General features: G+C 71.4%; 51 protein-coding genes and 1 pseudogene (2 of these 52 running past the window's edge). 27 read left to right on the top strand and 25 right to left on the bottom strand.

Annotation, left to right across the window (positions count from 1 at the left end; genetic code table 11):
• From E9228_RS08080 to E9228_RS08070, 3 genes are all read left to right on the top strand, one after another.
• Positions 1–541: the 3' portion of a bifunctional copper resistance protein CopD/cytochrome c oxidase assembly protein gene (locus E9228_RS08080; RefSeq protein ID WP_252727788.1), read on the top strand. 1,370 nt of this gene lie to the left of the window's left edge; only the last 541 of its 1,911 coding nucleotides appear in the window; its start codon lies off the left edge, out of view; it ends in the stop codon at positions 539–541.
• Positions 542–603: 62 nt separating this feature from the next.
• Positions 604–1,221: an RNA polymerase sigma factor gene (locus E9228_RS08075; RefSeq protein WP_166780032.1), complete on the top strand. Its 618-nt coding sequence runs from the start codon at positions 604–606 to the stop codon at positions 1,219–1,221.
• Positions 1,218–2,054, top strand: coding sequence for a hypothetical protein (locus E9228_RS08070; protein WP_166780031.1), 837 nt, complete (start codon positions 1,218–1,220; stop codon positions 2,052–2,054). Before E9228_RS08075 ends, E9228_RS08070 begins: the two co-directional genes overlap by 4 nt.
• Before the next feature lie 45 nt (positions 2,055–2,099).
• On the opposite strand, the gene E9228_RS08065 is transcribed toward E9228_RS08070, so the two are convergent.
• From E9228_RS08065 to E9228_RS08035, 7 genes are all read right to left on the bottom strand, one after another.
• On the bottom strand, positions 2,100–3,077 hold the full coding sequence (locus tag E9228_RS08065; protein ID WP_166780030.1) for an NADPH:quinone reductase: 978 nt from the start codon (positions 3,075–3,077) through the stop codon (positions 2,100–2,102).
• A gap of 18 nt (positions 3,078–3,095) precedes the next feature.
• Positions 3,096–3,551 carry a MarR family transcriptional regulator gene (locus tag E9228_RS08060; protein ID WP_166780029.1) on the bottom strand — a complete coding sequence of 152 codons (456 nt, stop codon included), beginning with the start codon at positions 3,549–3,551 and terminating at the stop codon, positions 3,096–3,098.
• A gap of 104 nt (positions 3,552–3,655) precedes the next feature.
• Positions 3,656–4,768 (bottom strand): substrate-binding domain-containing protein, encoded by a 1,113-nt coding sequence (locus E9228_RS08055; protein ID WP_166780028.1) that lies wholly within the window; start codon positions 4,766–4,768, stop codon positions 3,656–3,658.
• Between the two features lie 109 nt (positions 4,769–4,877).
• The gene (gene mmsB / locus E9228_RS08050) at positions 4,878–6,170 is read right to left on the bottom strand and encodes a multiple monosaccharide ABC transporter permease (RefSeq protein WP_166780027.1); all 1,293 of its coding nucleotides are present in this window, start codon (positions 6,168–6,170) and stop codon (positions 4,878–4,880) included.
• Positions 6,167–7,690, bottom strand: coding sequence for a multiple monosaccharide ABC transporter ATP-binding protein (gene mmsA, locus E9228_RS08045; RefSeq protein ID WP_208385757.1), 1,524 nt, complete (start codon positions 7,688–7,690; stop codon positions 6,167–6,169). The genes mmsB and mmsA overlap by 4 nt, the downstream gene beginning before the upstream one ends.
• Before the next feature lie 343 nt (positions 7,691–8,033).
• Complete coding sequence (locus E9228_RS08040) at positions 8,034–9,053, bottom strand: LacI family DNA-binding transcriptional regulator (RefSeq protein WP_166780026.1); 1,020 nt, start codon at positions 9,051–9,053, stop codon at positions 8,034–8,036.
• 184 nt (positions 9,054–9,237) lie between these two features.
• Positions 9,238–10,287, bottom strand: a complete 1,050-nt coding sequence (locus E9228_RS08035; protein ID WP_166780025.1) for a magnesium and cobalt transport protein CorA — start codon at positions 10,285–10,287, stop codon at positions 9,238–9,240.
• A 349-nt stretch (positions 10,288–10,636) separates the two neighbouring features.
• Here E9228_RS08035 and E9228_RS08030 point away from each other — a divergent pair, with 349 nt between their 5' ends.
• Positions 10,637–11,131, top strand: a complete 495-nt coding sequence (locus tag E9228_RS08030; RefSeq protein WP_166780024.1) for a hypothetical protein — start codon at positions 10,637–10,639, stop codon at positions 11,129–11,131.
• A gap of 145 nt (positions 11,132–11,276) precedes the next feature.
• Here E9228_RS08030 and idi read toward each other — a convergent pair whose 3' ends face one another.
• The gene (idi, locus tag E9228_RS08025) at positions 11,277–11,819 is read right to left on the bottom strand and encodes an isopentenyl-diphosphate Delta-isomerase (RefSeq protein WP_166780023.1); all 543 of its coding nucleotides are present in this window, start codon (positions 11,817–11,819) and stop codon (positions 11,277–11,279) included.
• Between the two features lie 21 nt (positions 11,820–11,840).
• Here idi and E9228_RS08020 point away from each other — a divergent pair, with 21 nt between their 5' ends.
• Genes E9228_RS08020 through E9228_RS07995 form a run of 6 tightly spaced genes read left to right on the top strand, consistent with a single transcriptional unit; the run spans position 11,841 to position 17,178 of the window.
• Positions 11,841–12,899 (top strand): polyprenyl synthetase family protein, encoded by a 1,059-nt coding sequence (locus tag E9228_RS08020; RefSeq protein ID WP_208385625.1) that lies wholly within the window; start codon positions 11,841–11,843, stop codon positions 12,897–12,899.
• Positions 12,896–13,819 (top strand): squalene/phytoene synthase family protein, encoded by a 924-nt coding sequence (locus E9228_RS08015; RefSeq protein ID WP_166780022.1) that lies wholly within the window; start codon positions 12,896–12,898, stop codon positions 13,817–13,819. Before E9228_RS08020 ends, E9228_RS08015 begins: the two co-directional genes overlap by 4 nt.
• Positions 13,816–15,477, top strand: coding sequence for a phytoene desaturase family protein (gene crtI / locus E9228_RS08010; RefSeq protein WP_166780021.1), 1,662 nt, complete (start codon positions 13,816–13,818; stop codon positions 15,475–15,477). The genes E9228_RS08015 and crtI overlap by 4 nt, the downstream gene beginning before the upstream one ends.
• On the top strand, positions 15,477–15,836 hold the full coding sequence (locus tag E9228_RS08005) for a lycopene cyclase domain-containing protein (protein ID WP_166780020.1): 360 nt from the start codon (positions 15,477–15,479) through the stop codon (positions 15,834–15,836). The genes crtI and E9228_RS08005 overlap by 1 nt, the downstream gene beginning before the upstream one ends.
• Entirely contained in the window at positions 15,833–16,270 is a 438-nt protein-coding gene (locus E9228_RS08000) for a lycopene cyclase domain-containing protein (protein ID WP_208385624.1), read from the top strand. Before E9228_RS08005 ends, E9228_RS08000 begins: the two co-directional genes overlap by 4 nt.
• Positions 16,267–17,178 carry a prenyltransferase gene (locus E9228_RS07995; RefSeq protein WP_166780019.1) on the top strand — a complete coding sequence of 304 codons (912 nt, stop codon included), beginning with the start codon at positions 16,267–16,269 and terminating at the stop codon, positions 17,176–17,178. The genes E9228_RS08000 and E9228_RS07995 overlap by 4 nt, the downstream gene beginning before the upstream one ends.
• Positions 17,179–17,338: 160 nt before the next feature.
• Here E9228_RS07995 and E9228_RS07990 read toward each other — a convergent pair.
• Positions 17,339–18,077 (bottom strand): annotated as a pseudogene (locus E9228_RS07990) (MBL fold metallo-hydrolase).
• Positions 18,078–18,230: 153 nt separating this feature from the next.
• Between E9228_RS07990 and E9228_RS07985 the strand changes: the two are divergent.
• From E9228_RS07985 to E9228_RS07975, 3 genes are all read left to right on the top strand, one after another.
• Entirely contained in the window at positions 18,231–18,692 is a 462-nt protein-coding gene (locus tag E9228_RS07985) for a hypothetical protein (RefSeq protein WP_166780018.1), read from the top strand.
• 2 nt (positions 18,693–18,694) lie between these two features.
• Complete coding sequence (locus E9228_RS07980; protein WP_166780017.1) at positions 18,695–19,738, top strand: YihY/virulence factor BrkB family protein; 1,044 nt, start codon at positions 18,695–18,697, stop codon at positions 19,736–19,738.
• Positions 19,739–19,813: 75 nt separating this feature from the next.
• Complete coding sequence (locus E9228_RS07975; RefSeq protein WP_341849836.1) at positions 19,814–20,533, top strand: SDR family oxidoreductase; 720 nt, start codon at positions 19,814–19,816, stop codon at positions 20,531–20,533.
• A 100-nt stretch (positions 20,534–20,633) separates the two neighbouring features.
• On the opposite strand, the gene E9228_RS07970 is transcribed toward E9228_RS07975, so the two are convergent.
• Positions 20,634–22,280: an ATP-binding cassette domain-containing protein gene (locus E9228_RS07970; RefSeq protein ID WP_166780016.1), complete on the bottom strand. Its 1,647-nt coding sequence runs from the start codon at positions 22,278–22,280 to the stop codon at positions 20,634–20,636.
• A gap of 278 nt (positions 22,281–22,558) precedes the next feature.
• On the opposite strand from E9228_RS07970, the gene E9228_RS07965 reads away from it, so the two are divergent.
• On the top strand, positions 22,559–22,891 hold the full coding sequence (locus tag E9228_RS07965) for a DUF3140 domain-containing protein (protein ID WP_166780015.1): 333 nt from the start codon (positions 22,559–22,561) through the stop codon (positions 22,889–22,891).
• Positions 22,892–22,918: 27 nt separating this feature from the next.
• Positions 22,919–23,341: a DUF3151 domain-containing protein gene (locus E9228_RS07960; RefSeq protein WP_166780014.1), complete on the top strand. Its 423-nt coding sequence runs from the start codon at positions 22,919–22,921 to the stop codon at positions 23,339–23,341.
• Between the two features lie 160 nt (positions 23,342–23,501).
• On the opposite strand, the gene E9228_RS07955 is transcribed toward E9228_RS07960, so the two are convergent.
• The gene (locus tag E9228_RS07955; protein WP_166780013.1) at positions 23,502–26,618 is read right to left on the bottom strand and encodes a glycoside hydrolase family 2 TIM barrel-domain containing protein; all 3,117 of its coding nucleotides are present in this window, start codon (positions 26,616–26,618) and stop codon (positions 23,502–23,504) included.
• Between the two features lie 225 nt (positions 26,619–26,843).
• Here E9228_RS07955 and E9228_RS07950 point away from each other — a divergent pair, with 225 nt between their 5' ends.
• Both E9228_RS07950 and E9228_RS07945 read left to right on the top strand, forming a co-directional pair.
• Positions 26,844–27,281: a hypothetical protein gene (locus E9228_RS07950; protein WP_166779415.1), complete on the top strand. Its 438-nt coding sequence runs from the start codon at positions 26,844–26,846 to the stop codon at positions 27,279–27,281.
• Positions 27,262–28,434: a baeRF2 domain-containing protein gene (locus E9228_RS07945; protein ID WP_166780012.1), complete on the top strand. Its 1,173-nt coding sequence runs from the start codon at positions 27,262–27,264 to the stop codon at positions 28,432–28,434. The genes E9228_RS07950 and E9228_RS07945 overlap by 20 nt, the downstream gene beginning before the upstream one ends.
• 99 nt (positions 28,435–28,533) lie before the next feature.
• Here the strand turns inward: E9228_RS07945 and E9228_RS07940 are convergent, their stop codons facing one another.
• Positions 28,534–29,694: an MFS transporter gene (locus tag E9228_RS07940; RefSeq protein ID WP_341849835.1), complete on the bottom strand. Its 1,161-nt coding sequence runs from the start codon at positions 29,692–29,694 to the stop codon at positions 28,534–28,536.
• A 104-nt stretch (positions 29,695–29,798) separates the two neighbouring features.
• Between E9228_RS07940 and E9228_RS07935 the strand changes: the two genes are divergently transcribed.
• Positions 29,799–30,515, top strand: a complete 717-nt coding sequence (locus E9228_RS07935; protein WP_341849834.1) for a GntR family transcriptional regulator — start codon at positions 29,799–29,801, stop codon at positions 30,513–30,515.
• A gap of 125 nt (positions 30,516–30,640) precedes the next feature.
• On the opposite strand, the gene E9228_RS07930 is transcribed toward E9228_RS07935, so the two are convergent.
• The gene (locus E9228_RS07930) at positions 30,641–30,799 is read right to left on the bottom strand and encodes a hypothetical protein (RefSeq protein ID WP_166780009.1); all 159 of its coding nucleotides are present in this window, start codon (positions 30,797–30,799) and stop codon (positions 30,641–30,643) included.
• A 225-nt stretch (positions 30,800–31,024) separates the two neighbouring features.
• On the opposite strand from E9228_RS07930, the gene E9228_RS07925 reads away from it, so the two are divergent.
• The 7 genes from E9228_RS07925 to E9228_RS07895 all read left to right on the top strand — a co-directional run bounded on the left by E9228_RS07925 (position 31,025) and on the right by E9228_RS07895 (position 39,687).
• Positions 31,025–32,125 (top strand): LacI family DNA-binding transcriptional regulator, encoded by a 1,101-nt coding sequence (locus tag E9228_RS07925; protein ID WP_341849833.1) that lies wholly within the window; start codon positions 31,025–31,027, stop codon positions 32,123–32,125.
• Positions 32,126–32,218: 93 nt separating this feature from the next.
• Positions 32,219–33,919 (top strand): ABC transporter substrate-binding protein, encoded by a 1,701-nt coding sequence (locus tag E9228_RS07920; RefSeq protein WP_208385623.1) that lies wholly within the window; start codon positions 32,219–32,221, stop codon positions 33,917–33,919.
• Entirely contained in the window at positions 33,916–34,896 is a 981-nt protein-coding gene (locus tag E9228_RS07915; protein ID WP_166780007.1) for an ABC transporter permease subunit, read from the top strand. The genes E9228_RS07920 and E9228_RS07915 overlap by 4 nt, the downstream gene beginning before the upstream one ends.
• Positions 34,893–35,825: an ABC transporter permease gene (locus tag E9228_RS07910; RefSeq protein WP_166780006.1), complete on the top strand. Its 933-nt coding sequence runs from the start codon at positions 34,893–34,895 to the stop codon at positions 35,823–35,825. Before E9228_RS07915 ends, E9228_RS07910 begins: the two co-directional genes overlap by 4 nt.
• The gene (locus E9228_RS07905; RefSeq protein ID WP_252727787.1) at positions 35,822–37,606 is read left to right on the top strand and encodes an ABC transporter ATP-binding protein; all 1,785 of its coding nucleotides are present in this window, start codon (positions 35,822–35,824) and stop codon (positions 37,604–37,606) included. The genes E9228_RS07910 and E9228_RS07905 overlap by 4 nt, the downstream gene beginning before the upstream one ends.
• Positions 37,603–38,475 carry an alpha/beta fold hydrolase gene (locus tag E9228_RS07900; RefSeq protein WP_166780005.1) on the top strand — a complete coding sequence of 291 codons (873 nt, stop codon included), beginning with the start codon at positions 37,603–37,605 and terminating at the stop codon, positions 38,473–38,475. The genes E9228_RS07905 and E9228_RS07900 overlap by 4 nt, the downstream gene beginning before the upstream one ends.
• A gap of 24 nt (positions 38,476–38,499) precedes the next feature.
• Positions 38,500–39,687, top strand: coding sequence for a glycoside hydrolase family 1 protein (locus E9228_RS07895; RefSeq protein WP_425248372.1), 1,188 nt, complete (start codon positions 38,500–38,502; stop codon positions 39,685–39,687).
• A gap of 198 nt (positions 39,688–39,885) precedes the next feature.
• Here E9228_RS07895 and E9228_RS17555 read toward each other — a convergent pair whose 3' ends face one another.
• Both E9228_RS17555 and E9228_RS07885 read right to left on the bottom strand, forming a co-directional pair.
• Complete coding sequence (locus E9228_RS17555; RefSeq protein WP_166780004.1) at positions 39,886–41,088, bottom strand: ankyrin repeat domain-containing protein; 1,203 nt, start codon at positions 41,086–41,088, stop codon at positions 39,886–39,888.
• Between the two features lie 14 nt (positions 41,089–41,102).
• Positions 41,103–42,236, bottom strand: coding sequence for an acyltransferase family protein (locus E9228_RS07885; protein WP_166780003.1), 1,134 nt, complete (start codon positions 42,234–42,236; stop codon positions 41,103–41,105).
• Positions 42,237–42,344: 108 nt separating this feature from the next.
• Here E9228_RS07885 and E9228_RS07880 point away from each other — a divergent pair, with 108 nt between their 5' ends.
• Entirely contained in the window at positions 42,345–43,571 is a 1,227-nt protein-coding gene (locus tag E9228_RS07880) for a glycosyltransferase family 4 protein (RefSeq protein WP_166780002.1), read from the top strand.
• Positions 43,568–44,266 (top strand): sugar transferase, encoded by a 699-nt coding sequence (locus E9228_RS07875; RefSeq protein WP_166780001.1) that lies wholly within the window; start codon positions 43,568–43,570, stop codon positions 44,264–44,266. Before E9228_RS07880 ends, E9228_RS07875 begins: the two co-directional genes overlap by 4 nt.
• Before the next feature lie 84 nt (positions 44,267–44,350).
• Here E9228_RS07875 and E9228_RS07870 read toward each other — a convergent pair whose 3' ends face one another.
• From E9228_RS07870 to E9228_RS07825, 10 genes are all read right to left on the bottom strand, one after another.
• Positions 44,351–45,481: a glycosyltransferase family 4 protein gene (locus E9228_RS07870; protein ID WP_166780000.1), complete on the bottom strand. Its 1,131-nt coding sequence runs from the start codon at positions 45,479–45,481 to the stop codon at positions 44,351–44,353.
• Positions 45,478–46,713 carry a glycosyltransferase family 4 protein gene (locus tag E9228_RS07865; RefSeq protein ID WP_166779999.1) on the bottom strand — a complete coding sequence of 412 codons (1,236 nt, stop codon included), beginning with the start codon at positions 46,711–46,713 and terminating at the stop codon, positions 45,478–45,480. Before E9228_RS07865 ends, E9228_RS07870 begins: the two co-directional genes overlap by 4 nt.
• A complete protein-coding gene (locus E9228_RS07860) occupies positions 46,710–47,945 on the bottom strand; it encodes an MATE family efflux transporter (protein WP_166779998.1) in 1,236 nt (411 codons plus the stop codon). The genes E9228_RS07865 and E9228_RS07860 overlap by 4 nt, the downstream gene beginning before the upstream one ends.
• Positions 47,942–49,201, bottom strand: coding sequence for a hypothetical protein (locus tag E9228_RS07855; RefSeq protein ID WP_166779997.1), 1,260 nt, complete (start codon positions 49,199–49,201; stop codon positions 47,942–47,944). Before E9228_RS07855 ends, E9228_RS07860 begins: the two co-directional genes overlap by 4 nt.
• Entirely contained in the window at positions 49,198–50,355 is a 1,158-nt protein-coding gene (gene wecB, locus E9228_RS07850; RefSeq protein WP_166779996.1) for a non-hydrolyzing UDP-N-acetylglucosamine 2-epimerase, read from the bottom strand. The genes E9228_RS07855 and wecB overlap by 4 nt, the downstream gene beginning before the upstream one ends.
• Positions 50,352–51,428 (bottom strand): SDR family oxidoreductase, encoded by a 1,077-nt coding sequence (locus E9228_RS07845; protein WP_166779995.1) that lies wholly within the window; start codon positions 51,426–51,428, stop codon positions 50,352–50,354. The genes wecB and E9228_RS07845 overlap by 4 nt, the downstream gene beginning before the upstream one ends.
• Entirely contained in the window at positions 51,425–52,486 is a 1,062-nt protein-coding gene (locus tag E9228_RS07840) for a polysaccharide biosynthesis protein (protein ID WP_166779994.1), read from the bottom strand. The genes E9228_RS07845 and E9228_RS07840 overlap by 4 nt, the downstream gene beginning before the upstream one ends.
• A gap of 100 nt (positions 52,487–52,586) precedes the next feature.
• On the bottom strand, positions 52,587–53,990 hold the full coding sequence (locus E9228_RS07835) for a tyrosine-protein kinase domain-containing protein (protein WP_166779993.1): 1,404 nt from the start codon (positions 53,988–53,990) through the stop codon (positions 52,587–52,589).
• Between the two features lie 122 nt (positions 53,991–54,112).
• A complete protein-coding gene (locus tag E9228_RS07830) occupies positions 54,113–54,526 on the bottom strand; it encodes a DUF3060 domain-containing protein (RefSeq protein WP_166779992.1) in 414 nt (137 codons plus the stop codon).
• A gap of 95 nt (positions 54,527–54,621) precedes the next feature.
• Positions 54,622–57,146 carry the 3' portion of an Ig-like domain-containing protein gene (locus E9228_RS07825; RefSeq protein ID WP_166779991.1) on the bottom strand. Its footprint extends 265 nt past the window's final position, so the window shows 2,525 of its 2,790 coding nt (coding positions 266–2,790); the start codon falls outside the window, past its right edge; its stop codon occupies positions 54,622–54,624.

The raw sequence follows: 57,146 nt of genomic DNA, 5'->3' as shown, positions 1-57,146 counted from the left end.
GTGGATGCAGTTCCTCGGCAAGCCCGCCGTCGCCGGGGTGATCTTCGCCGGGTCCCTCGTGGTGTTCTACTTCACGCCAGCGTTCGAGTACTCGATGCAGTCGCACGAGTGGCACATCGTGATGATCGTGCACTTCGTGTTCAGCGGGTACCTGTTCTTCTGGGTCTTCGTCGGCATCGACCCGGGTCCGCAGCGGCCGCAGTACCCGATCCTCATCATCGCCCTGCTCGCGACGCTGGCCTTCCACGCGTTCTTCGGCGTCGCGGTGATGACCTCGCAGTCGGTGTACGCGATCGACTGGTTCCACGCCCTCGGGCAGACGAACGACCGCGCGCTGCTCGACGACCAGCACGTCGGCGGCGGGATCGCGTGGGGTGCGTCGGAGTTGCCGATGGTCTTCGTTGCGCTGCTCGTCGTGCGGAACTGGGTGCGGTCCGACGAACGCATCGCCAAGCGGAAGGACCGGCAGGCCGAGCGCGACGGGGACGCCGAGCTCAAGGCGTACAACGAGCGCCTGTCCGCCATGCAGCGCCGGGACTGACCGGACTGCGCTGACGGACCGCCCGGATGGAACCATCCGGGCGGTGCCGGACACTCCAGGACATGAGAACCGGAAGCGGCGACGACGCCGAGGACTGGGCGGCCGCGGGCCGCGGTGACGGCGAGGCCTACGGGCGCGTGTTCGACCGGCACCGCGACCGCGTGCACCGCCATGCGCTCCGCCTGGTGCCGCCCGAGGTGGACGTCGACGACGTCGTGGCGGTCGTCTTCCTCGAGGCGTGGCGTCGACGTCGCAGCGCCCGGCTGGTCGAGGGCGACCTGCTGCCGTGGCTGCTCGTCACCGCGACGAACGTGGCACGCAACGCGACCCGCGCCACGATGCGCCACCGGCGCCTGCTCGCGACGCTGCCGCCGGCCGAGCACGCTCCCGACCCCGCCGACCGGCACGACGACGGGGCCGCTGTCGCCGCGTTCCGGAGGCTCTCCCCGGCCGACCAGCAGGTCCTCGCGCTCTGCGTCGTCGCAGGCCACCGCGAGGCCGAGGCGGCCGAGGTGCTCGGCGTGCCGATCGGGACCGTGAAGTCCCGCCTCTCGCGGGCCCGGAAGCGTCTCGGCGCGCAGTTCGCCGAGCAGACCGCAGGACCGCCCGCTCCGCCGACCGCTCCCACCACGACCGCACCGACCATGACCGCACCGACCACCACCGGAGGAGCACGATGACCGAGACGACCCGAGACCGCGCCCTCCGTGCCCTGCTCGTCGACCGCGTGGACCGGTCCGTGCGACGACGACGCTGGCTCGTCCCCACGATCGGCATCGGTGCGTTCGTCGTCGCCGGATCGCTCACCGCCGGTGCCCTCGTCGGTGCCGGCCTGCCCCAGCAGTCGCTCTCCCCGGAGGACGCGACCGCCCTCGTCTCGACCGGCGCCGCCGGGGACGTGACCCTGCTCGGGTCGCCGGTCGTCCGTGTCACCGACGGCCCGACGACACTGACGCTGCCCGGGCGTCCCTCCGGAGCGCGGGACGTCGCCGTCGGCCTGCAGTGCGCGCCGGACGGCACCGCCACCGTCACCGTCGGGACGAGCGGCGACGACGGCGGCGACCCGACCACCGCGGACTGCGGGACCTCGGTCACCGTGGCCGTCGGGCGCGCGGCGGGTGAGCGTCCGGTCGTCCGGGTCGACCACGACGGGGGAGCGATGACCGTCTGGGCAGCGTGGGCCCGCCCCGATCCGGTGCCGGGGGCGTCCCCCGAGCAGCAGGCCGCGCTCGAGGACGGGATCGTCACCCGCTCGGAGTACGTGGCCGCGCTCGACCGGTACGTCGGGTGCATGCGGGCGTCCGGGCACCCGGTCGACCTCGGCGACGAGCAGCCCGTCGTCTTCGCGATCGGGGTCCCGTCCGAGTCCGTACAGGCCGACGCACGCTGCGGTGCGACCGAGCTCATCGACGTGGACTCGATGTGGCAGGCGGAGCACCCGGACGCGGAGCTGTACACGTCCGCCGCCGGAGCACCCTACGACCCGGCCGCCGACCCCCGCTACGCCGGGTAGACGGCCATGTCGGGGCGCGGGCGAGCGAGTGGGGCGGCCGGGTCCTCAGCGTCGTGTGTCGAGCAGCACCCGACCGGACCCGCCGGCGTCCACCAGGTCGTGTGCCGCGGCCGCCTCGTCCAGCGGCAGCACCGTGCGGATGCCGACGACCAACGAGCCCTCGGCGACGGCGGCGACCAGGGCCTCCATGGCGGACCGCTTCACGTCGGCTGCGAAGTCGTCGCTGCCGAGGAACCGGACCAGGACGTTCGCGAACAGCAGTGGCGGGAACGGCAGGTCGACGCGGTCGCCGCGGGCGAAGTACGTCGCGATGACGCCGTCGTTCGCGATGACGGCCGCGTCGAGATCGGCGTTCGCGTCGAGGGCGACCTCGACCACCCGGTCGACCCCGTCCGGGGCGATGCGCCGGATCGCAGCGACCGGGTCGTCATCGAGGGCCACGACGGTCGATCCCGCGGGGGCGTCGAGGCCGTCGACGTCGCTCGACCGCCGGACCGTCACGATCAGCCGGGCTCCGGCGGCCGCCGCGAGCTGTGCGGCGATCGAGCCGACCGCCCCGCGGACGCCGTGCACGAGGACCGTCCGACCACGGACGGGGCCGTCCGCGAAGACCGCCCGGTGCGCGGTGATGCCGGGGATGCCGAGGGCCGCGGCGACGTCGTCCGAGACCGCGTCGGGCAGCGGGACCGCGAGTCCGGCCGGGACGACCACGTACTCCGCAGCGGTGCCGGGCGCGCGGTACGACTGCGCCCCGTACACCGCGACGCGGGTGCCCACGAGCGCCGGATCGACCGAGGGACCGACGGCGTCGACGACGCCGGCTCCGTCGCTGTGCGGGACCACCCGGTCGTACGGCATGGCCGACCCGAGCCAGCCCTCCCGCTTCTTGGTGTCGCCGGGGTTCACGCCGGAACGGGTGAGGTGGACCAGGACCTCGCCGGCGGCGGGCTCCGGGGTGTCGATCGTTCCGGCGCGGAGGACCTCCGCCGCCGGGCCCTGCCGGTCGTACCAGACTGCGCGCATGGTTCCCTGTTCCGTTCATCAGTCGTGGTCGGTCCGGCTGGGTCGTCCCGGGGTGCGGAGGCGTCGGAGGAGTGCGATGAGTTCGCCGGCAGCGTGCTCGTCCAGGCGGTCGCCGAGCCGCTCGGAGACCGCCCGGCGGAAGGTCGTCCGGGCATCGTCGAGGACCCGGCGTCCGGCCGGGGTGAGTTCCAGGAAGCCGGAGCGCCCGTCGGTGGGGTGCGGGGTCCGCGTGCACCAGCCGTCCGCGCGGAGTCGGTCGACGAGCTTGCTCGCGCCGCCGCGGGTGATCACGAGGGCGTCCGCGACGTCGGAGACCCGGCACTCCGGGACGCTGGCGATCACGCTCATCGGCTCGTAGCGCGCGAGGGGGACACCGCATGCCTCGGTCATGAGTGCGTCGACGTGGGCCCAGACCTCGGTTTCGGCGCGGATCAGCTCGTCGAAGAGCGTCGTGGAGAGGTCTGCGTCGGGCACGGCCCCAATGGAGTTTCCATGGAAACGACTTGCAACACCGGATGGGACGACGGAAGGGCCCCGCCGCTGACGCGACGGGGCCCTTCCTGCTGTGCCGGGGAGGCTCAGCCCTTCTTGGCGAGCGCCTCGAGCGTCTCGTCGTTCGAGTACGCCTCGACGGCGTTGTCCTTGGTGACGAGGACCGGGGTCAGCTCGACGGTGGGGACGATCTTCTTGCCGTTGTCGTTGTTCTTGTCGCTCACGGTCTTCGGCTTCTTGCCGTCGGCCAGGTCGGACACCAGGTCGATCGCGGCCTGGGCCTCGTCGGTGGTGTTCTTGTAGATGGTCGAGTACTGCGTGCCCTGCATGATGAGCGGGATCGACGCGGTCTCGGAGTCCTGACCGGTGACGACGGGGTTGTCCTTGCCGGCGGCCTTGGTCGCGGTGAGGATCGCACGGGCGAGGGTGTCGTTCGGCGACAGGACGCCGTCGAGCTCGGTGTCACCCGTGTAGTACTGCGCCAGGAGGTCCGTCATGCGCGACTGGGCCTTCTGGGCGAGCCAGCCCTGCGTGGCGACCTTCTGGAACGAGGTCTGACCCGAGACGACCTTGATCGTGCCGTCGTCGATCTTCGGCTGCAGGACGTCCATCGCACCGTTGAAGAACACGGTCGCGTTGGCGTCGTCCGGCGAACCGGCGAAGATCTCGACGTTGTAGGGCTTGTCGCCCTTCTTCTCGCCGAGGCCCTTGAGGAGCGCCTGCGCCTGGAGCTGGCCGACCTTGAAGTTGTTGAACGCGACGTAGTAGTCGACGTTCTCGGTGTTCAGGATGTTGCGGTCCCAGGCGATGACGGTCGCGCCGGCCGACTTGGCAGCCTTGACCTGCGAGCCGAGCTGCGAGCCGTCGGCCGCACCGATGATGACGGCCTTGGCACCCTTGGTGACCATGCCCGAGATCTGCGACTGCTGGTCCGGCACGGGGCTGCCGGCGTTGGCGTACTGGATGTCGGCCTTGAAGCCGGCCTTCTCGATCGACTTCTTGAACGCGGCGCCCGCGAGCACCCAGTTCTGCGAGGTCTTGGCGGGGAGGGCGACACCGATGAGGTCACCCTTCTTGATGGTCGAGCTGGAGCCCGAACCCGAGCCGGAGCCGTCCGAGTTGCCACGGGCCGAGCAGCCGCTGAGGGCGAGGCCCGCGATGAGCGCCAGGCTGACGCCGGCGACGATCTTCTTGCGCATGTGATTGCTTTCTCTTCGTTGAGGAGTTGGGGCCGGGGCCCCGCTGTGTGTGGATGGGTCGTACCGGGTGTCGCGGCGGTCGGTCACCCGACCGCCGCGGGTACCCGAGCTAGGGGAGGGTGACCTTCTCGGGCTGGTCCTCGATGGAGCGCGGCTGCTGCGCGGACACCGTGTTCTGCTCGGTGTCCTTCCGCTGGAACTGCCGCATCATGCCGCCGATCAGCGACGGACGTCCCTGCGACTTCGAGTAGACGTCGAAGGCGACGGCGACGAGCAGGACCAGGCCGCGGATGATCTGCACCTTGTTGGACTCGAGGCCCATCAGCTGCAGACCGTTGGACAGCAGCGCCATCACGAGACCACCGATGATCGAGCCGGAGATCGTGCCGACACCACCGGCGACGGCGGCGCCACCGACGAACACGGCGGCGATCGCGTCGAGCTCCCAGCCGGTGCCGTCTGCCGGGCCGGACGCGCCGGAGTAGGCGACGAACACCATGCCGGCGATCGCGGCGAGGATCGACATGTTCATCATGACGAAGAAGTTGACCTTCTTCGCGGAGACGCCGGACAGGACCGCGGCGTTGGCGTTGCCACCGACGGCGTAGACCTGGCGGCCGAAGATCGTGTTCTTCGTGACGAAGCCGTAGACGATCGTCAGCACGCCGAGGATGATCGCGACGATCGGGACCGAGGTGCCGACCGGGCCGGCGGCGAACAGGTACGTGGCGAAGAGCGTGACGGCGACGAGGATGCCGGTGCGGACGATCGAGACCCACAGCGGCGGGACCTCGGCCTGCATCTTCTTGCGGCGGGCGCGGCCACGGGCCTCGATGATGATCAGGGCAACGATGGTCGCGAGCCCGATGAGCAGGGTGCCGTTGCTGAAGCCGAAGTCCGGACCGAAGTCACCGAGGAAGCCGGCACCGATCGGCGTGTAGGCGTCCGGGACCGGGACCGAGGTGGACGAACCGATGATCTGGTTCGCACCGCGGAAGATGAGCTGGCCGGCGAGCGTCACGATGAAGGCCGGGACCTTGACGAACGCGACCCAGAAGCCCTGCCAGGCACCGATCAGGGCGCCGATGACGAGGCCCAGGATGATCGCGGCCCACACCGGGAAGTGCCAGACCGACATGGACTGCGCCACGACGATGCCGACGACCGCCGCGACCGAACCGACCGACAGGTCGATGTGGCCGGCGATGATCACCATGACCATCCCCAGCGCCAGGATGAGGATGTAGGAGTACTGCAGGAACAGGTTGATCACGTTGGTGGGCTCGAGGATGAGCCCGTTCGTGGTGAACGAGAACAGCGCGAGCAGCACGATGAGCGCGATGATCATGCCGTACTGGCCGATGCTGTTGCCCTTGCCGAAGAGCAGCTTCAGGTTGTTCATGAGACGGTGGCGCCCTTCCGCGCGGACGTCATGCTGCGCATGAGCGTTTCTGGATCGGCCTGGTCGGCCGGGAGGTCAGCAGTGATCTGCCCCTCGAAGATGGTGTAGATGCGGTCGGAGAGACCGAGGAGCTCGGGGAGCTCGGACGAGATGAGGATGATGCCCTTCCCCTCGGCCGCCAGCTGCTGGATGATCCCGTAGATCTCGAACTTCGCGCCGACGTCGATGCCGCGGGTGGGCTCGTCGAGGATCAGCAGGTCCGGGTCGGTGAACATCCACTTCGACAGGACGACCTTCTGCTGGTTGCCGCCGGAGAGCTTGCCGACGTTGTCCTCGACCGAGGGCACCTTCGTGCGGAGCAGGCGACGGTACTTCTCGGCGACCGAGTACTCCTCGAGGGAGTCGACGACGCCCGCCTTGGCGATCTTCTTGAGGTCTGCCGAGACGGTCGAGCGCTTCACGGTGTCGAGCAGGTTGAGGCCGAGGGCCTTGCGGTCCTCCGACACGTAGCCGAGCCCGTTGTTGATCGCCTGCTGGACGTTGGTGACCTTGATCTCCTGGCCGTCCTTGATGATCTGCCCGTCGAGCCAGGTGCCGTAGGAGCGACCGAACAGGCTCATCGCCAGCTCGGTGCGACCGGCACCCATGAGGCCGGCGAAGCCGACGATCTCGCCGCGACGGACGTGGAAGTCCGAGCTCTTGCAGACCAGGCGTGACGAGTCGAGCGGGTGCTGCACGGTCCAGTTGCGGACCTCGAAGAACGTCTCGCCGATCTTCGGGGTGCGGTCCGGGAAGCGGGACTCGAGCGAGCGGCCGACCATGCCGCGGATGATGCGGTCCTCGTTGACGCCGTCCGCCTTGACGTTGAGCGTCTCGATGGTCTTGCCGTCGCGGATGATCGTGATCTCGTCGGCGATCTGCTCGATCTCGTTGAGCTTGTGGCTGATGATGATGCTCGAGATGCCCTTGGCCTTCAGCCCGACGATGAGGTCGAGGAGGTGCTGGGAGTCGTTCTCGTTCAGGGCGGCCGTGGGCTCGTCCAGGATGAGGAGCTTGACGTCCTTGTGCAGGGCCTTGGCGATCTCGACGAGCTGCTGCTTGCCGACGCCGATGTTCTTGATCTGCGTGTCCGGGTCGTCCGCCAGGCCGACGCGGGCCAGCAGGTCCTGGGCACGGAGCTGCGCGGCGGTCCAGTCGATGCGACCGAAGCGGCTGGGCTCGTTGCCGAGGAACAGGTTCTCGGTGATCGAGAGCTCCGGGATCAGCGCCAGCTCCTGGTGGATGATGACGATGCCGGCCTGCTCGGACTGCTTGATGTTCGCGAAGCGGACCTCTTCGCCCTCGTAGACGATCTGGCCTTCGTACGTGCCGAACGGGTAGACGCCCGACAGCACCTTCATCAGCGTGGACTTGCCAGCGCCGTTCTCGCCGCAGATCGCGTGGATCTCGCCGGCGCGGACGCTCAACGAGACGTCGGAGAGCGCCTTCACACCAGGGAACTCCTTGGTGATGGAACGCATCTCGAGGATCGTCTCGGGAGCGGTGATCGAACGGGTCTCGAGCCCGCTTGCGATCGGGTCGTGACCCTGTGGGGTTGACGCCACGGTGCATCTCCTTCTGCCGCTGCGATGCGGCAGTCCTTCGGTGGTTCAGCTACGGCATCCGAAGGGCACGAGGGTGCGTGCGGACTTCGTTGTCGCGTCCGGGTGATCCTCGTGTGACAGCCGATGTGAACGGTCACATCGAGGAACGGAGGCAATGTTACGCACACGCTCGGCGCGGCTGTCAATTCGGATTGGTCACGTTTCGGTGACGCCGGGGGCAGTTCCGCGCAGGGCGGACGCGTTGTCCCTCGTGTTGGGGTCAGCGGCGACGGGGTGCCGACGTCGAACCGCGGACGACGAGCTGCGGCACGATGTCGATCGGCCGGAGCGTGTCCTCGCCGCTCGGCAGCAGGATGTCGACGCTGCGCCGGCCGAGCTCCTCGAAGTCGACCTGCACCGTGGTCAGCGGCGGCCAGAAGTGCTTCGCCTCGGGGATGTCGTCGTAGCCCACCACCGACAGGTCGCCGGGGACGTCGAGCCCGTACGACCGCGCGGCGTGCATCACACCGAGTGCCATCGCGTCGTTCGAGCAGAACACCGCCGTGCAGTCCCGCCACCGCAACAGCTCCCGCCCCGCGTGGTAGCCGAAGTCCGCCGTCCAGTCCCCGAGGATCGGCGGCTGGACCGGCATGTCCCGGTCCGACATCTCGCGGAGGAAGCCCTGCATCCGGGCGTCGGCCTCGATCCAGTCCTGTGGCCCCGCGATGTGCCGCACGTACTCGTGGCCCAGGTCGAGCAGGTGGGCGGTGGCCAGACGGGCGCCCTCCATCTGGTCCACCCAGAGCGCTGTCGGGTCCTCGTTGATGCTCGAGCGGAGCGTGACGTACGGGGTGCGGACGCCCAGCTCCTCGATGAGGTCGAACACCCGCTGCTGCGGGGCGATCACGATGATGCCCTCGACGTCCTGGTCGAGCAGGTGCCCGAGTCCGTCGCGCACCGCCTCGTCCGTCGGCACCGCGATGTTCGCCGTGGTCACCGAGTACCCGCGGAGGACCGCGGCGTCCTCGATCGCCTGCAGCGTCACGGTCGGGCCGTAGTGGGATCGTTGCGCCGTCAGCACACCGATCGTCCGGGTCCTGCTCGTCACCAGTGCGCGTGCGGCCCGGTTCGGCCGGTACTGCAGTTCCTCCATCGCCGCGAGGACCCGGTCTCGGGTCTCGGCCCGGATCGCGTCCGAGTTGTTGAGGACTCGGGAGACGGTCTGGTGCGAGACGCCCGCGACCCGCGCGACGTCGCGGATGCTGGGGGACCGCGGCTGCTCTGCCCGCGTGGTCGCCATTGCTGCTCTCTCCCGCTCGGGGCCGCGGCACGCCCATGTGCACGTTCACATCCCGAGCCAGATCATTATGCACGGCCCGGAGGTCCACGCCACCTGAGGGGGTGGTGCGCAACAGCACGACGGGAGGCGCGTGGCGGTGTCGACACGCGCCTCCCGTCGTGCGTCCGGGCGCGTCGGCGCTCGGCTACAGCCAGTTGCGCTTCCGGAAGACCACCCACAGGATCCCGGCCAGCGCGAGCATCGCCAGGATCGCCACCGGGTACCCGTACCGCCAGTGCAGCTCGGGCATGTGGTCGAAGTTCATGCCGTAGACGCCCGCGATCAGTCCGGGCGCGAAGAGGATCGCCGCCCACGACGAGATCTTCTTGACCTCCTCGCCCTGCTGGTGCGCGGCCCGGGCGAGCTGTCGGCTCTCCTCGCCCTGCGCGAGGCTCGCGCTCGTCATCCGCCGCATGGCCTCGTTCTGCTCCTGCGACACCAGGGTCGCGTGCAGCGTCAGGGCGTTCTCGAGCAGTGCCCGGAACGAGTCGACCCGCTCGGTGACCCGCAGTGCGTGGTCGAGCACGTTCCGCAGGCGGTGCTGCACGTCGTCGTCCACGCCGTACTTCTCGGCGCCACGGAGGAGCCCGCGCACCATCGACGGCACCGGCTTCGTGGCCCGCTGGAAGGCCAGGACCTCGCTCAGCAGCTGGTAGATCCGCTTCGACACCCCGGGGTCGACCTGCCCGGCGAACAGCTGGTCCTCGATCTCGTCGATCTCGTCCTGCAGCACCTCGACGACGGGCGCGTAGCCGTCCACCACCTCGTCCAGGACCGCCGCGGTGACCGCCTCGGACCCCTTCGCCAGGAACTCCGGGTCGGCCTCGCAGCGGGCGCGGAGCGAGGCCAGGTCGGGGCGCTCGGCGTGCCGGACGCTCACCACGAAGCGGGCGCCGACGAACAGGTGCACCTCGCCGAACTCGACCGTGCCGGAGTCCTGCCGGTACCAGGCCGGTCGGAGCACCACGAAGAGGGTGTCGCCGTACCGCTCGAGCTTCGCGCGCTGGTGGCCCTTCTGCGCGTCCTCGACGGCGTTCTCGTGCAGACCGAACTCGTCCGCGACGGCGGCGAGCTCGTGCGGGTCCGGACGGAGCAGCCCGATCCACGACAGGTCACCACTGGTGCCGAGCGCCAGACCCTGCTGCGACGCGACCCGTCGGCCGTCGACGTACACCGCGTTGTCGATGAGTGCCATGCTCTGCTCCCTCGGTCGGGAGGGCGAGCGGGCGCGACGCCAGCCGGGGTCGACCCGGCGGCAGGGGGAGATCAGGACACGGGCTCGACGCGGACCACGAGGGACGGCCGGCCCGTGTGGTGATGGTCACCCGACATCGCGCCTCACCTGCCCTTCGTCAGTCCGTGGCCCGTGCGCTGCGCAGGGCCGTCGGCGACCCTACTCCGCTCCGGGGAGGGCGTCGAACGACCCGGTGACGCCGCGGTGGACCGCGGGTGAACGACTCCGGTAGTACCCCTTGCGCGCTGCTGGTGTTCCTGATCTGATGTTCTGGATGGCAGCCGCCATCGACCAGAACGAAGGAGATCTGATGACCGTGACCACAGCCTCGTCCGCCACCCGCCGCCGCTCGACCGCTGCGGCCCTCGCCACCGCGCTCCTCGTCGGCGGCCTCGCCGTGACCACCGTCGCCGGCCCGGCCGCCGCCGCCCCCGTCCACGACCGGAGCGCTCCAGGGACCGACGCCGGCACCACCGCGACCGGCGACCTCTTCGCCAGCTGCCAGTACGGCAACGTCCGCGGGACGTGGGAGCGCTCGGGGACCACGTTCACCGCGCACATCACCCAGTACGGGCTCCAGCCGAGCGACTCCGCCGTCGGCTCGTACACCGGGGCGATCGCCGTCACGCTCAACGGCGGGACGCCGACCCAGCGGACCGATCTCCTGACGGACCGCAACACGCACGCGATCGACCTCCGTGCGACGACACAGGTCCCGACGGGTCAGGCGGTCGAGGCGACGTTCACGATCCGCGCCTCGGGCTTCCCCTCGTACCCGTCGTGCACGGTGACCAAGTGGTACTGACACGCCCGGAGCGACGCCCGGGCGGTTCCGTCAGGATCTGACACAGACGACCCGCCGGACCGGAGGCTCGTGCCTGGCGTCCGGCGGGTCGGTGGGCGCGCCCGGCACGCGATCGCCTCCGGGAGAGTGCCGGCTCAGTGGCGTCTCAGCGGGCAGCGCTCAGGGCGTCGAGCGGGAGTTCGGCGAGCTGCCATCCGAGCCAGGGGCTGAAGGCGAAGGGCGCCGCGGTCACGGCCTGGCGCAGGTCCTGCTCCGACAGCCACACCCACTCCGACACCTCGTCGTCGGCGGGCTGCGGGTCGGCGTCGGCCACGGCACGGAACACCGGGCAGACCTCGTTCTCGACGATCCCCGACGCGTCGACCGCGCGGTAGCGGAAGTCCGGCAGCACCAGGTCGACACTGTGCAGGGTCATGCCGAGTTCGCGTTCGGCCCGTCGGGCGATCGCGTCCTCGAAGGACTCGTCGGGGCCGGGGTGCCCGCAGAACGAGTTCGTCCACACGCCGGGCCACGTCTTCTTCACGAGGGCGCGACGGGTCACGAGGAGGTCACCGGCAGCGTTCTGCACGTGGCAACTGAAGGCGAGGTGGAGGGGCGTCTGGTCTGTGTGCACCGTGAACTTGTCCGCCGTACCGATCGGGGTACGGTCATCGGCCAACAGGACAACGGTTTCCGGGAAAAGGCTCATCTGCCTCGATAGATTAGGCCAATGACCGAGGAAGCGGCCACCGTGGCGCACATCGACCTCGCGCTGGTGGATGAGTGCCTCGAGCGCTTCTTCACGGTGTCGAGCGCCCGGGCCCAGGCCTTCGGCCGACCGTCCGAAGAGCTCTGGCGTGTGCTGCGCAAGGCGAGCATGGGCGGCAAGCGCTTCCGTCCGCGCATGGTCCTCACCTCGTACACCGCCCTCGGCGGGCAGGACGTGCACGCCGCGTCGCACGTCGCCGCCGCGTACGAACTGCTGCACACCGCCCTCGTCGTGCACGACGACGTCATCGACCGCGACTGGTCCCGCCGCGGCCGCCCGAACGTCGCCGGTTCGTTCCGCGACAACGCCACGACCGGCGGGCTGCCCCTGCCCACCGCCGAGCACCGGGGCACCAGCGCCGCCGTGATCGCCGGCGACCTGGCGCTCGCCGCCGCGCCGCGCTTCATCGAGGCCAGTGGTGTCACCGGGGACCGCCGATCGCGCCTCCTCGACCTGTTCGACGACGCCGTGTTCGCCAGTGCCGCTGGCGAGATGGCCGACGTGGACCTCGCCCTCGGCGTGATGCCCACCGTCGCCGAGGTCCTGCAGATGGAGCGGGCGAAGACGAGTGTCTACAGCTTCGAGGCGCCGCTGCAGTCCGGCGCGGTCCTGGCCGGGGCGCCGGAGCCGGTGGTCGCGTCGCTCGGCGCGTTCGGCCGCGAGATCGGCATCGCCTACCAGATCGTCGACGACCTGCTCGGCGTCTTCGGCAACGAGGGCTCGACGGGCAAGACCGCGATCGGGGACCTCCGCGAAGGCAAGCGCACCATGCTCATCGCCTACGCCGCGACCACCGACTGCTGGCCGGACCTGGCGCCCTACCTCGGCGACCCGGACCTGACCGAGGAACGCGCTGCGGGCCTCCGTGCCCTGCTCGTGGAGTGCGGCGCGCGCGACGCCGCCCTCGACCACATCCGCGAGCACACCGCCCTGGCCCGCGCCGAGCTCGCCGGCCTGCCGTACGAGCTCGGCGCCCGCCTCGAGGGGCTCGTCACCGAACTCGTGGAGCGCGTCCGGTGACCTCGAGCACCACCGGTCACCGCCTCCCGCTCTACGACGCCACCGCCGAGGCCGCCTCGAGCGTCGTCATCAGCCGCTACTCGACGTCCTTCGGGCTGGCCAGCCGCCTGCTCACGAAGGACACCCGCGAGCACATCCGGAACGTCTACGCCCTGGTCCGGGTCGCGGACGAGGTCGTCGACGGCCCCGCCACCGAAGCGGGCCTCGACCCGGTGCTCGCCCGGACCGTCCTCGACGAGCTCGAGCAGGACACCGAACGGGCGATGGCGTTCGGCTTCTCGGTGAACCCGGTCGTGCACGCGTTCGCCCGGACCGCCCGGACCGTCGGGTTCGGCAGCGAGCTGACCGCGCCGTTCTTCACCTCGATGCGGATGGACCTCGAGCAGACCGAGCACGACCAGGCCTCGTTCAACGCCTACGTGTACGGCTCCGCCGAGGTCGTCGGCCTGATGTGCCTCCGCGCCTTCGTGTACCGCGCCGGGCGCCCGACGTTCGACGAGTCGGTGCTCGTCGACGGTGCCCGCGCGCTCGGTGCCGCGTTCCAGAAGGTCAACTTCCTCCGCGACCTGCACGCCGACTTCGAGGTGCTCGGCCGCTCGTACTTCCCGGGCGTCGACGTCCGCACCTTCGACGAGGCGACGAAGGTGCGGCTCGTCGCCGACGTCCAGTCGGACCTCGACCGCGCCGCCGTCACCGTGCCGCTGCTGCCGCGGGACGCCCGTCCGGCGGTCGCCCTGGCCCACGCCCTGTTCCAGGAGCTCAACGACCGGATCGCCGCCACCCCGGCGGACCGGCTCGTCACCTCCCGGGTCCGGGTCCCGAACCCCGTCAAGGCGCGGCTCGCCGCGCGTGTCCTCAGCCGCCGCGGCACCCTTCCCGCGCGCACCGTCACCACCCCACAGACTGGAGGCTCGTCATGAGCCCGACCCGTGCCTCCCGTCCGACCGACGCACCGACCACCGCCACCCCGTCGACCGGCCGGGCGGTCCCGGTCCGCCGTGCCGTCGTCATCGGCGGCGGCATCAGCGGCCTGGCGGCCGCCGCCCTGCTCGCCCGGGACGGCTTCGCCGTGACCGTCCTCGAGCAGCGCACCCAGCTCGGCGGTCGCGCCGGCACGTGGGAGCAGGACGGCTTCCGGTTCGACACCGGCCCGAGCTGGTACCTCATGCCCGAGGTGTTCGACCACTTCTTCCAGCTGCTCGGCTCCAGCGCCGACGAACAGCTCGACCTCGACGTCCTCGACCCCGGGTACCGCGTGTACACCGAGGGCCACGACGAGCCGATCGACCTGCGGTCCTCACGCGAGGCGAACATCGCCCTGTTCGAGTCGATCGAGCCCGGCGCCGGCGCGAAGATGGCGAAGTACCTCGACTCCGCCGCCGACACGTACGACATGGCGGTCCGTCGGTTCCTGTACGGCACGTTCCAGGACCTCACCAAGCTCGCCGCGCCCGACGTCCTCAAGCGGATGGGCAAGCTCGCCCGGCTGCTCCTCCAGCCGCTGTCCTCGTTCGCGTCCGCGGCCGTGTCGGACCACCGGCTGTGGCAGGTCCTCGGCTACCCGGCGGTGTTCCTCGGTACCAGCCCCTACGCCGCACCGAGCATGTACCACCTGATGAGCCACCTCGACCTGGCCGACGGGGTGCTCTACCCGAAGGGCGGCATCACGCAGGTCATCGCGGCCGTCGAGCGGGTCGCGCTCGCCGAAGGGGCCACGATCACGACGGGCGCGACCGTCCGTCGGATCCTCGTCGAGGACGGCCACGCCACCGGTGTCGCCTACCGGGACGAGGTCGGCGACGAGCACGTCGTCGACGCCGACCTGGTGGTGAGCGCCGCCGACCTGCGGCACACCGAGATGGAGCTCCTCGAGCAGGAGCACCGCACCCACGACGCCGCGCACTGGGCGAAGCGCGACCCCGGCCCCTCCGCCGTGCTCGTGTACCTCGGCGTCGACGGCCCGGTCCCCGGACTGCTGCACCACACGCTGGTGTTCACCGAGGACTGGAAGGAGAACTTCGGCGCGATCTTCGGCAAGGACCGGCACGTGCCGGACCCGGCGTCGATCTACGTCTGCGCGCCGTCCCTGACCGACGACTCGGTCGCGCCGGAGGGGCAGAGCAACCTGTTCGTCCTCGTGCCGCTGCCCGCCGACGTCTCGATCGGCAAGGGCGGCATCGACGGAGCCGGGGACGCCCAGGTCGAGGCGATCGCCGACCGGGCCATCGACGTCATCGCCGAGCGCTCGGGTGTGCCGGACCTGCGCGACCGGATCCGCGTCCGCCGCACGATCGGGCCGCAGGACTTCGCCGACGACCTCAACGCCTGGAACGGGTCGATGCTCGGCCCGGCGCACACCCTGGCACAGAGCGCGTTCTTCCGCGAGAAGAACGCCTCCACCAAGGTCGACGGGCTCTACTACGTGGGCGCCTCGACCATCCCGGGCATCGGGCTGCCGATGTGCCTGATCAGCGCCGAGGTCCTGATCAAGCGGATCCACGGCGACACCTCGACCGAGCCGCTGCCGACCCCGCTGCTGCGGTCCGTCGACGCACCGCCGGTACGGACGACGGGCTGATGCCGGGGCTGTACCTCGTCGGACTCCTGATCGCGATCGCCGGCATCGCGGTGCTCGACGCCCGGTACCGGCTGTTCTTCTGGCGTGCCCCGCTGCGCGCTGCCGTGGTGATGGTCATCGGGCTCGTGTTCTTCCTGGTGTGGGACGTGGTCGGCGTGCACCTCGGCGTCTTCTTCATCGGCACGAACCGGCTGCTGACCGGCGTGCTCCTGGCCCCGGACGTCCCGCTCGAGGAGCTGTTCTTCCTGGTGCTGCTCTGCTGGACGACGATGGACCTGTTCGGTGCCGTCCGACCGGTGTTCGCGCGGCTGAGCGGTCGTCGCTCCGGCGGCCCGGAGTCCGACGAGGGTCGGGCATGACCGGGTCCGGCACCTACGCGCTCCTCGCGGTGCCGTTCCTCGGCGTCGCCGTGCTCGTCGCGGTCCTCGCCGGCGTCGTGTCCGCGGGCCGTCGACGAGCGGAACGCCCCGGTACGGCAGCCCGCGGCCGTCGGAGTGCCGTGCTCGCCGGCATCGTCGCGGGTGTCGCACTGCTCGTGATGACCTGCGTGTTCAACAACGTGATCGTCGGACTCGGCATCGTCGCCTACGACCCGGCGCTCGTCCTCGGGGCGCGCGTCGGGCTGTTCCCGGTCGAGGACCTGGCGTACTCGGTCGGTGCGGTCCTGCTGCTGCCGAGCTGCTGGGTGCTGCTCGACCGCCGCCGGCCGGTACGGTCGGAGCGCCGGACCGGGTCGGCACACGCCGAGGCGTCCCGGACCCAGTCATCCCGTCCACCGGAGGAGACCCCATGACCGTGAGCCGCGCCTCCAGGCCGTCGACCCTCCGCGCCCTGTTCGTGTCGTCGCGACCCATCAGCTGGGTGAACACCGCCTACCCGTTCGCCGCGGCCTACCTGCTCGGCAGCGGTGTCGGCGTCGCGGGCGGTGGCGGGTTCTCGCTGGCCGCGTTCCTCGTCGGAGTCGTGTACTTCCTCGTGCCGTACAACCTGGCGATGTACGGCATCAACGACGTCTTCGACTACGAGTCCGACCTGCGCAACCCGCGCAAGGGCGGCGTCGAGGGCGCCCTGCTCGACAAGAGCGTGCACCGCGCCACCCTCTGGGCCGTGGTCGTCACGAACGTGCCGTTCCTGCTGGTGCTCGTACTGCTCGGTGGGCCGTGGTCGTGGCTCGCCCTGGCGGTCAGCGTCTTCGCGGTCGTCGCGTACTCGGCACCCGGGCTGCGGTTCAAGGAGAAGCCGTTCCTCGACTCGATCACCTCGTCGACGCACTTCGTGTCCCCGGCCCTGTACGGGCTCGCGCTCGCCGGCGGTCAGTGGACCGGGCAGCTCGTCGCCGTCTGCATCGCGTTCTTCGTGTGGGGGATCGCCTCGCACGCGTTCGGCGCCGTGCAGGACGTGCTCGCCGACCGGGCCGGCGGGATCGGGTCCGTGGCGACCGTCATCGGTGCCCGCGCGACCGTCCGTCTGGCGTTCGTGGCGTACCTCGTGGCCGGGGTGGCGCTGCTGTTCTCGGCGTTCCCGGGGCCGATCGCGGCGGTCGTCGTCGTGCCGTACGCGCTCAACGTCCTGCCGTGGTGGAACCTCACCGACGCCGGGGCCGAGGCGGCGAACGCGGGGTGGAAGCGGTTCCTCTGGATCAACTACCTGGCGGGCTTCATCGTGACGATGGCCTTGATCGGCTTCGCCTTCACGCACTGACGCGGGCGGAGGCCTCGGTACCGGGCGCTCCTGGCCGGCCACGTGCCTCCCGAGATGCCGGGACTCGCCGCACCTGCCTCGTCGCGATGCCGCAATTCCGGCACCTCGCACCGCGAGATGCCGGAATTCTGGCACCACGGCGGGCCGCCCGAGCGCGCCGTCAGGCCGCGCCGGCCGCCCGCCGCGCCTGCGCGACCGCGGCCCGGACCCCGCCCGACCACTCCGGCCCGTGCCCCGGCAGGACGTGCTGCGCCTCGGTGTCGACGAGCAGGTCGAGCGACGCCACCGCGGTCGCCATGTCGGCCGTCGCCGCCGGTGCCACGACCCGCGGCCCGATCCCGCCGGTGTACGGGTCGAAGGTGACCAGCGCGTCGCCGGCGATCACCGCGTCCCGGTCCGCGAAGTGCAGGGCCACGTGGCCGTCGGTGTGCCCGGGCGTCTCGATGATCCACGGGTTGCCGGGGACGTCCGCGCGGGACTCCAGGTCCTGGACCTCGTCGATCCCGTCGACGGTCACCGCCCCGGCGAGGAGCATCCGCCCGAGGGGTCGGAGACCGCCGGGGTGCGCCAGGACGAAGCCGAACCGGTTCTGCTGCGGCCGGTACGAGTACGGGTGCGCCGCGAGGTCCCGGTCACCCGGGTGCACGAACACGGGTGCCCCACTCGCGGTGCATCCGTGCGGCCGTGCCGACGTGGTCGAAGTGCCCGTGCGTGAGCAGCAGCGCCTCGACCCGGTCGGGGGAGTAGCCGAGGTCGTGGACGGCGGGCAGCAGGTGCGGCCAGACGGCGGGCAGGCCGGCGTCGACGACGAGCAGTCGGTCCCCGGTCTCGACCAGGTAGGTGTTGGTGTGTGCGAGCTCGAGGCGGTGGATGCCCTCGGCGACGTCCCGGAACAGCATGCGGCGGACGCTAGGCCCGTGCCGCTGGACGCACGTCCGGGATGCGACGGCCGACCTCGCGCACAGCGGCGAACGGGTGCGCACGCGGGACAGCCGGGACCCGCGCCCGCGCGCCCGCGGGGGCACCCATCGCGGAGCGTGTACTCAGGGACCATGCCCAACGACTCCATGCCCGAGCTCGAGCTCCGGAACGTGCGGACCCGGGAGCGCATCGTCGACACGGTCGCGCGCATCCGGCAGAAGTCCGACGTGCCCGCGCGCACCCGTCTCGCCCTCGCGAAGACCCGACAGCGCTGGCACCGCGACCCGACGCCCCTGGTGGCCGTCGCGATGACCGCAGCTGCCGGCATCGCCGCGATCGTCGTCGGTGCCCGGATCCGGAACCAGCCCGCCGGACGGCTGTCGGCCCTCCGGGAGCCGGCGCCGGTGCCGGTGTTCAAGCCGGTGAAGGTCGGCAAGGACGGCACGTCGAAGGGCGTCCCCGTGTTCGCGCGGAAGGACCCGACGGGCAACCCGGTGTTCCAGGAACGCCAGGCCGCCGAGAAGCGTCGCAAGAAGGACGCCAAGCGGGCGAAGAAGACGATCAAGCGGATCAAGAAGGCGACGAAGGGCTGACCATGGCCAAGGAACAGCAGAAGCCGTCCCCGGACGACCCCCGGAAGCCGGACAGCCCGACGGACCTCACGAAGCCGTCGTTCACGTACACGCTCAAGAAGACGCTGCGTGAGTTCACCGGGGACCAGTGCACCGACCTGGCGGCGAGCCTCACGTACTACACGGTGCTCGCGCTCTTCCCCGGGCTGCTGGCGATCGTGTCGATCCTCGGTCTCGTGTCGAACCCGAAGGACACGATCGACACGCTGCTCGACGTGGTCCGCAACGTCGGTGGCGGCCAGGTCGCCGACCTGCTGAAGAACCCGATCGACGGTCTGGTCCGCTCGCCCGCCGCCCCGGTCACGTTCATCGTCGGTCTACTCGGCGCCCTCTGGTCGGCCTCCGGCTACGTCGGTGCCTTCGGCCGGGCGATGAACCGCATCTACAACGTCCGCGAGGGGCGTCCGATCTGGAAGCTCCGCCCGACGATGCTCGGCGTCACGCTGGTGACCGTCGTGCTGCTCGTGGTCGGCCTCCTGGCACTGGTCTCCGGCCCGCTCGCGCGCAGCTTCGGCGACCTGATCGGCCTCGGCGACGCGGCCGCCCTGGTGCTGTCGATCGTGCAGTGGCCGATCCTGCTCGTCATCATGATCGCCGTCGTCGCGGTGCTCTACTACTGGTCGCCGAACGTCCGCCAGTCGAAGTTCAAGTGGGTCAGCGGCGGAGCCATCGTCGCGATCGTCATCTGGATCATCGCGAGCGTCGGCTTCGGTTTCTACGTCGGCAACTTCTCGAACTACAACGCCACGTACGGCTCCCTCGGTGGTGTGATCGTCTTCCTGCTCTGGATCTGGATCACGAACAACGCGCTGCTGTTCGGCGCCGAGTTCGACGCCGAGCTCGAGCGCGGACGCGAACTGCAGGCCGGCATCCACGCGGAAGAGGACATCCAGCTCCCCGAGCGCGACACCCGCCAGATCGAGAAGCAGGACGAGAAGCGCGCCGAGGACGTCCTGCAGGGCATCCGCATCCGCGAGAGCGCCGGACGCACCAAGGACGGCGACTGAGCGACCGCTCCCGCGCGACGCGCGCACGCTCCACCCGGACGGGAGGCGCGGTACCGGTTCCGTAGGCTGGCCTGCGTGACCGACACCGTGCCTCCCGTCCCCGTCTCCACCCCCGACAACGACCGTCCGGTCGCGCTCGTCACCGGCGCGACGCGGGGCATCGGCCGCGCGATCGCCGCGGACCTGGGCCGGACGCACCACGTGCTGGTCGGCGGACGTGACGCGGACGCGGTCGCGGCCGTCGTCGCCGAGCTGCCGAGTGCGGAGCCGTTCGTCGGCGACCTCGGTGCCGGCGACCTGCCGGCCGTGCCCAGCTGGGTGGACGTCCTCGTGCACTCCGCCGGCGTCGAGCAGGGCACCCGCGTCGCGGACACCCCGCGCGACACCTGGGAGGCCGTCTTCGCCACCAACGTCTTCGCGGTCGCCGAGCTCACCCGTGTCGCGCTGCCGGCGCTCCGTGCCGCCCGGGGCATCGTCGTGACGATCAACAGCGGCTCGGGGTTCACCGCGGGCGCCGGCGGTGGCGTGTACGCGGCGTCGAAGTTCGCGCTCCGGGCGTTCACCGACGCGCTGCGAGAAGAGGAGCGGGCGAACGGCGTGCGGGTGTCGAGCGTGCACCCGGGCCGCACCGACTCGGACATGCAGCGGGCACTCACCGAGAAGCTCGGCGAGGACTACGACACCGACTACTACCTCGCACCGGAGGACGTCGCGGACGCCGTCCGGACCGTCGTCGACCTGCCGGAGCGCGGCACGGTCGAGATGCTCTCGATCCGGCCGTCCCGCCGGCGCTGACGGCAGCCCGCCGGGCGGGCCACCAGCCGTGGCGCCGAGGCTCGGCCCCGCGGACACCCTGCGGCGTCGCGGAGCCGAGTCGCGTCCGCCCACCCGAGCCTCAGGCGAGCTCGATCCGGACGTCGATGCCGACCCGCTCGAGGAACCCCTCGTCGTGACTGACCACCACGAGGGCCCCGCGGTACGCCCGGAGCGCCGCCACGAGCTGGTCGACACTCGTCAGGTCGAGGTCGTTCATCGGCTCGTCGAGCACCAGCAGCTGTGGTGGTGGGTCCGCGAGCACGAGCCCGGCCAGCGCCACCCGGAACCGCTCCCCGCCCGACAGCGTCCCGACCGGCCGCTCGACGGTGTCCCCACGGACCAGGAAACGGGCGAGTCGGTTCCGGAGTCCGGCCGGTGCGACGGCCGGCGCGGCGCGGCGGACGTTCTCGAGCACCGAGACGTCGTCGTCGAGCGTGTCCTTCCGCTGCGGCAGGTAGCCGACGTGTCCGGTGTGTGCGCGTGCCGTCGTGTCGGGCAGCGGGTGCGTCCGGGCGCCCGACAGCCCGACGAGCTGGTCGAGGAGCGTCGACTTCCCGACACCGTTGTCGCCCACCACCGCGACCCGCTCCGGCCCCTGGACCACCGTCGCCCGCCCGCGCACCACGATCGTCGCGATCCGACGGGTGGCCGGGACGCCCGGGTCCGGCAGGTCGAGGCTGATCTCGTCGTCGGTGCGCAGACGCCGGCCCGCTTCGCGAGCGGCGGCGAGTGCTGCCGCCTCGGACGACGCGGAACCGGAACGGAGGCGCCCGGCCGTCGCCTCGGCCTGCTTCCGTCGCTCGTTCGCCAGGATCTTCGGCATCGACGACGCTGCGGCCGCGCCCGCCCTCGCCCGCCGCGCGATGGTCGTCTCGGCCTCGACCCGCTGCCGCTTCTCGGCGCGGTGCCGCTGTTCGGCGACCCGGACCTCCCGGGCGACGGCGGCCTGCTGCACGGCGAGGTGCTCCTCGAACGCCGAGTACGTCCCGCCGAACACGGTCGCGCTGCCGTCGCGGAGCTCCACGACCTCGTCGACGTGCTCCAGCAGTTCCCGGTCGTGGCTCACCACGACGAGGGTCCCGCGCCACGAGTCCACGAGGTCGAGCAACGCCGCCCGCGCCCGGCGGTCGAGGTTGTCCGTCGGCTCGTCGAGGAACGCGATCGGCCGTCCCCGGAGCCGGATGCCCGCGACCGCGACGAGCACCGACTGCCCGCCGGAGAGGGTGTGCGCCGGACGGTCGAGGTCGTCGCTGCCGAGCGCGGCGCCGGCACCGAGGTCGAGCGACGCCAACGCGGCTCCGGCCCGTTCCTCGACGTCCCAGTCGTCGCCGACGGCCTCGAACTGCGCGGGCGTCGCGTCGCCGCCGAGGACCGCGCGGAGCGCCCGGACCTGCGGGCCGACCCCGAGCAGGTCCGCCACCGTGTCCGGGGTGGTGGGGCGTGCCTCCCGGCCAGCGGGTGGGCATGTGCCGGACGGGAGGCGCGGCGCGGCCCCATGGACGCGCTGCGGCAGGTGGTCCACCGGACCCGTCGTCGTGACGGTGCCGGTCGTCGGCGCGAGTTCGCCGGTGACGAGGCGGACGAGCGTCGACTTTCCGGCGCCGTTCCGGCCGACGAGCCCGGTCCGGCCGCGACCGAACGCGGTGCTGAGGTGGTCGAGCGCGACGGTGCCGTCGGGCCAGGTGAGGGAGACGTCGTGCAGGACGACGGAGGGGGAGACGGGCATGCGGATGCCTTCCGGTGGTCGCGCGGGCGCACGACACCGTCAGCCGCGAGGGCGGCGGTCCCACCGGTCGGTGGGGGAGGTCACGGTGTCAGCGCAGGGACAGCGGCTGCTGCGGCGCAGTGCCGGTGGTGTCGCGCAATGCCGGATCCGTTCCCGTCGGGAGGCCCCGTGGCCGTCACCCGTGCCGCCGGTCGGTCGTCCCGCACCGGGGCCCCGGAGTGACGACGGGGTACGACTCACCGTACGACCGCGCAGTCGTGCCGCGCAAGATGTCGGACATGGCTGACGACGAGAAGCAGACCCGGGACGACTTCGCCGACGCGGTGAACATGACCGCCTCGCAGCTGGAGGGCTGGCTGGACTCCGACGAGTCGAAGGAGGTCGGCCAGAAGAAGGACGGCGCCTCGGAGTCGACGGGGCACGAGTCCGGGCGGCACATCGTCCGGATCCTGCGGAAGAAGCAGGGCGAGTACACCGACGACGACTACGCGCACATGCGGAAGGTCGTCGGCTACGTGGCGCGCCACATCGAGCAGCGGCCCTCGGGCGACGTCGAGGACACACGGTGGCGGTACTCGCTCATGAACTGGGGACACGATCCGCTGAAGTGAGCAGTGCGCTCAAGTAGCGTGGCGGGCATGCCGGACAACCTGCTCCCGAACCCCTCCACCAACCCCGAGACGCTGCTGGCCGCCGAGCCCGACGTGGACGCGGCCCTGGCGGCGGACGCTCCCATCGCCTCCGTGGTGGTGTCGTACCCGGCGTCGAGTCTGGCGTGGGCGCTGCTCGCCGACGAGGCCTGGGCCCGTGGCGCGACCGTCGAGTCCTATGCGTACGCCCGGGTCGGGTACCACCGCGGCCTCGACGCCCTGCGCAAGGCCGGGTGGCGCGGGGTGGGGCCGGTGCCGTGGTCGCACGAGCCGAACCGGGGCGTGCTCCGCGCGCTGTTCGCCCTGCGCCGGGCGGCCGAGGCGATCGAGGAGCCGGGCGAGGCCGAGCGGCTGACGCAGTTCCTCGACGGCGCCGACCCGTCGGCCGCCGAGGCGATCGCGCGCGGCTGACGCGCGGGCGCGCGCCGCGGCGCGGCGCGGTGCCGCCGCGCGCCGCGCGGAGCGCGGCCCCGCGGCGCGCCGCCTGTGCAAGACACCGGTGTTCGTGGGAAACACACCCGCATGACGCGATGTGTCCGACGAACACCGGTGTTCCGCGCCCGGCCGGCCGCTAGGACAGCAGGACGCTCCAGCTCCGGGCACTCGGCCAGAGCTGGTGCTCCGGCAGCACGTCGAGCCCGCACGCCCGACTGCCGAGGCCGTGCTGCGCGTCGTCGAGGTACAGGTACAGCGCGTCCGGCTCGGGCAGCTCGTGCGGGTGCCCGGCACGCCCGACCTGCTGCGCGGTCCACGGCGTCAGGGTGAACCCGGCCCGGTGCCCCGAGCCCGGCGCGGGCACGGTCGTGACCGTGAAGGGCCCCACCGACAGCGACCGCAGCGAAGGTCGGTGCCCGGACTCCTGCGGCATCGAGTAGCGGGTGGTCATCGCCGACGCCGGAGCCTCGAAGCGTCCGACCCGGGCCGCGTGCGACGAGTCCGCGTACGACTCGTCCGGTCCGGTCCCGAACCACGAGGCCGTCTCCGTCAGCAGTGCGGCGGGCAGGTCGATCCGCACGCCGATGCGCGGCCAGGTGACCTCCCAGCCGCCGTACGGCACGGCGTCGGTCCGCAGCAGCAGCCCGGCGTCGGTCAGGGTCCAGCGGTGCGTGACCTCGACCCCGGCACCGCTGTTGGCCGCCGCGACCCGGACCCGCTGCACGAGGCCGTCCTCGGTCCGGTCCACGGACACGAGCCGGTGGGTCAGGCGGTCGAGACCGCGTGCCTCCCACCGCGACGCCGACGAGGGCGCCGTGGGGTCGCCGACACCGTGCGTCAGCACCGGGTCCGCGGTCTCGTACCCGCCCTGGGAGGCGCCACGGTCGTTGTCCGTCGGCGCACGCCACAGCTCGAGGCGCGGTCCGGCCACCGCGTGGCCCTTGAGCGTCGCCAGGTCGCCGCGCGCCGTGAAGGTCGCGTCGCCGAGACGGTCGCCGTCCCACCCCGCACTGGGCCCACGCGAGCCGGTTCCGGCGCGCTGCGGAGCCTGCGGAGCGGCGTGACGGCCGAGCTCGTGGGGAGAGGGTCGTGGTGCCTCCGCCACACGGCTCGCCACGAGCGTCTGGGTGCGTGCGACCACGTGCCCGGTGTCCGCCCATGCGGTGGGGCCCGCGAGCTCCGCGACGACGTCGAGCCACAGCTCGTCGCCCGGCGCGAGGGAGTCCGCGTCCGCCCGCGCTGCCGCCAGCACCGCGTCGGGCACCGGCACCGTGGCGGACTGTCGTGCGGCGACGATGCCGGGCGCGAACCGTCCGGATGCCTCGACGTCGCCGTTCCGGCTGAGGGTCCAGCAGAACCGCAGTCCCGCGGTCGAGGCCGAGTGGTACCGGTTCTCGACCAGGACGGTCCCGCCGCCGGCGATGCTCGAGCCACCGAGTGGTGAGACGGACAGGCGGACCGGGGCGACGACGGCCGCGAACTCGGCGAGACCGGGCGTCGGGGTGTCGTCGGGCAGCACCAGGCCGTCCATCACGAAGTTGCCGTCGTGCACGACCTCGTGGAAGTCGCCGCCGTACGCGTGGTACGGGGTCCCGTCGGGTGTGTGCGCGAGGAGTCCGTGGTCACGCCACTCCCACACGAAGCCGCCGTGCAGCCGCGGGTAGCGGTCGACCAGGGCCTCGTACTCGGCGATCTGCCCCGGGCCGTTGCCCATCGCGTGCACGTACTCGCAGTGGATGAACGGCTTGGAGCGTTGCCGTGCCGCTTCGGCCGGGCCGCAGCCGAGCAGCGGTGTGGCCGGACCGCCGCCGATCGACTCGGTCTCCTGCAGCGTCGGGTACATCCGCGAGTAGACGTCGGTGTACTCGCCCGTGTGGTCGCCCTCGTAGTGCACCGGACGCTCGGGGTCACGGGCGTGCACCCAGTGGGACATCGCCGCGAGGTTCCGCCCGGTACCGGCCTCGTTGCCGAGCGACCACATCACGATCGACGGGTGGTTCTTGTCCCGCTCGACGGTGCGGGCGATGCGGTCGAGGTACGCGTCCTCCCACGCCGGGTCGTCGGAGGGGTTGCCCTGCCAGCCCTGGAACTCGAAGCCGTGCGTCTCGAGGTCGCACTCCAGGACCACCCAGAAGCCGAGTTCGTCGGCCAGGTCGAGCACGCGCGGGTGCGGCGGGTAGTGCGAGGTGCGGATCGCGTTGACGTTCGACCGCTTCATCAGTGCCATGTCCGCGCGGGCGTGGGCCTCGTCGAACACCCGGCCCCGGACGGGGTGCGTCTCGTGCCGGTTCACGCCGTGGAACACGACGCGCTCGCCGTTGACCAGGAACCGGTCGCCGACGACCTGCACGGTCCGGAACCCCAGCCGGAGCGAGACCGTCTCGCCGTCCGAGGAGACCGTCGCGTCGTACAGCCGCGGCAGTTCGGCGCTCCACGGCTCGACACCCTCGACGGTGATCGGGGCGACGTCGTCGGCGCTGCCCCAGGTCACGTCGACGTCGAGCTCTGGCACGGTGAAGCGCACCGGGAACACGGCATCGAGGGTCGGCACCGAGATCGTGCCCGTCCCGGTCGACGGCCGACCCGAGGCGGCGGTCCCGGCGGAGGCCGCGTCCCCGCGGGCCGCGGTCCACCCCGCGCGGACGAACACGTCGTCGATCGGGGCGGTGGGCCGTGCCAGCAGGGTGACGTCCCGGAAGATGCCGGGCAGCCACCACTGGTCCTGGTCCTCCAGGTAGGAGGCCGCGGACCACTGGTGGACGCGGACCCGGAGTTCGTTCGCCCCCGGCCGGAGCAGCGACGTCACGTCGAACTCGGTCACGAGCCGCGAGCCGGTCGACCACCCGACGAGCTCACCGTTCAGCCACACGCGGTGGTGCGACTCCACCCCGTCGAAGCGGAGCAGCACCCGGCCGGCCCCGTCGAAGGAGTCCGGCAGGGTGAACGTCCGGCGGTGGTCACCGGTCGGGTTCTCGTCCGGCGGGTGCGGCGGGTCGACCGGGAACGGGTACTGCACGTTCGTGTAGCTCGGCGCACCGTGCCCGTGCAGGACCCAGTGCGACGGCACCGGGAGCGACCCCCACCCGTCCGGGTCCTCGAACCCCGGGGCATCTGCCACGGGGGACCACCGGAAGTCCCAGTCGCCGTTCAGCGACAGCGACGGCGCGTCGGTGTGCAGCCAGGCACGCGGTGCCCGGCGTGACGCGGATCCCGGTGCGGTCGAGTGCAGGTCGTCGAGTGCGGCAGAGGTCAACCCTGGACCGGTCCTTCCGTGAGGCCCCCGCGCGGCAGCGCTGCAGGACGGTGATGGCGATGACGAGCGCCAGAGAGCAGTCTGTTCCCGATCGCCACCACCGGGAACGGGACACGGCGACGAGCGCCGGTGTCAGCGGATCCGTGGTCCGGCCGCAGCGCGCGGCACCTGCGAACGGAGTCAGGGACGGTCGCGGAGCGTGGGACGCCCACGAGAGGAGCAACGATGATCGAACGCGGGAACACCACCCACAACCCGGAGCTCGACGACCAGCTCGCGCACGAGGCGCAGAGCATCGTCCAGGGACACGGCAGCAACGCCCACGTCGAGGAGTTCCGGCAGTCCGAACCGGTGCCCGACGACACCGACGACGCCGAGACCGTCCGGGCCTCCGGGTACGACGGCGACCTCGAGGGTGCGCTCGTCGACGACACGACCGACGTCGACGCGGACGACGACCCGTCGGGGGTCGCTGCCGAGACGCCGGACGGCAGCGGGGACGGCGCCGACGCGACCGTGTACTCGACCGCGACGGCGGGTGCCGATGAGCGGACGGCCGACGTCACCTCGTCGAACGCGGCCGCACCCGACGCCACCCCGGAGACCCCGGACCTGACCGCCACCACGACGACGGGGGGCGACGATGCCGATCCCGCAGCATGAGACCACCGAGGACGGCCGAGCGCTCGGCGCACTGCTCGCCGGCGGCGGGACGTGGACCTGGGCCTACGTCGACGCCTCCGGGGACCGCGAGGACCCGCAGCACCTCGCCGCCCTGCAGCGCCGGAAGGCCGAGGACGCACTCCGGGCCGCCGGGGCCGACGCGGCCGTCATCGACACCGTGATGGCCGAACTCGAGGAGACGCCCGGCGTCCCCGCACCGGTGAGCCGGTACGTGCTCGTCCACGACGGCGGACTCGTGCTCAGCGAGGTGCTCCCCGGACACATGCACGGCCCGGAGTCGGTCGGCCACGGAGCCGTCCCGGACCTCGTGCCACTGCTGGCGCACCGGCCGCTCGACGTCCCGTTCCTGGTCGTCGAGGTCGGACGCGGCGGTGGCGGGTACCGGGCCTACCGGCTCGGGCACGCCGACCACCCGGACCAGCGCGAGGAGCAGCAGGTGCAGGGCCGGACCGACACGCTCCACGAGTTCCAGGGTGGCGGGTGGGCGCACCTGCGCTGGCAGCACCACACCGAGGAGCTGTGGCGGCAGAACGAGTCCGAGGTCGCCGCCGCCGTGCAGGACGCCGTCGATCGCCTGTCGCCCCGTCTGGTCATCGTCGCGGGGGACATCCGCGCCCGGCAGCTGCTCATCAGCGAACTGTCGAAGACGAAGGCCACCGCGTCGCTCGTCTCCGAGGTGCCGATCGACCCGCGGGCGTCGGACGCGTCCGAGGACGGGGTCCGCGAACACGTCGACATCGCCCTGGCCCGGGTCGTCGCCCAGCGTCGGCACGACGTCGAGGACCTGCTCCGCACCCACGACGGCCGTGGGGACGGCGAGGTCGCGGTCGGCCTCGGTCCCGTCGTCGAGGCGCTGCAGCAGGCGCAGCCCGCGATCGTCGTCCTCGACCCCGCGGGCTTCGCCGACCGGACCGTCCTGGCGCTCGACGCGGCGCCGTGGATCGCGACCGCGCCGGAGCAGGCACTCGGCGCGGCCGTCCTCGGGCCCGTGCCGGCGCCCGTCGGCCTCGTCCGCGCCGCACTCCTCACCGACGCGGCGGTCGTGTACGCCAACACCGCCGCACTGCCCGGCGGCGCTCCGGCGGCAGCGCTGCTCCGCTGGCGGACCGGGCCGGAGATCCCCGGGGCCTGAGACGCCGTGGTCGGATCGTGAGCAGATGACGGACGGGAGGTCCGTGGCGGCGCCGTCACGGACCTCCCGTCCGTCAGCGGGGGCGGCCGGACCGGCCGCTCAGTCGTGTGAGCGGTCCGCCCGAGGCACGAGGGGCAGGGCCAGCACCGGCAGCGCGGCGACGAGCAGGAACGACCCGGCGAACCCGACCAGCCCGACCAGTGCGCCGATGCCCGGGCCGACGGCGCTCGCCGCGATGAACTGCCCGGTGTTCTGCGCGCCCAGGGCCCGGCCGGACCACGAGGGACCCGCTGCCTCGGCGACGGACGTGTACGCCAGGCCGTTGTCGGCGACCGTGACGCTCGTCGCCACGACGAGCACCACGGCGGCCGCGGGCAGGTGCGCCACGTCGACCAGGGCCAGGACCGCCATCACCGCCGCGGCCGACACGGCGACCACCCGGAGCGGCCCGACCCGCGACCCGACCCGGTCGCTCCAGGAGCCCACCAGGATCCGGCCGACGGCGCCGACGAACTGCGCGGCCCCGACCAGCAGCCCGGCGGTGGGCGTCGACCAGCCGAGGGTCACGAGCCAGACCAACCCGTAGGTCGAGAGCGTGAACTGCGGCACCACGAGCAGGATCGAGACCGCGTGGATCCGCCAGAGGAACCCGGTGGCACGGTAGGGGTTCGTGCTCGTCGCGGCCGTGCCGGTGGGGTCCGCTCGCGCGGGTGCCGGTCGTGGCGGGTCGGCGATCCCCACCGCGCAGAGCACCGCGAGCACCGCGCACAGCAGCACCGGCAGGACCAGGGCGCTGCGGATGCCCGACACCTCGGCGAGCTGCGGCACCGTGACCGCAGCCAGGGTCACGCCGAGCGGCTGCGACATCTGCCGGATGCCCATCGCCAGGCCGCGCCGCTCCTTCGGGAACCAACCGACGACCACCCGCCCGCTCGCCGCGTTCGTCGAGGCGCTCGTCATCCCCGCGGCCAGGAACGCCACCCCGAGCAGCACCGTGTCGTCGCCGGCCAGCCACGCTCCCGCGACGGCGAGCGTGGTGAGGACCAGGCCACCCGCGATGACGACCCGCTCGCCGATCCGGTCCGCCACGGCGCCCCATGCGATGAGCGTCAGGACCATGCCCGCCGTCGGTGCCGCCGCGAGCAGACCGGCCTGCGCGAGCGGCATGCCCTGCGCGTGCAGGTGCGGGATGAGCAGGGCCGGGGCGGTGACGACGAGGGTGCCGGCGGCCTGCGCGGCGACGCCCAGCGCGAGCACCACCCAGGCTCGTGCAGGTGTCCGGACCACGTGCTCCCCGTCTCGACTCAGCTGGTGTACCGGAACGGTATACCAACCCGCGTCGGACGGCACTACGCTGGATGCCCGTGACCGAACCGACCGATGCAGCACCCGTGTCGCAGACGGCCCAGCTCTACGACAACCTCCGTGCCGCGATCCTGACGCTCGACATCGCGCCGGGGGAACGCATCTCGGAGCGCGGGCTCGAAGCGCGCTTCCACGCCTCGCGCACCCCCGTCCGTGCCGCGCTGTCCCGCCTCGAACGCGAAGGGCTCATCCTGCACGAGGGGCGTTCGTGGACGGTCACCCCGATCGACCTCGACGAGATCGCGTCGCTCGCCGAACTCCGCGGTGTCCTCGAGCCCGCCGCAGCCCGGCTGGCCGTCGCCCGCGCGCAGCCCGAGGCGCTCGCCGAGGTCCGCGCACACCTCGATGCCCTGCGTCCGACGCCCGACCAGCAGTCCGGCATCACGATGGGCTCGACGTTCCACCTGGACCTGGCAGCCCTCGGCGGCAACCGGTTCGTCACCGACGCCGTGGCCGACGCACTGACCCGGCTCGAGCGCACCCGGTGGATCGAGGTCCGCACGCCCGAGGCCCGCGACGCCGCGTGGCAGGAGCACAGCGACATCCTCGACGCCGTGCAACACGGTGACGCCGACCGCGCGGCCGAGCTGGTCGCTGCCCACGTCGCGGGCACCAACGACCGGCTGCTGGGCTTCATCGCCCAGGAGCGGCGGCGGCTCCGTGGTGCCGGGATGGCGATCGTCGGCGCGCCGGAGCGGCTGGCCGCCGGAGCCTGACCGGAGCGGTGGCCGCCGGAGCCTGACACGACAGCGACGGCCGCAGGGACAGGGGACGGGGACAGGGACAGCGGGCGGCGGGGACCGCACCCCTGTCGCGGTCCCGGCCGCCAGCCGTGCGGTCGCTACTCGACCAGCGGACGTTCCTCCGTCCCGTCGAGCTGGGCGGTCACCCACGACAGGTGGGGGTCGTGGTCGTGGTCGAGGAGGGCCTCCCGCACCTCGGCCTCGTCGGTGGAGAGCCGGTACGCGTCCCTGCGTCCGGACGGAGTCGACTGTGACATCTGGTCGTCCTTCCCCTGCTGGTGGAACGGGCCTGCTGGACGGCAGACCCTGCTGGTCGGGCTGCCCTGTCGGCAGAGCCGGCCCGGATGGTCGGGCCAGTGTCGTCCTGCGCGCTCCGGTCCGCAAGAGCGCAGTCGTGGACCTGTGGAGAACCGTCGCTGCCTAGGATGGTCGGCGTCGCCGGGCGGGCTGCCCGCGGCTCGGACCGGGAGGGGAGGCACGGCGTGACCACGCAGGGCACCGCACCTCCCACGGTCTACGACGTCGCCTCGGCCGCAGGGGTCTCGATCGCGACCGTCTCGCGCGTCCTCCGCACGCCCGACGCCGTCCGCGAGGCCACGCGTGACCGGGTGCAGGCGGCGATCCGCTCCCTCGGCTACGTCCCCTCGGGGAACGCCCGCGCACTCGCCGGTCGCCGGACCGGCGTGGTGGGCCTGCTGCTGCCGGGGTTCGACGTCGTGCCGGACGAACGGCCGGACGTCGTCACGGACGGAGGCGTCCGCATCGTCGACGACCGGCGGCACGTCACCCAGCCGACGTCCTCGAACCTGTACTTCGACGAGGTCCTGCGGGGCGCCGAGACCGAGGCATGGCAGCGCGGCCTGGCGCTCATGGTCGCGGCCGGCCGTGGTCCCTCCCGGGACGTCATCGTGAACGACGTCGCCGGCCGGGTCGACGGGCTGGCCGTGCTGGCGCAGACCGTTCCGGACGAGTTGCTGGAACACGTCGCCCGCCGGATCCCCGTGGTGGTGTTGGCGGACGACCGACGCTCACGCGGCTTCGACTCGATCAGCGTCGACAACGCCGCAGGCATGCGCACGCTCGCCGCGCACGTCATCGGACGGCTCGGCATCCGGTCGATCGCGTACGTCGCCGGCCCTGTCGACTCCCCGGACGACCAGGAGCGGACCGCCGGGTTCAAGCGGGCGCTGGAGGACCACGGACTCGCTCCGGCCGTGGTCCGGACCGTGCACGGCGACTTCGGCCGGGTCCGAGCCCGGGAGCTCGCCCGCGCCCTGCTGGACGAGCGGGTGCCGCGGGCGATCGTCTGCTCGAACGACCAGTCGGCGCTCGGGGTGCTCGACGCGGTCCTGGCGCGCGGGCTCCGGGTGCCGGACGACGACGTCGTGACGGGGTTCGACGGCATCGACGCCGGCCGGTACTCGGTGCCGCGCCTGACCACGGTGCACCAGCCGATGGGGGACCTGGGGCGCGCGGCGGTCCGGGCGATCGTCGACCGACTCGATCGCCGCGAGGGACCGCCGCGGGCCCTGCGGCTCCCCGTCGAGGTGCTGCTGCGCGAGAGCTGCCCGCCGTCCCTGTAGCGCGGCACCCCGTGCGAGCACGTGACTTGCGCCCGCCGATGTAAGCGCATACATTGGCGGTCGTACCCACTCGACACGGAGGTCGACCGAGCAATGACGCTTCCCCCACGGCGCGCCCGCCGCGCTCGCCTCGCCGCTGCCCTCGCCGGCATCGCGGTCGTGGCCCTCGCGGCGACCGGCTGCAGCATCCAGGTCCGGTCCGAGCCGGACCCGAGCATCGGCAAGGACACGATGCTCATCAACGCCGACCACGGCAACCCGCTGTTCGACCGCAACTTCAACCCGTACATCAGCAACGCCCGCACCGCGTCGAAGTGGATGTACGAGCCCCTCATCGAGGTGAACCCCCTCGACGGCAAGCGGAACCCCTGGCTCGCCAGTTCGTGGGAGCAGCCGGACGCCCGGACGATCGACATGACGATCCGCAACGGCGTCGAGTGGTCCGACGGCACGCCCTTCACCGCGAAGGACGTCGTCTTCACGTTCGACCTGCTCAAGAAGTTCCCCGCGATGGACGTCAAGGGCGCCTGGCAGCACATCGACACCATCGAGCAGCAGGGCGACCACGTCGTCTTCCACCTCAAGTCCGACGACGTCCCGAGCCTGACGATCATCGGCCAGACGTACATCCTCGGCGAGCACCACTGGGGGAAGGTCACGGACCCGACGACCTGGCGTGACCCGAACCCCGTCGGCACCGGGCCGTTCGTCCTCGGCAACTACTCCGACCAGCAGTACTCGATGGACAAGAACCCGCGGTACTGGCAGGCGGACACGATCGCGATCAAGCACCTCGTGCTGCCGGCGACGAACACGCAGCTCGACACCGTCACCCGCGGCTACGACTGGGCGTACTCGTTCATCTCCGACGTCAAGGGCACGTGGGGTGCCGCATCCGACACGAACACGTACTGGTTCCCGCCGGGCGGCGTGATCGGCCTCATCCCGAACCTGACGAAGGCGCCGTACGACGACGTCAACGTCCGCCGGGGCATCTCCCTCGCGCTCGACCGTGACGACATCGCCGAGACCGCCACCGAGGGCAACCTCACCGCGGCGGCCCAGACCGGCCTGATCCTGCCGAACCAGGAGCGGTACGCGAACCCCGACATCCCCGACAAGGGCATGGTCACGCAGGACGTCGCCGCGGCGAAGGCGTCGTTCGCGAAGTCCGGGTGGGTCGAGCAGGGCGGGAAGATCGTCAAGGACGGCAAGCAGCTCGAGATCACCATCACGACCGCGAACGGCTACGCCGACTGGCTCCGCGCCGCGCAGGAGGTCCGCCGTGACCTCACCGCCATCGGCGTCAAGGTGTCGATCAGCGCCCCGCAGCCCGCCGGCTACCAGCAGGCGATCAACAACGGCACCTTCGACATGGCGATGGGCGGCATGGGCAACGGCGACGTCTACCAGGCGTTCAACTCGCTGATGTCGACCGAGTTCTACCAGCCCGTCGGCAAGTCGACCGTGAACAACTACGAGCGCTACCGGGACCCGGCGACACAGCGGCTGCTCGACGAGTACAAGGCCACCACGGACACGGCACGGCAGCAGGAGATCCTCGACCAGCTGCAGACCATCGTGTACGACCAGCTGCCCGTCATCGGCATGTACCACGGCGGGCTCTGGGGCCTGTTCAACACCGGCAAGTTCGTCGGCTGGCCGAGCGCGGAGGACCCCTACATGGCCCCGCAGAACTACGACTCGGCTCCGCTGCTCATCTTCTCGAAGCTCCGGCTGCGCGACAGCGCCGCCGGCCGGGAGATCCTGAAGGAACAGGACGACGCCAAGTGAAGTACATCCTGCAGAAACTCGTCCTCTTCGTCCTGACCCTCTGGGCCGCGGTCACGCTGAACTTCGTGCTCCCGCGGCTCATGCCGGGCAGCCCGAGCGACGCGGCCCTCGCGAAGCTCAGCCAGAACGGACCCGTCACCGACGCCACCAAGAAGGCCATCGAGGCCCAGCTCGGCGTCCCGACCGGCAGCCTCTGGGCCCAGTACGGCAGCTACCTGCACCAGGTCGTCACCCTCGACTTCGGCACGAGCTACACGTTCTACCCGCAGCCCGTCGGCGACCTCGTCGGCAAGGCCCTGCCCTACACGCTCATCCTGGTCGGGGTCGTGACGATCCTGGCGTTCGTCCTCGGCACCCTGATCGGCATCGCGGCGGCCTGGAAGCGGGGGACGTGGCTCGACTCGCTCCCCACCCTGTCGGGGTCGTTCATGTCGACGTTCCCGTACTTCTGGACGGCGCTGCTCCTGCTGTTCTTCCTCGGCTACGTGCTGCACTGGTTCCCGACCACCGGCGCGTACTCGGCGACGACCACGCCCGGTCTGTCCGGAGCGTTCGTCGGCGACGCCCTGCAGCACGCGGTCCTGCCGGCGGTGACGATCCTCGTGACCAGCCTCGGCGGCTGGATCATCGGCATGCGCAACGCGATGATCAACACGCTCGGCGACGACTACGTCACCTTCGCCGAGGCGAACGGCCTCCGCGGTCGCACCGTCGCCATCCGCTACGCCGCCCGCAACGCGATCCTGCCGAACCTGACCGGCTTCGGCCTGGCCCTCGGCGGTGTGGTCGGCGGGTCGGTGCTCGTCGAGCAGGTGTTCGGGTACCCGGGCATCGGCTACCTGCTGTTCAACGCCGTCATCGGGCAGGACTACCCGCTCATGCAGGCGCTCTTCCTGATGATCACCGTGTCGGTGCTCATCGCCAACTTCATCGTGGACGTGCTGTACGGCGTCCTGGACCCGAGGACGCGCCGATGACCACGATCGCAGTACGCACGCAAGAACCCGAACAGCAGACCCCGTCCAGGCTCCGGTCCGCCGGTCGCCAGTTCGGCGTCGTCTGGTCCAACACGAAGGCCCGGATCGGCATCATCATCCTGGCCGTGTTCGTCCTCGTGGCGATCCTGGCTCCGCTCCTCGCCCCGTACGGCGCCAGCCAGAACGGCTTCGCCCGCAGTGAGGACGCCACCTGGGCCCACTGGATGGGCACCACCGCCGCCGGCGAGGACGTCCTGTCGCAACTGATCTACGGCGCCCGCATCTCGGTCATGGTCGGCGCGGTCGCGGGCATCCTGTCCACGCTCGTCGCCGTCGCGATCGGCCTCAGCTGGGGCTACGTCCGCGGGTGGATCGCCGAGGTCATCGGCTTCATCGTGAACCTGTTCCTGGTGATCCCGGGCCTGCCGCTCATGATCGTCATCGCGGCGTACCTGCAGAACGGCGGCATCGCGGTGATCATCGCGGTGATCGTCGTCACCGGCTGGGCCTGGGGCGCTCGCGTCCTGCGCAGCCAGACGCAGTCCCTCCGCGGCCGTGACTTCGTGACCGCCGCGCAGTTCTCCGGCGAGAGCGCTCCCCGCATCGTCTTCCGCGAGATCCTGCCGAACATGACCAGCCTCATCGTCGGCAGCTTCTTCGGCGCCGCCACGAGCGCGATCCTGGCCGAGGCAGGCCTGGAGTTCCTCGGCCTCGGCGACTCCTCGATCGTCAGCTGGGGCACGATCCTCTACTGGGCGCAGAACTCGAACGCGCTGCTCACCGGCCAGTGGATCCTGCTGTTCGCCCCGGGCCTCTGCATCGCGCTCCTCGCGATGAGCCTGACCCTCATCAACTTCGGCGTCGACGCCGTGTCCAACCCGCGGCTGCGCGAGGGCGCGCGCCCGAAGCGCAAGGAGGCGACCGCATGAGCGGCGCACGTCCCGTCCCCACCACCGGACTGGAGGCCCCCACCGGCGCCGCCACGAGCCTCCCGTCCGACGGATCCACCGCCGGTGACGTCCTGCTGGACGTCCGCGACCTGTCGGTCGTCTACGAGTCGTCGGGCCAGACCGCCGTCCAGGCGGTCGACCACGTGTCGTTCTCCCTGCGGAAGGGCGAGTTCGTCGGCCTGGTCGGCGAGTCCGGGTCCGGCAAGTCGACACTCGGCTACGCGCTGACCCGGCTGCAGAAGCCGCCGGCGCGCACGAACGGCGGCAGCATCGTGTTCGCGGGAAAGGACATCCGCGACCTCGGCGACGAGGAGCTCCGGCAGCAGCGTCAGGGCGGCTTCGCGATGGTGCTGCAGTCGGGCATGAACGCGCTGAACCCGGTGCGGACGATCCGCAACCACTTCATCGACGTCTTCAAAGCCCACGGGCATGTACCGCGCGAGCGCTGGGACAGCCGGATGCGGGAGCTCGTCGGCAAGGTGAAGCTGCCCGACTCGATGCTGGCGCGGTTCCCCGGCGAGCTGTCCGGCGGCATGCGGCAGCGCGTGTCGATCGCCCTGGCGCTGTCCCTCGAACCGCAGCTCATGGTGTTCGACGAGCCGACCACGGCGCTCGACGTCCTCGTGCAGCACGCGGTGATGGACACGATCATCGAGTTGCAGCGGTCCGAGGGCTTCACGGCGGTGCTCATCAGCCACGACCTCGGCATCGTCCTCGAGGCCACCGAGCGCGTGCTCGTCATGCACGAGGGCCGGATCGTCGAGGACGGCGGGTCGCGCGAGGTGCTCCGTGCCCCGCAGGACCCGTACACGCAGATGCTCCTGTCGCACTACGCCGACCCCCGCGCTTCAGTCGTGAGCCTCCCGGGGTTCCCGGACCGCTCGCTGCGTGCGGAACACGGCGAGAAGCGGCAGGAGGCCACCACCTCCCACGCCACGGTCGGCACCCGCGAGCGCAGTGCGGCGCGGAACCCGATCGTCGTCGACCACCTCGTGAAGACGTACGCCCCGCCTCGTCGGGGTGAGGACCCGGTCCGGGCGGTGCGCGACGTGTCGTTCACCCTCGAGCCGGGGCAGTCCCTCGCACTCGTCGGCCAGTCGGGCTCCGGCAAGTCGACCATCGCGAAGCTGCTCACCGGCGTCGAGAAGCCCAGTTCGGGCACCGTCCGGTTCGGCGACCTCGACGTGGCGAAGCTCGGGCGCCGGGGCATGCGCGACCTGCGCTCCGAGGTGCAGATGGTGTTCCAGGACCCGTACTCGGCGCTCAACCCGCTGCACACGGTCGAGTACACGCTCACCCGTCCGGTCGTGAACTACACCGGGCTCCGCGGTCGCGATGCTCGGCACCGCGTGCTCGAGCTCCTCGAGACCGTGGGCCTGACGCCCGTGGAGCAGTTCGCGCAGAAGCTCCCGCACCAGCTCTCCGGCGGGCAGCGGCAGCGCGTGGTGATCGCTCGGGCACTGGCGAGCGACCCGCAGGTGATCATCGCCGACGAGCCGGTCTCGATGCTCGACGTGACGCTCCGTGCCGGGGTGCTCGCGCTCCTCGAGGACCTGCGTGAGCAGTGGGGCGTCTCGCTCCTCTACATCACGCACGACCTGTTGAGCGCCCGGCTCATCACCGACGACATCATGGTGCTCCACGACGGCGCCGTGGTCGAGCGGGGTCGGACCGCCGACGTGCTGCAGCACCCGCAGGACGACTACACGGTCGCGCTGCTGGACGCCGTGCCCAATCCCCGGAGAAGGCTGTCGGCATGACGAACCTGCACGCGTTCCCCACCGTCCCGCCGTTCGGCCACCTGCCCACCCCCGAGGGCGTCGACGTCGTCGGCATCGACCTGCCCGTCGGCCGGCTCACGGCCTACCGCGTCGTCCCGTCGGGGCCGAGCAAGGGCGTCGTGCTCGTCGTCCCCGGGTACACCGGCTCGAAGGAGGACTGGCGCACGTTCATGCCCCTCCTCCGTGACGCCGGCTGGACCGCGGTCGCGATCAGCCGCCGCGGCCAGGCCGACTCCGCGGCGCCGACCGAACCGCGCGACTACTCCTTGGAAGAAGAGGCCGCCGACGTGGTCCGCGTCGCCCGACTGCTCGACGATGGCGCTCCCGTGCACCTGGTCGGGCACTCGCTCGGCGGCGTGATCGTCCGCGCCGCCGCGATCCAGGACCCGAGCGCCTTCCGCGACGTCGTGCAGTTCTGCTCCGGTCCGTACGGCTGGCCCTACCGCAAGGTGACCGAGCTGACGATCATGCACGACACCGCGGGCAACAACCGCACGCTGTTCGACGCCACGAACCCCCTCTGGGCCTACCGCCCCGACGAGGAGCTCCCCGACGACGTGCGCACGGTCCGCGAGCGCTTCGACGCCACGAGCCCCCTGAGCATCGTCGCCGGCGGCCACATCCTCGAGGACCACACCGACAGCTCCGCCGAACTCCGCGCCACCGGGCTCCCCGTCCTCGTCACGCACGGGGAGTGGGACGGCGCCTGGCCGATCCCGTGGCAGCGGACCATGGCCGAGGATACCGGCGCCGAGTACGTCGTCATCCCGGACAGCTGGCACGGCCCCCAGATCGAGAACCCGCAGGGAACCGTCGAGGTCTTCGACCGCTTCTTGAGCAAGCACTGACTCGTCCGCCCACCGAAAGGCACCATCATCACCACGCTGCACTTCCCCGACGGCTTCCTCTGGGGCGCCGCCACGGCCGCCCACCAGATCGAGGGCAACAACGTCAACAGCAACTGGTGGGTGCACGAGCACGAGCCGGACACCACGATCGTCGAGCCCTCCGGCGACGCGGCCGACAGCTACCACCGCTACCGCGAGGACATCCGGATCGCCGCCGACCTCGGCCTGAACTCCTACCGGTTCAGCATCGAGTGGTCCCGCATCGAGCCCGAGCGCGGGTTCGTCAGCCGCGCCGAGGTCGACCACTACCGCCGCATGGTCGAGGCCTGCCACGAGGCCGGCCTCGAGCCGATCGTCACCCTCATGCACTTCACCGTGCCGCGCTGGTTCGAACGCGACGGCTTCTGGCGCGCTCCCGACGCCGCCGACCTGTTCGCCCGCTACACCGAGGCCGCGCTCCCCGTCGTGCAGGACGGCGTCCGCTACGTCTGCACGATCAACGAACCGAACATCGCCGCGATGCTCGCCGGCGGCGAGGACGCAGCGAACCTCGTCGCCTACGGCCTGCCGAACCCGGACCTCCAGGTGGCCGACGCCCTGCTGGCCAGCCACAAGCGGTCGCGAGATGTCCTGGGACAGGTGCCGGGCCTCCAGTCCGGGTGGACCATCGCGACCCAGGCGTTCCAGGAGACCGACCAGCCGGGCTCGGCCGAGATGCTCCGCGAGTACGGCTACCCGCGTGACGACTGGTACCTGGAGCAGTCCGCCGGCGACGACTTCGTCGGCGTCCAGGCCTACACGCGCACCTTCATCGGCACCGACGGACCGCTGCCCGTCGCCGACGACGTCGAGACGACCCTCACCGGCTGGGAGTTCTGGCCGGAGGCCGCAGCAGCCGGCATCCGCAGCGCGTGGGAACTGTCCGGCCACGTGCCGGTCATGGTCACCGAGAACGGCATCGCCACCGCCGACGACACCCGCCGCATCGCCTACACGCAGGGCGCGCTCGAGGGCATCCACCGCTGCATCGAGGACGGCATCGACGTCCGCGGCTACCAGCACTGGTCGCTGCTCGACAACTACGAGTGGGCCTCCGGCTTCCGGCCGACCTTCGGGCTCGTCGCGTGGGACCGGGAGACGTTCGCGCGCACCCCGAAGCCCTCGGCGCACTGGTACGGCGGCGTCGCGTCCGCCAACGCCCTGACCGTCTGACGGGAGGCTCGACCCGCGTGGCGCGCCCGCCCGGCCCGGCTGTGGTCGGCCCCGGCGCCTCGTGTCGGGTGCCCCGTCCGGTCCGGTTCGGCCGGGTCGGGTCCCGTCGGGTCGCGTCCGGTCCGGTTCGGCCGGGCCGGGTCGCGTCCGATCCGGTCCGGTCCGTCCGGTCGGGCCCAGCGCAGTACGGTCGGACTGCTAGCCGGTCGCGTCCGCAGCGAGCAGGTCCGCGATCGCGCCGTCGCGGAGGAGTCCCGCGCGGTCCCCTGCGGTGGCGCCCTCGTCGTCCTCGGCCTCGCGGTCGACGTCCAGGGCCAGCACCGCGCGGACCGTGTCCACGTCCGCGGAGTCGACCGCCGCGATGAGCAGCGTCGCACCGCGCGAGCCCCGTGCCCGGACGTCGGCACCCGCGGCGGCGAGGGCCCGCACGACGTCGGCGTGGCCACCCCACGCAGCCCGGACGATCGGGGTGTTGCCGTCGCTGTCCCGAGCCTCCAGGTCGGCGCCCGCCGCGACCAGCACGCGGAGGGCCCGCCGGGCGTCACGGTCGATCGCCAGCGTCAGCGGCGTCCGCCCCTCGGAGTCCACCAGGGCGAGCGTCGCCCCGCGGCGGAGGAGCTCCTCGAGCATCTCGGGCCGGTCGAACCACGCGGCGGCGTGCAGTGGAGCGAAGCCCCAGCGCGGGTCGACGTCGTCGACGTCACTCGCGTCGTCGGCCAGGTGCAGCCCGCCCAGGTCGCCGTACGCCGCGGCGCGGACGCCCTCGGTCGCCCACTCCACCCAGCCGTCCGGCACCGGGCCGTGCCAGCCGCGCGTCGGGCGGTCGCCGAGCACGTCGTACTCGAACTGGTCGACGCTGCGCACCGAGACCTGGGCGTCGCGGAAGCGGATCGCGACCTCGCCGACCGGGGAGACGAGCAGCCGGAGTTCCCAGGCGTCCTCTCCTGCCACGTGGTCGAGCTCGCCGCGCGCGATGTGGGCGTCCCCGGCCAGGACCGCTCCGGCGTCCACGTCGGGCGGGTCGATCACGGCGTCGTCGAACCGCAGGGTCACGCGAGCGTGGTTCCACCGCCGCCAGAGCCCGTCGGGGGTGTCCAGCACCTCGTCGTTCCGGACGACGACCTCGGCGTGCACCACGACCGGGTCGGGCCGGCCGTGCCCCGGGATGGTCGCGGTGTCCGCTGTGGTGTCGTCGGCGCAGTCGGCGGTCTCGGAGGCATGCCGGTGTGCCGGTTCACTGCGCAGCGTCGCGACCCGGGCGTCCGTCCAGCGCACGGAGGCGAGGGCGGCGACCGGGGGCGGAGCGTCCTCGAGCAGCCGTGCGATGTGCTCCGGCTGTCCGTCGAAGTCCTCGAGGGACACGTAGCCCACCGAGGGCCAGTTCACTCGACTCCACCGCACGGGTCGACCCTAGTTCACGACCGACCGACTGATGTGTCGGTTCGGCACCGGGGCGCTGGTCGTGGACGCAGCAACCACCGGCGGAACCGGTCGGCCGGCTGTTCGACGGCGATGCCCAGCCCGGCCCCCATCACCACCGCGACCACCAGGATCACCAGGCGCCCGAGGACCCCGTCGAGCCAGGGAGTCAGGAGTGCCAGCACGACGAGGTGCCACAGGTACAGGGAGTACGAGCCCCGGGCGCCGTACCAGGCGAGGGGGCGCAGGCGGAGGATGCGAGCCGGCAGGGTCTCGGCGGTACCCAGGCCAGCGATGCAACACGCTGCAGCGGCCCCGGAGAGCGGCAGAGCACCGATGATGAGGAGCGGATCGGACTTCCAGGTCGGCGGGAACGCCACCGCGATGCCGATCACGGCGACGAGCCCGATCCAGGTCGACGCCCGTGCTGTCCGGGCGCTCCACCGACCGCTGGTGCGCAGGCGGTCCAGCACGAGCGCTCCGAGGCACCCTGACGCGAGCGACGACATGCTGATCGGCGGGGCGTAGTAGAGCGGCGCGGGGCCGGCGTCGGTGCTCGTGACGAAGAAGGGCACGCACAGCGCGGGGCCCACGGCGATGAACAGCGCCAGGATCACGACGAGTGCACGCTTGCCCCGACGCCACCCGATGAGCACCGCGAACAGTGCCGGCCACAGCACGTAGAACTGTTCCTCCGCCGACAGGCTCCACAGGGGATCGAGGACGCCCTGCCTGATGCCGACGAACGCCCGCGCGATGTTCGTCGTCCAGGTGAGGGCCAGGGCTGCGGCCAGGCCGAGGTCGTCAACGGAGTGGTTGAAGCCGCGGACGACCGGCCACAGCAGGGACACCCCGATGACCAGCACGACCACCGGCGGGGCGATGCGCAGGAAGCGGTTCAGGACGAACCGGGGGAGGCGGACCCGACCGTGTCGCCGGACCTCGGCGAGGAGCAGGCTCGTGATCAGCGTGCCGGACAGGGCGTAGAAGACCGGCAGCGCCACCACTGCGCCGTGGAGGAACGGCGCCCCGAGGTGGTACGCCGTGATGAGCAGCGCGAGCAGGGCGCGCAGACCGTCGAGGGCGGGTATCCGTTGCGTGCGCGATGTCGCGAGAACCGGGATGTCCATCGCAGCAGTCTCGCTGCGCAGATGCACTCCTGGCTGGTTCTCCACATGTGGAATCCAATCGTATGACCATCGACTTCTGCGAATCTGACTGTTAACATGTCATATGTCATGACCAGAACCCGCCCGCTTCGCATCGCCGTGATCTCGCAGTACTACCCGCCGGAAGCGCATGGAGCACTGCCGGACTCACTGGCACAGGAACTCGCTCGGCGAGGGCACGACGTCCGGGTCGTCACCAGCTTCCCGAACCATCCGCACGGTCGTGTCTTCCCCGGGTGGCGGCAGCGCCTCCGGCACGTCGAGCAGGACCGCGGCGTCACGGTCCGCCGAGTGCCGATGCTCCCGGACCACTCGGGCAGCGCGGTGCGACGCATCGCGGCGTACGTGAGCTTCGGGCTGTCGGTGCTGACGGCCACGCGGTTCGTACAGGGCTCCGACGTGGTCTACGTGTACTGCGCCCAACCCACCGCTGCCATCGCGCCCATGCTCTGGCGCCGGGTGCTCGGGATCCCCTACGTCCTGCACGTGCAGGACATCTGGCCGGAGTCGGTCACCGGGTCCGGCATCCTCGATGCTGGGATGTCGACGCGGGTCTTCGAGGAGGTCCTCGTGCGGTGGCTCCGCCGTGTCCACCGCGGGGCACGTCGGGTCGTCGCCATCGCACCGGGAGCCGCCCGTCTGCTGACGGAGCGCGGCGCCGCCCCCGAGCGGACCTCGAGCTGTCTCAACTGGGGCACCTCCGGGCCGGCCGTCGAGGTCCCACGGACCCGTGACGAACCCGGGACTCACATCGTCTACGCGGGCACGATCGGCCCGAACCAGGGGCTCGACGTCGTCGTCCGGGCAGCGGCGCAGTGCCGTGACCTCGACGGGCTCATGGTCACGTTCGTCGGGGACGGGCTGGCGCTCCCCCGTCTCCGGGAGCTGGCCGACACCCTCGACGCTCGGAACGTCCGGTTCCTGCCGCCGGTCCAGCGCGAGGCGATGCGCGACGTGCACGCCGGCGCCGACTTCGAGATCGTCGCGCTCCGCGCGGTGCCGATGTCGTCCGTGACGATCCCGTCGAAGCTCCAGGACGCGATGGCACACGGGGTCCCGCTCATCGCCGCCGTCCCCGGCGACGCTGCGGACCTCGTGACGGATGCCGGTGCCGGTCTCGTCGTCGAGCCCGAGGACGCCGACGCGCTCGCGGACGCCTTCCGTACCGCCCACGCGACCAGTCCGGCAGAGCGACGGCGACTCAGCGGGAACGCCCGGGCGGCGGTCGAGCGGCACATGGCGCTCGGACCCGCGATCGACCACATGGAGAACACCCTTCGAGAGGCAGCAGCATGACCGACCCGATCCAGCCACCGACCGCTGTCCGTCCGACGACGACACCCTGGGACCCGTGGAAGCGCGCGTTCGACATCGCGACGGCACTCCTCCTGCTCGCCGTGGCCGGACCACTCATGCTCGTGGTCGCCGTCCTCATCCGGTGCAGTGACGGCGGGCCGGCCATCTACCGACAGATGCGACCCGGTGTCGGCGGACGCGGCTTCGAGATCCTGAAGTTCCGGTCGATGCGTCCGGACGACGAGCTCGAACGTCTCGGCGCCGATGCGGACCACATGCGGATCACCCGACTCGGACACCTCCTGCGGGCGACGAGCATCGACGAGTTGCCGAACCTGGTGAACGTCCTGCGTGGGGAGATGAGCATCGTCGGACCCCGACCGCACCTGATGTCCTACCTGGACCTCTACTCCGACCACCAGTCTCGGCGCCACGAGGTCCGCCCCGGGATCACCGGGCTGGCGCAGGTCCGCGGCCGGAACGCCCTCGACTGGCAGACGCGCCTCGACCTCGACGTCGAGTACGTGGACAACCGTTCGGCGCTCCTCGACGCCCGGATCCTCGTGGCCACCGTGGCGATGGTCCTGTCGCGCCGCGGCGTGTCGGCACGGGGGCACGCGACCATGCCGCTCTTCGAGGGGAACCACGTCGCCGCGGATGCCCCTGCGGTGCGGGAGACGGTCGGCGCGCACTGAGCAACGGGCCACGAACGACGACGCTCCGATGCCGTACGGCATCGGAGCGTTGTCGTTGTCGTTGTCGTTGTCGTTGTCGGACAGTCATGCCCGTCGGACGAGATCGAACACGTGCGGGGCCCGGTCGGCTGCCCGCCAGTCGTCGTAGGCGTCGGCCGCCGCGGACGCTCGTCGGTCGAGGTCCTCCTGACCGGAACGGGACCATGCGCCGATGGTCGCTGCCCAGTCGCCGTCGAGGACGACCGAACCGCCGCCGGCCCGGACCCGGTCACTCCAGGGCGTGGTGTCCGAGACCAGGACCGGCCGGCCGACCGAGAGCGCTTCAGCGATCGTGTGCCCGAAGTTCTCGCCGGCGGTCGCGGTCGCCATGGCGTGCGCCTGGGACAGCGCTTCCATCGCGTCCTCGTGCGAGAGCGACCCGCGGAACTCCACGGACGCGGTCGCCGGCAGGGCAGTGGCAGCCGCCCGGCACCGGCGTGCGTACGCGGCGTCGTCGTCGGGGCCGATGACGACCAGCCGGACAGGACGACCGATGTGGGCCAGGGCCTCGATGAGGAGGTGCGTGCGCTTCTTCGGGCTGATCCGGCCGAGGGTGACGAGCTCCAGCCGGGAGGAGCGCGGCGGGGGTGTCCGCCGTGCACGATCCGGCAGGGACGTCTCGTTCTCGCGGACGACGACCTCGGCGTCCGCGCCCACGACGACGCGGATGCGCGATGCCTCGATGGGTGTCGAGGCGTGCCAGGTGATCCCCGCGAGCAGGCCGGTCCGGCGGGCCACCGCGAGGAACAGCTGCTTCTTGCGGTGCTTGATCGCGAGCGCGCCGGCATCGAACTCCCCGCGCGGTGCGAGCAGCGTGCAGCCGGGCGCGACGAGACCGAGTCGGCGGAGGACCACTGGGAGCACGGCGAACCGCGCGTCGAACACGCTGTTCAGGTACAGGACGTCCGGGTCGGGGCGTCGGGCCGTCGCGCGCGCGAGCCGCACGGCCCCGACCAGACCCCGGGTGTCGACGTACTCGACCACCCGACGTGCCTCGCGGACCGGTCCGGAAGGCACCGGGAGCCTGCGTGTGGCACCGCGGTCCCTGTCGCGCGTGATGACCTCGACCCGGATGTCGTCCGGTGCCGTCCGGGTGAGTGCGTCGAGCGTCCTGATGGGACCACCGCCGTCGACGGCGGGTGCGAACCAGGGCGCGAGGACCCGTGCGGTCGTCATCGGGTGTGCTCCGCGACGACGGTGGCGAGCAGGGACCGCCAACTACGTCCCGCCTGGCTGAGCGAGAACGTCGACTCCACGTGGTGCCGACCAGCACGTCCACGAGCACGCGCCACGGTGGGGTGGTGCACGCTCGCCGTCATCGCTGCCGCGAGGTCGTCGACCAGGTCTGGGCCGAAGGGAACGACCTCTCCGGCGTCGGCGGGGACGGCGTACGACGCGCCCCTGGTGGCCGTCGTGACGATCGGGAGCCCCGAGGCCATCGCCTCGAGGAAGACGATCCCGAGACCTTCTTCGCGGGACGCGAGCACGAACACCGATGCCGCGCGGAGGAGGTCGGCGAGCTCGGCGTCGGACGGGGACTCGACGACGCGGACGTGGTCCTCGAGACCGAGCTCGGTGACCAGCTGCCGGTGCGCGGCCGGCAGCGTGTGCCGACCGGCCAGGACGAGGGGGTGCCGGAGACCGTACGACGTCCGCGCGGTGGCGAACGCCCGCAGGAGCGTGGGGACGTCCTTCCTCGGGTCGTTCAGCCGGCTGACCATGGTCACCGGACCGTCCGACGCCCACTGGGCGGCAGGCCGGAAGAGCTCGGTGTCGACGCCGGTCGGGAGCAGGTGGACCGGACGGTCGGTGAGCTCCCGGAGCCGCGCCGCCATCGAGTCGTTCAGTGTCACGACGGCGTCCGGCAGGCGCAGCGCGGCGCGGTCGAGTCGTGCGGTCGATGCCGTCGTGCGCCGGAGGAGCGCGCCACGGAGTCCGCGTGCGTCGACGAGACGCCCGGCACGTTCCTCCTCGACGAGGGTCGCGACCTTGAGCACCCACGGGACCTCGACGTCGCGCATGGCGGTGCCGATCGCGGGGGTGCCGGCGATCACGATGGCCGCGTCGCACTCGTTCACGAGGTCCGTGAGCACGCGGCGGGGGCGGTACCGGTTCGCCTCCCGCTCGGGCGTCCGCGTGCCGACGTCCCAGGTCTCCCGGACCGTGTCCGGTCGTCGTCGGGCGACCGGACCACGGACCAGGCTCGTCGGGCGGAGGACGGACGCGTGCTCCGGGGCGCCGTGGAACATCCGGGGGGAGACGACGCGGACGTGCCACCGGTCGGCCGCCGGGACCGTCGGACCGTCGAAGGTGTCCGCCACGAAGTCGGCCACGGCCGCCAGACCGCCGCCGCGTGCTTCGGGCGTCCGGTACTCGGGGACGACGAGGGCGAGGGTGCGCGCGGTCATGACGGTGATCCGATCGGGGTGGTGGGGCGTGGGGAGGAAGGAGAGCGGGGATGCGCGAGCGTGACCAGGCTGATCCACCAGATCATCGAGCTGGCGGCCGTCACGGCTGCTGCGCACGACACCACGGCGCCCACGCCGCTCGGGGCGGCGAGGACCACGAGCGGGATGCGGGCTCCGGCGGTGATGCACCGGAGGACGAGGATCCGCTGTCCGGCTCCGAGTGCGCGGTGCGCCGTCTCCGGCACGGCCGCGACCAGCTGGAAGAACAGCTCGATGGCGGTGACGACCAGGATCGGGCGGACGGTCGGCCACGTCGCGCCGAGGAGTCCGGCGCCGATCGGGTCGGGGACGACGGCGAGCAGGACGAGGAACGGGGTCGCGAGCCCGCAGAGCAGCGCTGCGTCGCGGGCCAACCCACGGAGGCCACGGTCGCCGTCCAGACGGTCGACGGCGCGGGGGATGAGCACCGAGCGCGCCGCGGTCAGCCCGACGGTCACCGGGCCCGCGAGGGTGCCGGCACCGCGGAGTGCTGCGGCCACCGGCAGGCCACCGATCGCGGTCGCGACCCAGGTCACGAGCTGGACCACGCCGCTGCCGATCATGGTGTCGCCGCCGAACGCGAGGCTGCGCGCGGTCGGCACCGGGGTCGCCGCCCACGACGGCCGGAGGTCGGACCCCGTCCTCCAGGCCGCGCCGTACCCGAGGACCGCGCCCGCGCCGGCCCAGATCGCGAACGCGGCGATGCTGTCCCAGACACCGCAGGCCGTGCCGCAGAACGCCCCCACGGTGACCGTGAGCCACGTGGCCTCGGTCACGACCGCGACCGTGATCGCTCCCCGGGCCACGAGGACGGCACGCGTGCACTCGCGCATCGTGAGGCCGTGGACCGCGAGGGCACCGACCAGCAGGTAGCCGGAGCCGAGGAGGAACGCCGCGGCGCCGAGCACGACGGCTCCGACCGCTCCGATTGCGGACGCTCGACCGAGCTTGCGCCGGGACTCCGGTGTGCTGGTCATCGCCACCAGCGGATCGGTGACGGCCGACCGTGCGAGCGCCGTCAGGAGCACGAGCGCTGCTGCGGCGACGCCGTACTCGCCCATCTCGTCGACGGAGGAGCCTCGCGCGACGGCCACGGCGATGAGCAGGCCGGATCCGCTCGAACAGAGGCTCACCACCAACGCCCATGCGCCACGCGACCGGACCGCACGGCCGATGACGGCACCGATGGTCATCGGTGGCCACCGATCAGCGCACGTCCGCGCACGCGCACCGACGGCGCGGGGCGGGGCTGCTCGGCCCTCGCCCAGAGGCGGAGCACGAGGAGCACCGGGATCGTGGAGACGAACGTCTGGAGCATGTTGACGACCACGTCCGGAGGGGTGCTGAACCACGAGAGCGGGCCGCCCAGCATGAGGGCGAACAGGATGATCGCGGCAGGGCGGCGCGCGAGGTGGTCCCACGGGCGCGTCGCCATGATGATCGATGCGGAGAGGGCGTAGAGGAGGACGACGGCGAGCGACCCCCAGAAGAACCACGCCGTCGCGACGGGCTGGAACGTGTACGAGGAGATCGACGACCCTCCGAGGAGCTCGTTGATGAGGTTCCCGGAGGAGATCGTCGGACGGTTCGGGTCGAGGAAGCGGGGGATGAACCCGTACCGGAGCGCCGACCAGGCATCGGGTTGCCCGAGGTCGTGCCCCGGGCCGTACTGCGCTGCCCGCGTGATCTGTTCGTCGAACCGCAGGCGGTCCGTCGCGCTGACGGAGTCGCTCACGGCGATGCCGTTCGCGCGGCGCAGCGCGTTCCGGATCTCGAAGACCGTCGGCCAGATCACGGCGCAGGCCGCGGCTCCGGCGAGGATCCAGGTGCGCGGCACGAGACGCGTGAAGATCGCGAGGGTTGCGAGGAGCACGAGGAAGACCGTGGCCCGCGCGGTGAGGTTGGTCATGTACGCCAGGACCGCCTGCGTCGCGATGAGCGCGACGAGCCATCGGATCGTCGCCCAGCGGCTCAGACCGCCCAGCGCGTTCGCCGCGATGAGCAGGGCGACGGCCACGTACGCCCACGAGACGAACGGGCTGAGCACCGTGAGCACGCCGCTCGGCACGGCCGAGTCGACCTGTGCCCGGAGTGTCCCACCACCGAGGAGCACCGAGCCGAGGTTCGCCACCATCGACACCACCGCGACGGTCCGGGCGACCGCGGCGACGCGATCGCCGTGCCACGACCGAGCCGGCCGCGACCGGGCGTGCGCCGAGGGGGCACGGTGTGCCCGTCGCTCACTCAGGGCGACCAGGGCGATCGCGGCCTCGACCATGAACGCACCGGCGACCGCGAGTGCGCCTGTCCGGATGACGAAGTCCGTGTCGGGGTTGTCGTTCCAGATCGCGAGCGGCAGGAACAGCAGCACGTACGGTGCCAGGACGATGGTCGTCGTGGGGAACCGGAGGACGAGGCGGAGCGCCAGCGACGGCGGCTGCACCGTCACGGCCGCCTCCGGATCCCCGCGTTCGCGTGGTGGGAGTGGGCGGTCCCGATGATGAAGGCGACCACGCGCCGGGCGGTGTCGGTGACCGCGTAGTCCGCCGGGCCTCCAGAGCGGGACGCGGTGTCGGCGACCGAGCGCGCGAAGGCGACCGCTTCGAGCACCGGGCCGGGCCGCACGCCGGCGGTGATCATCGAACCGGTGTCGAGGGCTTCGGGCCGCTCGATCCGGTCACGGAGCGTCACGGCCGGGAACCCGAGCATCACCGACTCCTCGCTGATGGTCCCGGAGTCGGACAGGACCACGAACGCCGAGCGCTGGAGCGCGTTGTAGTCGTGGAAGCCGAACGGTTCGTGGAAGCGCACGCGCGGGTAGGCCCGCTCGTCGAGGCCGTTCATGGACCGCCGGGTGCGGGGGTGGGTCGACACGAGCACCGGCAGGTCGTGGGCGTCCCCGACGGCCTGGACCGACGACAGCAGCGCGCGGAGGCGGTCGGGCTCGTCCACGTTCTCCTCTCGGTGTGCGCTGACCAGCACGTACCCGGACTCGGTGAGCCCGAGTCGGTCGAGGACGTTCGAGCCACGGATCGCGGCGTCGTGCGTGGAGAGGACCTCACGGAGCGGTGACCCGGTGAGCAGGATCCGCGAGGGGTGGATGCCCTCCGCGAGCAGGTTGCGACGGGCGTGCTCGGTGTAGACGAGGTTGTAGTCGGCCACGTGGTCGACCATCCGGCGGTTCGTCTCCTCCGGGATGTTCTCGTCGAAGGACCGGTTGCCGGCCTCCATGTGGAACACCGGGATCCGCATGCGCTTGGCGATGAGTGCCGCGATCGCGCTGTTGGTGTCACCGAGGACCAGCACGGCGTCCGGGCGTTCCGCGCGCAGGACCGCTTCGACCCGCATCAGGATCCCGCCGAGGACCGTGCCGAGTGAAGAAGTGTCGACGTCGAGGTGGTGGTCGGGTGCCCGCAGCGCGAGGTCGTCGAAGAACACCTGGTTGAGCTGACGGTCGTGGTTCTGCCCGGTGTGCACGAGGACGTGGTCGCACGTGGCGTCGAGGAGCTGGATGACGGCCGACAGCCGGATCACCTCGGGTCGGGTGCCGACGACGGTGAGGACCTTGGTCCGGCGGGCGGTGGATCGGGATGTGGTCGTCATGCTGGGTCCTGGTGGGTGTCGGGGGCTGCGGGGTCGAAGAGGTCGTTGGTCCAGAACACGGTGCGGAGCGGTTCGTCGCCCGTGTTCGTGATCGCGTGGCTCCACAGGGTCGGCATGTCGATGGCGACGGGGTGCTGGCCGTCGACGTCGAAGACCCGTCGGTCGTCGGTGAGCACGCGCCGGAGGGTGATCCGGCCTCGTCCACCGACGACGACGAACCGCTCGATCTTGCGGCGGTGGAAGTGGTCGCCCCGCGTCACACCCGGCAGCGTCGTCGAGAACCCGGTCTGCCCGGTGCTGCCGTGGGCACGCACCAGCTCGCTGAACGCACCGCGGTGGTCCCTGGACGTGCGGAGCTCGTGCACGGGCTGGACGTCGAAGCGTGCGGCTCGGTACGTGTTGAAGAGGTCGCGGTCGAACGGCGTCCGCAGCTCGGGGATCTCCCCTGCGTCGTACGGGTCCGCCAACTCGTCGAGTCGTGCGGCGAGGTCGGGGATGCTCATCGTCGTGCCACGGGCGGTCAGCTGCTCGGGGGTCGCGATGCCCGCGAGTGCTTCGGCGACGTCCTGCGCGTGCACGAAGACACGCACGTGGTCGGAGTCGACGGGCAGGGCAAGCCCCCGTGCCCGTCGGTGGCAGAACGTCGCGGTGACCGTGTTGTGGTCGGGAGCGCCGTGCTCCCCGAAGACGTTCTCGATCGGGATGTCGACCAGCTCGGCTCCCCAGCGCGAAGCCGCGTCGGCGAGGACCGCGGCAGCGCCGGCCTTGCCGCGGCCGTAGGGGGTGTCGCGGAGGGCCTGGACGGAGTTCGCGTGGACCACGACCGCCGGCGTCGCACCGGCGGCGTCGATCGCTGCGACGAACCGTCGTGCCAGCTCGATGTTCCCCTGGTGCAGATCATCGTCGGACCCGCGCGTGATGCCGGCGACGTGGACGGCACGGTCCACGGCTGTGGCTGCCAGACGGGCGTCGGGCTGCCGGAGGTCCACGTCGATCCATGGTTCGCGGAGGCTGTGGAGGAGCGCGCGGAGATGCCACCCGACCAGGCCGGCCCGGCCGCTGATCGCGATCACGCGGCCACCAGGGACCCGTGCTGACGCGAGCGCTCGAGCTCGGCGCGGAACTGGGGGAGGCTCATCAGCAGCGCTTCGACGCCGCACACGTCGAGTCGTTCCACCGTGTGCGAGTCGTACGCGAGGCGCTCGGTCTGCTGCGGGTCGCCCTCTTCCATGTACGCGGCGTAGTTCAGGTCGCGGATGTCCGCGGGGATCCGGAAGTAGTCGCCCATGTCCTCGGCTCGGGACAGCTCCTCGCGACTGGCGAGGGCCTCCGACAGCTTCTCGGCGTGCCGGGTGCCGATGACCCGGAACGGGTCGCCCTGGATGCCGAAGAGGTTCGCGATCGCCCGGGCGAGGTCGCCGATGGTGCAGGACGCGGCCTTCTTGACGAAGAGGTCGCCCTGGTTCGCGTGGACGAAGGCGTGCTCCACGAGGTCGACCGAGTCGTCGAGCGACATCATGAAGCGGGTCATCTCGGGGTTGGTGATCGTCAGCCGGTTGCCCTTGCGGATCTGGTCGACGAAGAGGGGGATGACCGACCCGCGCGAGTACATGACGTTGCCGTACCGCACGCAGGAGACGACGGTGCCCGCCTCCGGGTTGTTCAGGCCGTACGACAGCGCGACCTTCTCCATGAGCGCCTTGCTGATCCCCATCGCGTTGACCGGGTAGACGGCCTTGTCGGTGCTGAGGCACACGACCGACTTGACGTCGGCTGCGACCGCGGCCGCGACGACGTTCTGGCTGCCGAGGACGTTGGTGCGCACCGCCTCGAGCGGGAAGAACTCGCACGACGGGACCTGCTTGAGCGCGGCGGCGTGGAAGACGTGGTCGACGCCGCGCATCGCACGGCCGACGCTCTCCGGCTCGCGGACGTCGCCGAGGTAGAAACGCGCCCGCGGGTCACCGATCTCGTGGCGCATCTGATCCTGCTTCGCCTCGTCGCGACTGAGGATGCGGACCTCCCCGACGCCGCGGTCGAGCAGGCGCTTGGTCACGGTCTTGCCGAACGAGCCGGTCCCGCCGGTGACGAGGATGCGGGAGCCGATGAGGGAGTCGGTGCTGTAGGTCATGGTGTCGTCCTGTTCGAGTGGATGCGGTGCGGGTTCAGGGGGCCGGGCCGGACTGGAGGCTCGGTGCGGGTCGCGTGGGCGCGTCCCGGTGGGGGTGTGGTCAGTCGGCGATTCGCGGGCGCCGGACGACGGTGCTCGGCGCGGTCGTGGCGTCGGCCGTGCGCAGGTACTCGTAGCGGTCGCGCCGTCGGGACGGCTTGACCATGGAGACGGCGATACCGAGCGTGCGTGCCCCGACACGGTCGAGGACCTCGAGCGCGTCGCGGAGTTCGTGGGTGTGCGACTTGCCGGCCGCGGTCACGAGCAGGGCGCCCGCGGTCGCGCTGGCGAGGATCGCGGCATCGGTCACCGGCAGCAGGGGCGGGGTGTCGATGATCACGTAGTCGTGGTCACCGGAGAGGATCCGCAGCACTTCCGTCATGGCCGCCGACGCCAGCAGGTCGCCGGGGTTCGGCGGTGTCGGACCGGCGGGGAGGACCGCGCCGGTCGCACCCCAGGGCTGGAGGACGTCCTCGAGCTCGGCGCGGCCGGTGAGGACGTCGGTCAGGCCGGTCGCGTTCTCCATGTCGACGCGACCGGCGACCGCGGGACGGCGGAGGTCGCAGTCGACAACGGCCACGCGCGATCCGCCCTCGATGAGCGCCGCAGCGAGGTTCAGGGCAGTGGTCGTCTTGCCCTCGCTCGCGTTCGCCGAGGTCACCACGAAGACCTGCGGCGTGCCGGGGTGCTCGACGAACCGCAGGTTCGTGCGCAGCGAGCGGAAGGCCTCGGCCAGCTGCCCCTGCCGGTCGCCCTGGACGTACACCGGGGTGTGCTGGACGGACTTGTGCTTCGGGATCACACCGAGGATCGGGCGCTCCGTCACGGTCTCGACCTCGGCGCGACCACGGATCCTGGTGTCGAGGAGGTCGCGGAGCACCGCGATCAGCAGGCCGAGGGCGAGGCCGCCGCCGACGCCGAGCAGACCGCTCTTCAGCGTCTGCGGTGTGGCTGCGTGATCGGGAGCGATCGCCGGCTGCACGGTCCTGACGGAGACCGGGCTCACCGCGTTCCGGGTGCCGACTTCCAGGTCGTCGGTGACGAGCTCGGTGAAGCTGGTGCTGATGGCGTTCGCGAGCTCGGCTGCGCGTGCTGCCGAGGTGTCGCGGACCGTGACGTTGAGCAGGACCGTCTCGTTCGGCGAGTCGGCGCGTACTTCGTCGGCGAGGTCCTGCGCGGACATCTCCAGCCCGAGTGCGTCGATCGCGTGCTGGAGCACCCGTGGGGTGGTGACGATGTCGACGTAGGACCGGACGCGCTGCTCTGCTGCGTTGCCGCCCTGGACCAGGTCCGTGGCAGAGCCGTTCTCCGCTGCAGCGACGGTGATGTAGAGCCGCGCGGTGGCGTCGTACGTCGGGGTCGCGAGCGCGAGGTGCGCACCCGCGGCGGTCGCTCCGATGAGCACGCCGGCAGCGATGATCGGCCAGCGGCGGCGCAGTGAGTGCAGGAGGTCGGGGAGGTCCATGGCTGTCGCTTTCCTGTCTGAGTCGGTACCACAACACTAGCACGTGATATGCAAATATGACATGCGAAAGAAGAAGCCGCTCCAGCTGTTCCTGGAGCGGCTTCCTCGTGTGGATGTGTCGGCTACTGGACGGTGTTGCCCGTCCCCGTGTCGTTGACCTCGGGCTTGTCGCCCTCGACGTGGACCTTGTTGTTGCTGCCCATGAGGGTGACGTCGTCCGTGGACTCGACGGTGATGTCGTTGTTGCTGCCCTCGACCACGATCGACTTCGTGGCCCCGAGCGTGATCGTGCTGCCGGAGCTGACGACCGACACCGCGTCGCAGCCCTTCGGGAGTTCGTGCTTCGTGCCGTCGCCGCTGAGGACGGCCTGCTTGCCGTCACAGGCGTTCTCGTAGGGGGCCGGGGTCTGGCCGTCGGGGGCCGCGATGGACTTCGTCGCGGTGGGTTCCGGCTTCGGCGAGGTGCTCGAGCAGCCGGCGAGCAGTGTCGCGCTGACGCCGACGGCGATGACCGCGGCGATGGTTCGGGATCGCATGGGGTGCCCTTCTGAGCGGGTCGAGACAGAGGGAGGGGTGGCGGCGAGCGTGTTGCGGCTCGCCGCCACCGTGCCGGCGGTCCGGCGGATGGGCGCTAGGAGGCGGGGGTCATCGTGTGCGTGACGCGGTTGACCTTGCCGTCCTGTTCGGTCTGGGTGATCACGGTCGGGAAGACCTGGTTGCCCAGGTTCCGCTTGATCTCCCACTTGCCGGTGGCGTCGACCTTGGTGGTCATCTTGATCTCGGCGTACTTGTCGTCGCCGAAGGGGTAGAGCGTGACGGTCGTGCCTGCCGTGGCGGTGCCGGAGAAGGTCTGCTCGCCCGGGGTGAAGGTGTTGCCCGGGGTCTTCAGGACCAGGTTCGCCGGAGCGCCGACCCAGCCGTTCGCGGCGACCGTGACGTGCTCGATCTTGTTGACCTTGCCGTCGGTCGCCGGGTCCTGCTTCACCGCGAGCTCGCGGTAGACCGTGTCGGCGAGGCCTCGACGGATCTCCCACGCGCCGGTCGTGAGGTCGGCGGTGGTGGTGAGGTCGTAGGCGGCGTAGCGCGGGTCGAAGCCGAAGGGGTTCAGCGTGACCGTGGCGCCCGGGGTGGCCCGGCCCGTGAAGACCTGGTCGCCCGGGTTGAAGAAGTCACCGGCCTTGAAGTTGGTGAACTGCAGGTCGCCCGGCTCGCCGATCTCCTTGAACGGCTTGAGGTTGTAGTCGAGGATCTCGTTCACGACACCGCGCTGCGCGGTCTGCTTGAAGGAGATCAGCTTGTAGGGGGTGTCCGAGAGTCCGCGGGTGATCGTCCACTCGCCGAACTGGTCGGTCGTGGTGGTCAGGTTGTAGGCCGCGTACTTGTCCTCGAACCCGAAGGGGTTCAGGGTGACGGTGGTTCCCGCGGTCGCGTGACCGGTGAAGGTCTGCGGGCCGGGGACGAAGGTGCCGCCGCGGACGTGGGATGCGACGGTGAGGTCCTCGACCTTCACCGGGGACTCCGCCGTCAGGGAGTCGGAGGTGACCAGACCACCCTTCGACTTCGCGGTCGCGGTGAGCTGGATCGCACCGGACCCGAGACCCTCGAGCGTGCGGGCGAAGGTGCCGTCCTCGTTCGTGACCTCGAAGGTGTCAATGGTCTTGCCGCCGGTCGTGATCGACACCTGCGCGCCCTCCGACGAGGTGCCGGTGACGTCCATCGAGCCGTTGGCGAACGTCCCGGCGTCGTGCAAGGACACCGCTGCGCCGAAGTCGGCCTCCGCGGTGGCGGTCTGCGTCCCCTCGATGCCGGTCTGCTCGATCGTCAGGGTGTGCTTGCCGGGGCCGATCGGGTCGATCGGCAGGGACCAGTTGCCGGTCCCCGTGGTGCCGGAGACCGTCGTGGTGCCGAGGGTCTTGCCGTGCTCGTCCTTCACCGTGATCGTGGCGCCGGCAGCACCGGTACCCGACACGGTGGCCTTCGCGGAGAGGTCGTCCTCGTCGAACGACACCGTCGCGGTCGGGGCGGTCACGTCCGACTTGCCCGGGTTGATCGTCACCTCGGCGGTGGTGACGTTGTTGCCCTTCGAGAGCGCGCTCACCACCAGGTCGTACTCGCGGTCCTCCAGGCCGTTCAGCGTGATCCGGTACCCGTTCGTCGCGGTCATCTGCCCCAGGACGACCTTCGGCTTGTCGCGCTCGTAGACCTGCACGATCGATCCGGCCTGGGCCTTGCCCGAGACGACGAGCCGGCTGCCGGGGTCGAGTTCGGAGCCGTCCGCGGGGCTGGCGATGGAGACACCCTCGCCGTACCCGATCGTGACGGCCTGCTCGGTGGCCTGCTCCTTGCGGATCTCCTGCGTCACGCGGAGGTCCCAGTCGCCGGCGCGATTAGGCGCGTCGACCTCCATCCGGAACGAGCCGTCGTCCTTGCTCATGCCCGAGGCGACCTTCCGGTCACCGTCCCACGCGTTGACCGTGGTGTCGCGGGTCGCAGTGCCGACGAGCTCGGCGTCCATCGCGACGTTCGTGGTCGACAACTGCGCGTCCACCGTGAGCGGGGTGACGGGCAGGTCGACCTCGATGTCGTTCTCGGCGACGGTCTCTGCGCCGTTGTAGGCGGTGAGGTGCACCGTCGTCTTGCCGAGCGCGAGGTCGGTCAGCTGATGCGTCCACTTGCCGTCAGCCGCGTCGGCCGTGAAGACGCGGTCGCGCTTGTTCTTGTCGGTGTAGGAGATGTCGACGCTGGTCGTTTCGCTCGTTGCGACGCCGTCGAGCCGCGCTGTCCCGGCCTCGACGTTGACGTCCTGCACGTCGGCGGTCAGGCCTTCAAGGGTTGTCGGCATCCCGACGAACGTGTTGTCTTCAGGAGCAGAGCTCTCGTTCGAGAAGAACGTACCCCTCCTTGTCCAGTTGAGGTCGGACGTCACATAGACTCCGTACGAGACTCCTTGTCGTGCCCGGATCGTGCCCTTTTCTGCAGTGAAGTCGAACCACGGGTTGGTGCTGCACCGGTTGAGCGACGTCACGGGCGTTCCGTCGATGATCCCGACAAGGAGGCACTTCGGACCTGCTTCTGGAGAAGTGGTACGAAGCTGCCAGTAGTCCCGACCGTCCACTGTCTTGCTGAAGTGCGCCGTGAGGACGGCTGCGTTCTGCT

Source organism: Curtobacterium salicis (assembly GCF_011759505.1).
Lineage (GTDB): Bacteria > Actinomycetota > Actinomycetes > Actinomycetales > Microbacteriaceae > Curtobacterium > Curtobacterium salicis.
Note: the sequence above shows the minus strand (reverse complement) of the source record. Positions and strands in the feature narration are given on the sequence as shown.

Bases quoted from the DNA above. Each gene is read 5' to 3' on its own strand.
- E9228_RS08075 (WP_166780032.1), top strand. From the start codon at position 604: ATGAGAACCGGAAGCGGCGACGACGCCGAGGACTGGGCGGCCGCGGGC.
- E9228_RS08070 (WP_166780031.1), top strand. From the start codon at position 1,218: ATGACCGAGACGACCCGAGACCGCGCCCTCCGTGCCCTGCTCGTCGAC.
- E9228_RS08065 (WP_166780030.1), bottom strand. From the start codon at position 3,077: ATGCGCGCAGTCTGGTACGACCGGCAGGGCCCGGCGGCGGAGGTCCTC.
- E9228_RS08055 (WP_166780028.1), bottom strand. From the start codon at position 4,768: ATGCGCAAGAAGATCGTCGCCGGCGTCAGCCTGGCGCTCATCGCGGGC.
- mmsB (WP_166780027.1), bottom strand. From the start codon at position 6,170: ATGAACAACCTGAAGCTGCTCTTCGGCAAGGGCAACAGCATCGGCCAG.
- mmsA (WP_208385757.1), bottom strand. From the start codon at position 7,690: ATGCGTTCCATCACCAAGGAGTTCCCTGGTGTGAAGGCGCTCTCCGAC.
- E9228_RS08040 (WP_166780026.1), bottom strand. From the start codon at position 9,053: ATGGCGACCACGCGGGCAGAGCAGCCGCGGTCCCCCAGCATCCGCGAC.
- E9228_RS08035 (WP_166780025.1), bottom strand. From the start codon at position 10,287: ATGGCACTCATCGACAACGCGGTGTACGTCGACGGCCGACGGGTCGCG.
- E9228_RS08030 (WP_166780024.1), top strand. From the start codon at position 10,637: ATGACCGTGACCACAGCCTCGTCCGCCACCCGCCGCCGCTCGACCGCT.
- idi (WP_166780023.1), bottom strand. From the start codon at position 11,819: ATGAGCCTTTTCCCGGAAACCGTTGTCCTGTTGGCCGATGACCGTACC.
- E9228_RS08020 (WP_208385625.1), top strand. From the start codon at position 11,841: ATGACCGAGGAAGCGGCCACCGTGGCGCACATCGACCTCGCGCTGGTG.
- crtI (WP_166780021.1), top strand. From the start codon at position 13,816: ATGAGCCCGACCCGTGCCTCCCGTCCGACCGACGCACCGACCACCGCC.
- E9228_RS08005 (WP_166780020.1), top strand. From the start codon at position 15,477: ATGCCGGGGCTGTACCTCGTCGGACTCCTGATCGCGATCGCCGGCATC.
- E9228_RS08000 (WP_208385624.1), top strand. From the start codon at position 15,833: ATGACCGGGTCCGGCACCTACGCGCTCCTCGCGGTGCCGTTCCTCGGC.
- E9228_RS07995 (WP_166780019.1), top strand. From the start codon at position 16,267: ATGACCGTGAGCCGCGCCTCCAGGCCGTCGACCCTCCGCGCCCTGTTC.
- E9228_RS07985 (WP_166780018.1), top strand. From the start codon at position 18,231: ATGCCCAACGACTCCATGCCCGAGCTCGAGCTCCGGAACGTGCGGACC.
- E9228_RS07980 (WP_166780017.1), top strand. From the start codon at position 18,695: ATGGCCAAGGAACAGCAGAAGCCGTCCCCGGACGACCCCCGGAAGCCG.
- E9228_RS07970 (WP_166780016.1), bottom strand. From the start codon at position 22,280: ATGCCCGTCTCCCCCTCCGTCGTCCTGCACGACGTCTCCCTCACCTGG.
- E9228_RS07965 (WP_166780015.1), top strand. From the start codon at position 22,559: ATGGCTGACGACGAGAAGCAGACCCGGGACGACTTCGCCGACGCGGTG.
- E9228_RS07960 (WP_166780014.1), top strand. From the start codon at position 22,919: ATGCCGGACAACCTGCTCCCGAACCCCTCCACCAACCCCGAGACGCTG.
- E9228_RS07950 (WP_166779415.1), top strand. From the start codon at position 26,844: ATGATCGAACGCGGGAACACCACCCACAACCCGGAGCTCGACGACCAG.
- E9228_RS07945 (WP_166780012.1), top strand. From the start codon at position 27,262: ATGCCGATCCCGCAGCATGAGACCACCGAGGACGGCCGAGCGCTCGGC.
- E9228_RS07930 (WP_166780009.1), bottom strand. From the start codon at position 30,799: ATGTCACAGTCGACTCCGTCCGGACGCAGGGACGCGTACCGGCTCTCC.
- E9228_RS07920 (WP_208385623.1), top strand. From the start codon at position 32,219: ATGACGCTTCCCCCACGGCGCGCCCGCCGCGCTCGCCTCGCCGCTGCC.
- E9228_RS07910 (WP_166780006.1), top strand. From the start codon at position 34,893: ATGACCACGATCGCAGTACGCACGCAAGAACCCGAACAGCAGACCCCG.
- E9228_RS07905 (WP_252727787.1), top strand. From the start codon at position 35,822: ATGAGCGGCGCACGTCCCGTCCCCACCACCGGACTGGAGGCCCCCACC.
- E9228_RS07900 (WP_166780005.1), top strand. From the start codon at position 37,603: ATGACGAACCTGCACGCGTTCCCCACCGTCCCGCCGTTCGGCCACCTG.
- E9228_RS07885 (WP_166780003.1), bottom strand. From the start codon at position 42,236: ATGGACATCCCGGTTCTCGCGACATCGCGCACGCAACGGATACCCGCC.
- E9228_RS07880 (WP_166780002.1), top strand. From the start codon at position 42,345: ATGACCAGAACCCGCCCGCTTCGCATCGCCGTGATCTCGCAGTACTAC.
- E9228_RS07875 (WP_166780001.1), top strand. From the start codon at position 43,568: ATGACCGACCCGATCCAGCCACCGACCGCTGTCCGTCCGACGACGACA.
- E9228_RS07870 (WP_166780000.1), bottom strand. From the start codon at position 45,481: ATGACGACCGCACGGGTCCTCGCGCCCTGGTTCGCACCCGCCGTCGAC.
- E9228_RS07865 (WP_166779999.1), bottom strand. From the start codon at position 46,713: ATGACCGCGCGCACCCTCGCCCTCGTCGTCCCCGAGTACCGGACGCCC.
- E9228_RS07860 (WP_166779998.1), bottom strand. From the start codon at position 47,945: ATGACCATCGGTGCCGTCATCGGCCGTGCGGTCCGGTCGCGTGGCGCA.
- wecB (WP_166779996.1), bottom strand. From the start codon at position 50,355: ATGACGACCACATCCCGATCCACCGCCCGCCGGACCAAGGTCCTCACC.
- E9228_RS07840 (WP_166779994.1), bottom strand. From the start codon at position 52,486: ATGACCTACAGCACCGACTCCCTCATCGGCTCCCGCATCCTCGTCACC.
- E9228_RS07835 (WP_166779993.1), bottom strand. From the start codon at position 53,990: ATGGACCTCCCCGACCTCCTGCACTCACTGCGCCGCCGCTGGCCGATC.
- E9228_RS07830 (WP_166779992.1), bottom strand. From the start codon at position 54,526: ATGCGATCCCGAACCATCGCCGCGGTCATCGCCGTCGGCGTCAGCGCG.